The sequence below is a fragment of the Enterobacter sp. RIT418 genome (assembly GCF_003057745.1).
Lineage (GTDB): Bacteria > Pseudomonadota > Gammaproteobacteria > Enterobacterales > Enterobacteriaceae > Enterobacter.
Genome location: NZ_QBJD02000013.1, coordinates 1 through 57,121, shown reverse-complemented (window position 1 = coordinate 57,121; position 57,121 = coordinate 1). Strand labels below are relative to the sequence as shown.

Here is a 57,121-nt window from a genome sequence, read left to right as displayed (position 1 = left end):
ATCAAACAGATTCACGATCTGCATAATGCCGACTTCCTGATGGGTATTGGCATCAACGGCCGCCATGGTGATAAGAATATCGACCGGGTCGTTATCCTCATGGTTAAACACCAGAGGCGTTTTCAGCGTCACCAGCGCAAAGCCGGTTTTTTTGACGCCCTCTTCCGGGCGGCCATGCGGCATCGCCAGGCCTGGCGCAATCACAAAATAGGGACCGTGCTGCGCAACGCCATCAAGAATGGCCTGGTAATAGCGCGGCTCAACAACGTCGGCCTTGACCAGCAGATCGACGCTCAGCTTGACCGCTTCCTGCCAGGTGCTGGCCTCGGCCTGCAAAAGGATTGAGTTATTTTGTGCCAGCGAATCACGTAGCTTCATGTGGCGTCCTTACTTCACGTCCTGCGGGAAATGTTCTTTGATCACTTCCAGCAGTTTTGGGCCGAAATCCGCAGGCGACAGCATGTTGCGCACGCCCACCACGTATTTGTTGCCTGTTACGGTAATCTCACCGGCGATGTGGGTTGAGGCGATGATGATATCCGCGCCGCCCAGCTCACTTTTGTATTCACCCACCGCGCAGCTGTTTACCGTGTGGTCGATGTTTGACTGCGTTAAAAACTGGTCCACTTTCATCTTCATGATCATGGAGCTGCCTTGTCCATTGCCACACACGGCCAGGATACGTACGGTCATAGTCAAAACTCCTTAGTTAGCAGAAACTTCTGCTGTTTGTTTTTCAGCATCTTCTTCAGCGCGCAGCGAACGGCCCGCGAAGAACATATAAATCAGTGCAATCAGAATGATGACGGCCATAAAGACCAGCCCTACAGAGGCGAAGCCCTGCATCATCGGCGGTGCCAGAATCGACCAGTCCGCCATCCCCATCCAGGCGCTCATACCGGTGAGCTTGACGGCCCACACGCAGCCGAAGATTTCCACCATGCCCATCACCAGGCAGATCTTCAGCGCCGCGCGCCAGCCGCCGAAGTGGTTAGCAAAGACGCCGATGGTGGCGTTAGAGAAGAACATTGGGATAAAGCCAGGAATGATCAGGATGGAGGAACCGCAGCCCACCAGAATGCCCACCGCAATCAGCTGGCCGATGGTGCCCCACATAAAGCCCCAGACCACGGCGTTTGGCGCAAAGCTATAGATTGCCGCACAGTCAATCGCCAGCACGGCACCAGGGATCAGACGCTGGGAGATACCGTTAAAGGCTTCAGACAGTTCCGCCACGAACATGCGCACGCCCTGGGTGATGATGAAGATCGCCACCGCGAAGGAGAAACCGGTCTGCAGGATGTAGATCGTCCAGTGCGTTTTACCCGCCATCGCCTGCACAACGTCAATGCCGAAGGAGAGGAGGATGGCGCCAAAGAAGATGGTCATCACAATCGCCGTGGAGACGATGTTGTCGTGGAAGATATTCAGCCACCCCGGCATCTTAAGATCTTCTACGCTCTCCTCTTTTTTCCCCAGATAGGGCGCGACCTTATAGGCAATCCAGGAGGCAAATTGCTGCTGGTGGCCGATGGAGAAGCCGCAGCCGTCGGTCACTTCCTGGGTCGGCTTGTACATCATGTTGGAGGTGATGCCCCAGTAGAGCGACACCATCACCGCCGTGAAGATGATTGTCGTCCACATTGAGTAGCCGAAGATATAAAGGGAAACCGCGATTAACCCGGCCTGCTGGAACATAATATGGCCGGTTAGCATGATGGTGCGAATGCCGGTAATGCGGCGCAGGAACACATAAATGATGTTCAGCGCCAGCGCGAGCAGAACCGCATAGCCCACCCAGCTGTAGGCGTCGCCCATGCGATCGATGGTCGCCATCATGGAGGCGTAAGTGTCAGAGATCGCGCCGTTGATGCCATACACTTCGGACATTTTGGCGACGACCGGCTTAAAGGTGCCGGTCAGAATGCCCGACCCCGCCTGCAGCAGCATAAAGCCAATGATGGTTTTGATGGTGCCCTTGATAATGACGCTGACGCTTTTACGCAAAAGGATGTAGCCCAGACACGTCACGATACCCAGTAACAGCGGGGCATTGGTCATTACCTGATTAAAGAAAACGGTAAAGACGTTGTAGAGGATCTCCATAACTCTCTCCAGAAAATGATGACACGAGGCGCAGTCCCCGCGTGGTTGGTGCCATCACTCTATTAATCACAAATAATCACCACAAGATTGAACGTGATTATTTGTGACGCATCACGCAATTTATTTCCATTCAGAAAGTAATGATTTTCACTCCCAACTTACATTGCCGAATTATCTATTTATATTCATAAACTTAAACATACATGCATGAATAAACAACAGCTTCAACCTCATCTTGCCGTGATGCATGACAGGCAAAATTGCGTGATTTTCCCGTTGCAAAGCGTTTAAAAGAGTGCCAGCATTAATCACAACAAATCACCAAATGATTACTTTTGATTAATACCAGGAGTCAAAACGATGAGTAAAGTGAACACCATCACCCGTGAATCATGGATTCTGAGCACTTTCCCGGAATGGGGCAGCTGGCTGAACGAGGAAATTGAGCAGGAAAACGTCGCGCCAGGCACTTTCGCCATGTGGTGGCTGGGCTGCACGGGCATCTGGTTAAAATCAGAAGGCGGAGCCAATATCTGCGTCGACTTCTGGTGCGGCACCGGTAAACAGAGCCACGGCAATCCGCTGATGAAAAAAGGACATCAGATGCAGCGCATGGCGGGCGTGGAAAAACTGCAGCCAAACCTGCGCACCACGCCGTTTGTGCTCGATCCGTTTGCCATTCGTCAGATCGATGCCGTGCTGTCGACGCACGATCACAACGATCATATCGACGTCAACGTCGCGGCTGCGGTTATGCAAAACTGCCCTGACACGGTGCCGTTCATCGGGCCACAAACCTGCGTCGATCTGTGGATCGGCTGGGGCGTGCCGAAAGAGCGCTGCATCGTGATGAAGCCGGGCGACGTGGTGAAAATCAAAGACATTGAGATCCACGCGCTGGATGCGTTTGACCGTACCGCGCTGATTACCCTGCCGGCCGATCAAAAAGCCGCGGGCGTGCTGCCGGACGGTATGGACGAGCGCGCGGTGAACTATCTGTTCAAAACGCCGGGCGGTTCCCTGTACCACAGCGGTGATTCTCACTACTCGAACTACTATGCGAAGCACGGTAACGAACATCAGATCGACGTGGCGCTGGGCTCGTACGGCGAGAATCCGCGCGGTATTACGGACAAAATGACCAGCGCCGATATGCTGCGCATGGCTGAAGCGCTGAACACCAAAGTGGTGATCCCGTTCCACCATGACATCTGGTCAAACTTCCAGGCCGATCCGCAGGAGATTCGCGTGCTGTGGGAAATGAAGAAAGACCGCCTGAAGTATGGCTTCAAGCCGTTTATCTGGCAGGTTGGCGGTAAGTTCACCTGGCCACTGGATAAAGATAATTTCGAATATCACTATCCGCGCGGCTTCGATGATTGCTTCACCATTGAGCCCGATCTGCCGTTCAAGTCATTCCTCTAATCGTCATGCTCAATCGCCAGGCACCCCGCCTGGCGATGACATATTTATCTTAGTAATTTCATGCTATTTCAAATATTATCTTTTCAAATCAATTCTTATCGGAATAGCTCATGACGGAAGCGCAGCGGCATCAAATTTTACTGGAACTCCTGGCGCAGACAGGATTTGTCACCGTTGAGAAAGTAATAGAACGCTTAGGAATTTCCCCAGCGACGGCGCGCCGGGATATCAACAAGCTGGACGAAAGCGGCAAGCTGAAAAAAGTGCGCAACGGCGCGGAAGCGATTAGCCAGCAGCGCCCGCGCTGGACGCCGATGAACATTCATCAGGCGCAGAACCACGATGAAAAAGTCCGCATTGCCCGCGCGGCATCGCAGCTGGTGAACCCCGGGGAAAGCGTGGTAATCAACTGCGGCTCGACGGCTTTTCTGCTGGGGCGGGAAATGTGCGGCAAACCGGTGCAAATCATTACCAACTACCTGCCGCTGGCAAACTACCTTATCGATCAGGAACACGAGAGCGTGGTGATCATGGGCGGCCAGTACAACAAGAGCCACTCGATCACCCTTAGCCCCCAGGACAGCGAAAATACGCTCTATGCCGGGCACTGGATGTTTACCAGCGGCAAGGGGCTGACCACGGATGGACTGTACAAGACCGATATGCTCACCGCGATGGCAGAACAGAACATGCTGAACGTTGTGGGCAAGCTCGTGGTGCTGGTCGACAGCAGCAAGGTGGGCGAGCGCGCCGGCATGCTGTTCAGCCGGGCAGAGCAGATCAACATGGTGATCACCGGTAAAAAAGCGAACCCGGAGATCCTCCAGAAGCTTGAAGGCCAGGGCGTCACGGTACTGCGCGTTTAGAGGTGCTGGCGGAAAAACGCCACCGTAGCATCCAGCGCCGTGGGCGTAATGCGGTGGCGAACACCCGCTTCCCATAAACAGGTGAGATTGCCATCCAGGCTGTCGCGCCGCAGCGCCTGCTGCAGGCGGAACGTTTCCCCCGCCGGAACGACGTCATCCTCATTTCCGTGCCACAGCAGCAGCGGGCGGTCGGCCAGCGCTGGCAACGCGTTCTCCACGTCCCATTCCGCGAGTTTCGCGTCAATGCCTTCAGGTTCCTGGGGCGGAAAAAGCGTCTTTGAAAGAGAGGAAAAATAGCCCGATCCCATCAGGCAGGCCACGGATTTCACCTCAGGATGACGCGCCATAATCCCTAATGCCGTCATGCCGCCCATTGACGCGCCCGCCACGGCCAGGCGGTTATCCGCCACCAGGCCAGCCTCATAAAGCGCGTCGCGCAGCCCGGTAAACTCGCTCAGGCTGCCGCAAAGAATTTGCCAGAACTGTCCCAGCCGGGCCTGTTCGTTACCCGTAAACCGGGCACCATGATCGGGCGCATCAGGCATCACCACGCGAAAACCCGCCTGCGCCAGCGCAACGGCAAAATAGCTGTAGACCAGCTTTGAAGAGGTAAACCCATGATAGAACAGCACCACGGGCAGCGGCCTCTCGCGCTTTCCCGCCGGGAATGCATGCAAAATTTCATGGTTGCCGAGGCGTCGCGTTTCAAGTTCAATCATTGTCTATCCTGTATTAATGAGTGATTCATAATGTTGAGAACTGGGTTACGGTTTCACGCTATTTTCATTCGAAATACACGCCCCAGATAACATTTCGGGAACATTCCCCCAAAACTAAATTCACAGACAACTACACTATGGCTATCAGGAAACGAGATATGGTTATGCGCAGGTTTGCTGCTTTGTTACTTGTCTCCGTGCTCAGCGGCTGTCAGGCTCTTCAGGGAACGCCGCAGCCTGCTCCGCCGGCCACCGATCGTCCGCAGGAAATCCGTCGTAATCAGACGGAAGGACTACAGCGGATCGGATCTGTCTCCGCAATGGTTCGGGGTTCCCCGGACGACGCGGAAGAGGCAATTAAAGCACAGGCCATCGCAGCAAAAGCAGATTATTACGTCATAGTCATGGTCGATGAAACCATCATTACGGGACAGTGGTATTCACAAGCCATTTTGTACCGCAAATAACGGTCATGATTTGAACGACATTTACACTGCTTTGCGTCCATAGACATTTTCCTGTCCACAATAAACTCCATGCCCGCGCTAATGGAAGTGAGTTTATTTGCGAAGGATTGCCCGGCGGATACCGGAGAAATGTGAAATGGAGCTGACGATGAAACGAACTCTTGCTTTGACTACCCTGTTGCTCTCCGCTGGCCTGGTGAGCACAACCGCGCAGTCGGCCGAATTTGCCAGCGCTGACTGCGTGACTGGCCTTAACGAAATCGGCCAGATCTCCGTGAACAACATTTCGGGGAGCCCGCAGGACGTTGAACGCGTAGTGGCATTAAAAGCGGATGAGCAGGGTGCATCCTGGTATCGCATCATACAGATGCAGGAGGACAACCATGACGATCGCTGGCGGGTACAGGCCATTCTTTATGCATAAGGCATCACGATAAAAGCCACTGATTTATAGTGGCTTTTTTGTTCACGTAACTTTCCTCCCAGTCTATAAATCTTTCCAAAACAGACACGTAACATTTAGTTACATTAAGCTGATAAATGTTATCCCCGGTCTGCCATTGAAGAGCCATCCCTTTTCAATAATGAGCAATTTATGATCGCCTTTTTTCGTCGCGCGAACATGGAGCAAACCCAGATGCTGGTCGGCGAAACCTCGCGCGCTGTACACCTGGGCGGCAAGACGGTTACGCACGCCGTCGCCACGATGGATGACATTCGCGATGCCTCAAAACGCATCGGAGACATCACCCGCGTGATTGAGTCTATCGCCTTCCAGACCAACATTCTGGCGCTCAACGCCGCGGTAGAAGCGGCGCGGGCGGGCGGGCACGGCAAGGGCTTCGCCGTCGTAGCGCAGGAGGTTCGCGCCCTGGCGGCACGCAGCGCCGATGCGGTCAAAGAGATTGAACAGCTGATTGGCGACACGCTCAATAAGGTCAGCGAGGGCCACGCCCTTTCCGAGCAAACGCGCCTGGCGATGGACGATATCATCGTTCACATCGACAACATCAGCCAGCTGGTGAGCCTTTTCCAGCTGAAGGGCTAACCGACGCCGCCCGTAGCGCGCAGCAGCAGATCGTTTTGCACCTGCGCGCTCAGCAAGGAGCCACCGCGGGTATCGAGCATCATGCGGCACCACGCCTGCGCCACCGGCGGCGATGCGTGCCGCAGCATCTGGCTCCCCGCACCGAGTAAAAACAGCTGCTGCGCGATCTCCCTGCCCTGCGCCTCCTGCGGCTTGCGCAGCTTTTGCTGCAGCTGACGCCAGCCGCGGTCGAAGTGCCGATCCTGCCCTTTCACCTGTGCAAAATCCTCGGCAAGCAGCTCGAGAATGCCCGGCTGCTTCGCCAGCACGCGCAGCACGTCCAGGCACATGATGTTTCCCGACCCTTCCCAGATGCTGTTGACCGGCATTTCGCGGTACAGGCGCGGAAGCTCGCTCTCCTCGCAGTAGCCGATCCCCCCCAGCACCTCCATCGCCTCGGCGACGAAGGGGATGCCCGCTTTGCACACGCCGTATTTCGCCACCGGTGTGAACAGGCGGGCCCACGCGGCCTCCCGGGCGTCGTCCCGCCTGTCCCACGCCCGGGCAAGACGGAACAGCAGCGCGGTTTGCCCCTCCATCATTAGCGCCATCCGGCCTAGCACCTCGCGCATCAGCGGCTGATCGATCAGGTTCTTGCCGAACGTTTGCCGCTGGTGGGCGTGATACAGCGCCACGGAGAGCGCCCGGCGCATTAGCCCGTGGCTGCCGAGCGCGCAGTCAAAGCGCGTCAGCCCGCCCATTTTGAGGATTTGCCGCACGCCTTCGCCCTCCTCCCCCACCAGCCAGCCGGAGGCGTCAAGAAACTCGGCTTCGCTGCTGGCGTTTGAGCGGTTGCCGAGCTTGTCCTTCAGCCGCTCCAGGCGCACCGCATTGCGTTTTCCGTCAGGCAAAAAGCGCGGAACGAAAAAGCAGGAAAGGCCGCCTTTCGCCTGCGCCAGGACGAGATGCGCATCGCTTTGCGGTACGGAGAAAAACCATTTATGCCCCACCAGCCGATAGCTGCCGTCAGCCGTTTTTTCCGCTTTGGTGGTATTGCTCAGCACGTCGGAGCCGCCCTGCTTTTCCGTCATCCCCATGCCGATAAGCAGGCCGCGCTTCTGCCCGCCGGGGGCAAAGTGCGGATCGTAGCGGTCGCTAAGAAGCGGCGTCAGCCAGCCGTGGAACAGTGTAGGCAGCGACTGTAAAAGCAGCGGCGTAGCGGCGAAGGTCATGGTAATGGGGCAAAGCGTGCCCGCCTCAACCTGGGCATGCAGCACGAAGCGCGCGGCTCTGGCAACAAACGAGCCTTTGCGTGCCTCCTCCTCCCACGGCAGGTTGTGCACCCGGTTTGCACAGAGCCCCTGCATCAGCAGGTGCCACGCCGGATGAAAACGCACGTCGTCAAGCCGTTCACCCGTCGCGTCATAGCGCAGCAGCTCCGGCGGGTTGACGTTCGCCAGCCTGCCAAGCTCCAGCGACTCCGCGGTGCCCAGCTGCTGCCCGATGCTGGCCAGCAGCTCCCTGTCCCATTCGGCCCCTTCCCGGGCAATCGCGTCGCGCAGGGCGCAGTCGGAGAGGAAAAGATTGCTGTTAGAAAGCGGCGCGGGTTGATTGAAAACGGTGTGTGTCTGCCAGTGCATGCTGTCTCCCTCCTTCAGTGGCAATGAAGATAAGTATGGACAGGGTGGATCAACGCTGCATGGGAGTACGGTCACACCATGGCAATCGCACTGAAATCATTCGTGAAATAGCTCACATAACATAAGAATAAACTATTTCACGACGTCAATTATGTTGAATAATTTATTCTTACCCCCTTCAACGAGGCTCGCCATGCAACCTTCACACCGTGCGCCGGACGCGCACAAGCGCGCGTTAATTGCCGGCTCTATTGGTAACTTCATCGAGTGGTATGAGTTTGCGGTCTACGGTTTTCTGGCAACCGTGATTGCGAAAAATTTCTTCCAGCTTGAAGGGGAATCGGGCCTGACGAGCCTGATCCTCACCTACGCCTCGTTCGCGATTGCCTTCTTCTTCCGCCCGCTGGGCGCGGTGGTGTTTGGCCGCATCGGCGACAGGATTGGCCGCAAGCCAACGCTGATTATCGTGCTGGTGCTGATGACGCTGGCCACCGCGGCCATCGGAGTGGTGCCGGTTTACGCCAGCATCGGGATTGCCGCGCCGCTGATTATCACGCTGCTGCGCATCCTGCAGGGGCTTTTCGCCGGCGGTGAATACGGCGGCGCGGTTTCGCTGATGACGGAGTTCGCCCCGCGCGGCAGGCGCGGCCTGTACGGGGCGTGGCAGTCCTTTACCGTTGCGCTTGGATTACTGGCTGGTGCAGGCATTGTGGCGCTGCTCTCCGCCCTGCTCACGCCGGACGCGCTGCACGACTGGGGCTGGCGTATCCCGTTTTTCCTTGCGCTGCCGATGGGCGTGGTGGCGCTATGGCTGCGCGTCAGCATGGAGGAAACGCCAAGCTTTGTGCACCAGCAGGAAAAACCGGTCGCCGCTCAGGCCTCAACTGCGGCAACGCTCAGAGCGATCGTGATGGGAATTGGCCGCGTGATGGTGTGGTCTGCGGCGGGATATACCTATCTGGTGATCATGCCAACCTACCTGCAGTCGGCGCTGCATACCGGGTTTAACCAGGCGCTGCTGATTGCGGTGATTTCGAATATCGGTTTCGCACTCACCATAATTCCGTCGGGCATGCTCAGCGACAAAATAGGGCGCCGCACGGTGATGATCGTCGCTACCGTGCTGCTGCTGGTTCTCGCCCTGCCGCTGCTGAAAGTTTTGCAGGCGGAGTCCAGCACGCTGGCGGTGAAGGCACTCGTGGTGCTGATTGCGGGTGGCCTGGTGGGCATGCTTGCGGGGCCAGGGCCTGCCATGCTTTCAGAGATGTTCCCGACGCGGGTACGCTATACCGGGCTTGGCCTGGCTTATTCTCTGTCGAACGCTATTTTCTCTGGCTGCGCGGGGCTGATCATTACCGGGCTGATTAAAGAGACGGGGAATCTGGATATTCCGGCCTATTACGTGATGGTGACGGCGGTGGTGAGTATCGTAGCGCTGATGACGCTCAGGAAGGATGACCATTTGCGGTCGTTAGAGGAGTGAGGCGATCGCCGTCTGGTGCCCTCATCCCGGCCCTCTCCCGTAGGAGAGGGCGAAAACACGAAAGGCCGTCCTGTGGACGGCCTTCCTGTTTATTCTCCGCGCTGGCGCACCGCTTCAAACAGGCAAATGCCCGTCGCGACGGAGACGTTCAGGGACGACACGCTGCCCGCCATCGGGATGCTGATTAGCTCGTCACAGTGCTCGCGCGTCAGGCGGCGCATGCCTTCGCCTTCCGCCCCCATCACCAGCGCCAGACGGCCGGTCATTTTGCTCTGGTACAGCGTATGATCCGCTTCACCGGCAGTACCGACGATCCAGATGTTCTCTTCCTGCAGCAGGCGCATGGTGCGCGCCAGGTTAGTCACGCGGATCAGCGGGACGTTTTCCGCCGCACCGCAGGCCACCTTCTTGGCCGTTGCGTTCAGCTGCGCGGAGCGATCTTTCGGCACGATCACCGCATGGACGCCCGCCGCATCGGCGCTGCGCAGGCACGCGCCGAGGTTGTGCGGATCGGTCACGCCGTCGAGGATCAGGAAGAACGGGTTATCCAGCCCGGCGATCAGATCCGGCAGATCGTTTTCCTGATACTGGCGGCCCGGCTTCACGCGGGCGATAACGCCCTGGTGCACCGCGCCTTCGCTTTTCTCATCCAGGAACTGGCGGTTCGCCAGCTGGATCACCACGCCCTGGGCTTCCAGCGCGTGGATCAGCGGCATCAGGCGCTTATCTTCGCGCCCTTTCAGAATAAACACTTCCTGAAAGCGCTCCGGTGCGCGCTCCAGCAGGGCCTGCACCGCGTGGATGCCGTAAATCATTTCACTCATTGATGGTTCTCATAATATGCATTTCCCCTCTCCCCGCGGGGAGAGGGTCAGGGTGAGGGGTATTTTACTCCGCCTGCTTTTTTTTCGCTGCGCGTTTCGCTTTGGTGGCAGCGGCTATTTTCTGCGTTTTGGCGGAAGGCTTTTTCGCCGAGCGGGCCTCTTTCTTCGCCGCTTTTGGCTTTTGCTTCTTCTCGCCGCGGAACGCGCTGTCCGGCTCGAAGTTCACCTTCTTACCCGCCTGACGGCGTTTTCCACCCGATTTACCGTTGCCGTTACCGCCTTTCTTCGCTCTCTCACGCTCGGTCTTGCCGACGTTACGCGGCGCGCGCTCGCTGGAGATCAGGCTAAAGTCTATCTTACGGTCGTCCATATTCACGGCCTCAACCTTCACTTCCACGCGGTCGCCCAGGCGGTAGGTCTGGCCGCCGGATTCGCCAATCAGACGCTGGCCCACCTGGTCAAAGCGGTAGTAGTCGTTATCAAGGCTGGAAACGTGCACCAGACCGTCGATGAACAGCTCGTCCAGACGCACGAAGAAGCCAAAGCCGGTCACGCTGGCAATGACGCCTTTAAAGACGTTGCCGACCTGGTCCAGCATAAAGTCGCACTTCAGCCAGTCCGCCACGTCGCGCGTCGCCTCATCGGCACGGCGTTCGGCCATGGAACAGTGCTGGCCGAGCTGCAGCATCTCTTCCATCGAATAGTGATAGCCGCCGGTTTCGGTGGTGTTCCCCTTGTGGCCCTGCTCCTGCGCCAGCAAATATTTAATCGCGCGGTGCAGAGAGAGATCCGGGTAACGACGGATCGGCGAGGTAAAGTGGGCGTAGGACTGAAGCGCCAGGCCAAAGTGGCCGCGGTTTTCCGGATCGTAAATCGCCTGCTTCATGGAGCGCAGGAGCATGGTTTGCAGCATTTCCGCGTCAGGACGATCGCTGATGGATTCCAGCAGCTCGGCGTAGTCGCGCGGCTCCGGCTTGCTGCCGCCAGGCAGTTCCAGGCCGAGCTCGGCGAGCACGGAGCGGAACGACGTAATGGCTTCCGTTGTTGGCTTATCGTGAATACGGAACAGCGCAGGCTCTTTGGCTTTCTCAACGAAGCGCGCCGCCGAGATGTTAGCCAGGATCATGCACTCTTCGATCAGCTTGTGCGCGTCGTTACGCTGGGTCTGCTCGATACGCTCAATGCGGCGCTCGGCGTTGAAGATGAATTTCGCCTCTTCGCTCTCGAACGAGATCCCGCCGCGCTCTTCGCGCGCCTGATCCAGGGTTTTATAGAGGTTATGCAGCTCTTCGATGTGCTTAACCAGCGGCGCGTACTGCTCGCGCAGCTCCTGGTCGCCCTGCAGCATGTGCCAGACCTTGGTGTAGGTCAGGCGCGCGTGCGAGCTCATCACCGCTTCGTAGAATTTGTAGCCGGTTAAGCGGCCCTTGGTCGAGATGGTCATTTCACAGACCATGCACAGGCGGTCAACCTGCGGGTTCAGGGAGCACAGGCCGTTGGAAAGCACTTCCGGCAGCATCGGCACAACCTGAGACGGGAAGTAGACCGACGTGCCGCGGCTGCGCGCTTCGTTATCCAGAGGCGTGTGCGGGCGAACGTAGTAGCTCACGTCCGCAATGGCAACCCACAGGCGCCAGCCGCCGCCGCGTTTTTTCTCGCAGTAAACGGCGTCATCAAAGTCGCGGGCGTCTTCGCCATCAATGGTAACCAGCGGCAGGGAGCGCAGGTCCACGCGGCCAACCTTGGACTCTTCCGGCACTTCTTCGCGCAGGCTTTCAATCTGCTCTTCAACCGCTTTCGGCCAGACGTACGGGATCTCATGGGTACGCAGCGCCATATCCACGGCCATTGTCGTGCCCATGTTGTCGCCGAGCACTTCGACAATTTTACCTACCGCTTTGGTGCGGCGGGTTGGACGCTGGGTAAGTTCCACCACCACCACAAAGCCCATGCGCGCGCCCATGACCTCTTCAGGCGGGATCAGGATATCGAAGCTCAGGCGGCTATCGTCCGGCACCACAAAGCCCACGCCGGCATCGGTAAAGTAGCGGCCAACGATCTGGCTGGTTTTTGGCACCAGCACGCGCACAACGCGCGCTTCGCGGCGGCCTTTGCGGTCAGCGCCCAGCGGCTGCGCCAGGATCTGATCGCCATGAATGCACATCTTCATCTGTTCGGATGAGAGGTACAGGTCATCTTTGCGGCCCTCGACGCGCAGGAAGCCAAAGCCATCGCGGTGGCCAATGACGATACCTTTCACCAGGTCGAGGCGTTCAGGCAGCGCATAGCACTGGCGGCGGGTAAAGACCAGCTGCCCGTCGCGCTCCATCGCGCGCAGGCGGCGGCGAAGGGCTTCAGTTTGCTCTTCACCTTCAATGTGTAATTCAGCGGCAAGTTCTTCACGGTTGGCGGGTTTTTCGCGTTTAGTTAAGTGTTCAATGATGAACTCGCGGCTGGGGATAGGATTCGCGTATTTTTCGGCTTCGCGTTCCTGGAAAGGATCATGTGACATGTCGGTTCCTCCGTTGTCAGCTCCGGTGGAAATTTTCTTCATTCCACCAGCAATAATTTATAAAGCGGTTGATTCTCTTCAACCAAATCGGCCAGCGTGTAGTTATCCAGTTCCTTGAGAAAACTTTGCACGGCCTGAGAAAGCGCCTGTTTCAGACGACAAGCGGGAGTAATGTGGCAGAACTCGCTGCTGCAATTCACCAGAGACAGCGGCTCCAGTTCACGCACCACATCCCCAACGCGAATACTCTGCGCCGGTTTACCCAGACGAATTCCCCCATTCTTCCCGCGGACGGCAGCAACGTATCCGGCACGACTAAGTTGATTGATTATTTTGACCATATGATTACGGGACACACCGTAGACCTCTGTCACCTCAGAGATACTGGTCATTTTCCCATCGGGTAACGACGCCATGTAAATTAAGGCGCGTAAGCCGTAATCGGTGAAACTTGTTAACTGCACATCAACCTCAGGAAAAAGGGAAAACGCGGTAAAACCGCACAGATATTCATTAATGATGATAAACCAGCCAGATAGATAGCAGCTAATTTATTTGAATGGAAAGGGGGAAAGAGGACGAAAAAGCCGGATGCGCATAGCTTTCCGGCCTGTGATGGATTTTGTAGGCCCGGCAAGCGCAGTGCCGCCGGGCAAAACCCTCATTAAGCGTCGAACGGATCGCGCAGAATCATGGTTTCAGAACGATCTGGGCCGGTAGAGATAATATCGATCGGCACTTCGGTCAGTTCTTCAATACGCTTGATGTAGTCCAGGGCCGCCTGCGGCAGGCCGCTACGCTCTTTCACGCCGAAGGTGGTCTCAGACCAGCCAGGCATGGTTTCGTAGATTGGCTCGATGCCTTCCCAGTCGTCAGCAGCCAGCGGAGTGGTCGTCACTTCGCGGCCATCTGGCATACGGTAGCCTACGCAGATTTTCACTTCTTTCAGGCCGTCCAGCACGTCCAGCTTGGTCAGGCAGAAGCCAGACAGGGAGTTGATCTGCACCGCGCGACGTACGGCAACCGCGTCCAGCCAGCCGGTACGACGACGACGACCGGTGGTCGCGCCAAACTCGTTACCCTGCTTGCAGAGGAACTCGCCGGTTTCATCAAACAGCTCGGTCGGGAATGGACCTGCACCCACGCGCGTGGAGTAAGCTTTGATGATGCCCAGAACGTAATCTACATAGCGCGGCCCCAGGCCAGAACCGGTCGCTACGCCACCCGCGGTGGTGTTAGAAGAGGTTACGTACGGATAGGTACCGTGGTCGATGTCCAGCAGCGTACCCTGCGCGCCTTCGAACATGACGAAATCGCCACGCTTGCGCGCCTGGTCCAGCAGATCGGAAACATCAACAACCATACCGGTCAGAATATCGGCAATCGCCATGACGTCATCCAGCACTTTCTGGTAGTCAACGGCGTCAGCTTTGTAGAAATTCACCAGCTGGAAGTTGTGATATTCCATCACTTCTTTCAGTTTTTCAGCGAAGGTGGCTTTGTCGAAGAGATCGCCTACGCGCAGGCCGCGACGAGCAACTTTGTCTTCGTAAGCAGGGCCGATGCCGCGGCCGGTTGTGCCGATCGCTTTCGCACCGCGAGCTTTTTCACGCGCAACGTCCAGCGCCACGTGATAGTCGAGGATCAGCGGGCAGGCTTCGGAGAGCAGCAGACGCTCGCGAACCGGGATACCACGGTCTTCCAGGCCTTTCATCTCTTTCATCAGCGCCGCTGGAGACAGCACAACGCCGTTACCGATGATGCTGGTCACGTTATCACGAAGAATGCCTGATGGAATAAGATGGAGGACGGTTTTTTCACCGTTGATTACGAGAGTATGGCCTGCGTTGTGACCGCCCTGGTAGCGTACAACATATTTAGCCCGTTCAGTCAGAAGATCGACAATCTTCCCTTTACCTTCGTCACCCCATTGGGTGCCCAGTACGACGACGTTGTTACCCATTTTTTCAAAATCACCGATTGCTTAAAAATGGATTCTACCACCGCTTTTTCAGATATACAGCACTTTTTGACCCCAAAATATGCCAAATCCGACCACTTTTTGATCAGCCAATCGTTTTCCTCAACATGTAGTAGATCACGATACCGGCAACCACAAGTCCGCCCCCAAATCGGCGCAAAATATTATCCGGTAGTGCGCTCATGGTCGCGATCATTCGACGCCAGGCGCGCGGATAAAGCATCGGCCCAAGGCCTTCCAGCACCAAAACCAGAGCCAGCGCGAGCCAAATCGTTGAATTCATTTTCATTCCTCATAAAAGAAAACCACCGCTCCGGTGAGAGCGGTGGTTTGAATACTCAAACGCGCCTGAGTTTATCGCGTTGCGTTAGCCGGCGTCTTCATATAACGGAAGAAATCGCTGTCCGGGCTGAGCACCATCACATCCTGGTTGCTCTGGAAGCTATTCTCGTAGGCACGCAGGCTGCGGATAAAGGCGTAGAAGTCTGGGTCCTGGCTGAATGCATCGGCAAACAGTTTCGCCGCTTCGGCATCACCTTCACCGCGCAGGATACGGCCCTGACGCTCTGATTCCGCCAGCGTCTTGGTGACTTCATAGTCCGCTGCCGCGCGCAGCTTCTCAGCCTCTTCCTGGCCCTGTGAACGGTGACGACGGGCTACCGCTTCACGCTCGGCGCGCATACGGTTGTAGATCGCCTCGGACACTTCGGCAGGCAGGTTGATCTGCTTGATACGCACGTCGACCACTTCGATACCCAGCGCAGCCATACTGTTCGGGTTGATCACCGGTACGTTACCGTTGGTTTCAGCCTGAACGCGCTCGGCGGCCTTGGCGATCGCATCGTCCGCCGCTGGCGTTTCCACTTCGTCCTCGGTGCCCGCAGAACCGGAGTTCAGCGCATCACGCACTTCCAGAGTCAGACGGCCGCGGGAGTCGGTGACGATGTCTTTCACGTCCAGACGACCAATTTCAGAACGCAGACGGTCAGAGAACTTACGTTTCAACAGAACTTCGGCCTGGGAAACGTCGCCGCCGCCCGTTGCCAGGAAGTAACGGCTGAAGTCACTGATGCGCCATTTGATATAAGAATCAACGATCAGGTCTTTTTTCTCTTTGGTAACAAAACGGTCGGCCTGGTTATCCATGGTCTGGATACGGGCGTCGAGCGTTTTAACAGACTGAATGAACGGCACCTTGAAGTGCAGACCTGGCTCATAGATCAGCGGCTTTTTGTCGCCATCACGCACGACGCTGCTGAACTGGAACTTGATCCCGCGCTCACCCTCTTTCACCACAAAAATAGAGGTATAAAGTACGACCAGTACGATGATGATGATCGCAATAACTGACTTACGCATCCTTATTCCCCCTGACGCTGGTAGTCGTTACGCTGCGCGTTAGCACGGCGTTGGTCCATAATGTCACCATCGTTCGTAGAAGGCGTTGAGTTCGCGCTGGAGCTGCCCTTTGAGGCAGGCGGCAGGCGCAGCAGGTTGTTTGCGCCGCTGGTGTCTTTCGCAGCCGGTGCAGAACCGCCTTTCAGCATCTGATCCAGCGGCAGGACCATCAGGTTTCCGCCTTTGCTGTCGTTAACCAGCACCTTACGCGTGTGGCTCAGCACTTTTTCCATGGTCTCAATGTAGAGACGCTCGCGGGTAATTTCCGGCGCGGCTTTATACTCCGGCAGGATTTTCGCAAAGCGAGCCACTTCACCCTGTGCTTCCAGGATAGTCTGGGTCTTATACGCGCGCGCTTCTTCAAGGATACGCTGCGCCTGACCGTTCGCACGCGGCTGGACTTCGTTGGTGTACGCTTCTGCTTCACGGATGTACTGCTGCTCGTTTTCACGCGCGGCAATGGCATCATCAAACGCGGCTTTCACCTCTTCCGGCGGACGCGCGGCCTGGAAGTTGACGTCAAGCAGGGTGATACCCATGTTGTAAGGACGAATGGTCTCTTCCAGCTCGCGCTGGGTATCGCTACGAATAACGGTACGACCTTCGGTCAGGATACGGTCCATGGTGTATTTGCCGATCACGCCGCGCAGGGCGCTGTCGGTTGCCTGACGCAGGCTGTCGTCCGCGCTGGTCACGCTAAACAGGTAGCGCTCAGGATCGGTCACGCGGTACTGCACGTTCATCTCTACGCGCACGACGTTTTCGTCCGAGGTCAGCATCACGCCGGACGCCGCCAGTTCACGAACGGACTCCACGTTCACTGCGGTGACGTCGTCAATAAACGTCGGTTTCCAGTTCAGGCCCGGCTCAACCAGATGGCTGAACTTACCGAAACGAGTCACCACGCCGCGTTCTGCTTCTTTAATGGTGTAGAACCCGCTGGCTGCCCAGATGATAACGACAGCCGCGGCGACAATGCCCACCACGCGGCCACCCATTGGCGGGCGAGGACTCTGAGTGGAATTACCACCCGAGCCGGACCCGTTTCCTCCGCCAAGGCCCCCCAGCTTTTTGCTGAGCTTGCGGAAGATATCATCCAGATCCGGTGGCCCCTTCTCGCGACCACCTTTGTTGCCATTTCCCCCAGAGTTGCCGCCTTGATTATTGCTGCTTCCCCACGGGTCGCGGTCTTGTCCGTTATTACCGGGCTGATTCCACGCCATGTATATGCTCCATATTTGTTATGCAAGGGCGAATTTTCAGGCTTACCCTTTCTGATCAGACGATATAGTCCGCCAGCGCAGGTTCTTGTTTACAGAGGCGACGCCAGTCAACGATCGGCATACGCACCTGCATCCCCACGCTGCCGTCATCCTCCATCCACTCTTTTTCTATCGCCTGAAGCTGATAAAACCGGCTGCGCAGCCTGCCTTCCTGTGGCGGCAGGCGCAGCGTGTGCTGAGCTACCTCACCGGAAAGACGTTCTGTCAAAGCCTGGAAAAGCAGTGGCACACCAACACCGGTCTGGGCGGAAAGCCAGACCCGAATCGGTTTGTTCTCTTCATCCCGGTCGATACGCGGTTCAAAATCATCCATCATATCGATTTTATTCATCACCAACAGCGTTGGGATTTCGTGGGCCTCGATCTCTTCGAGCACCACGTTTACCGCGTCGATGTTCTCCTGCACGCGGACGTCCGCTGCATCTATCACGTGCAGCAGCAGGGTCGCCTGACGCGTCTCCTGCAGGGTGGCTTTAAACGCCGCCACCAGATCGTGCGGCAGATGGCGAATAAACCCTACGGTATCCGCCAGCACCGTTTCCCCCACGTCAGCAACGTCAATGCGACGCAGCGTAGGGTCCAGGGTCGCAAAAAGCTGGTCTGCGGCATACACCTGGGCTTCGGTAATCTGGTTAAACAGGGTGGATTTACCGGCGTTGGTATACCCCACCAGCGACACCGTTGGGATGTCGGCTTTCGTTCGCGAACGACGTCCCTGCTCACGCTGTTTCTCAACTCTTTCCAGACGTGAGAGGATCTGGGTAATACGGCCACGTAATAAACGACGGTCGGTTTCGAGCTGGGTTTCACCCGGACCGCGCAAACCGATCCCGCCCTTTTGTCTTTCAAGGTGGGTCCAGCCGCGCACAAGGCGCGTCGCCAGATGGCGCAGCTGCGCCAGCTCAACCTGCAGCTTCCCTTCGTGTGTGCGCGCACGCTGAGCAAAAATATCTAAAATTAAGCCTGTGCGATCGATAACACGGCATTCGCAAAGGGCTTCCAGGTTACGTTCCTGAGCCGGAGACAGCGCATGGTCAAACAACACGACGGAGGCGCCGGTTGCTTTTACGGCATCCGCAATTTCAACTGCTTTACCTTCACCAACAAAATACTTTGGGTGCGGCGCTTTACGGCTACCGGTAATCACCTGCATTGCTTCGACACCGGCGGAAGAGACCAGAGTTTCAAACTCCTGGAGGTCTTCCATATCTTTGTCTTGCGAAAAATAGATGTGTACCAGCACCGCCTGCTCACCGGCATCATAACGGTCAAACAAGCGTATAACCCTCTAAAAAGATCAGCGGGGAACGCAGGATCCCTGGCTCCCCGTGTGGATAACAGCTCAAGACCTTATTCGGTCTCTTCGCTGTCCTGCGCTGGCGTTGAAGAACCCTGCGCGTTGCTGCCATGATGGTAGTTACTGCCAGTGCCGCCGCCAGCGTTATTGCTGTGATGAGATACCGGACGAGACGGAACAACAGTAGAGATCGCGTGCTTATAGACCATCTGACTGACCGTGTTTTTCAACAGGATCACGAACTGATCGAAAGACTCAATTTGACCTTGCAGCTTAATACCATTCACCAAATAAATAGAAACTGGAACACGTTCCCGACGCAATGCGTTCAGGAACGGATCTTGTAAAGATTGCCCCTTAGCCATTCTATCTTTTCCTTATATGATTGTTTTCTACTTAGAACCTTGCGATTCTGAAAATTGCGCACGATACGGTTCAATTGTACACATTCAGTGAGCGATATCACCAACAACCTGAATGACTTCGTTAAGCGCCTGTTGTGGTTTCTCACTGTCTAACCAGTGAACTCCCTCCCAACCGCGTAACCAGGTTATCTGGCGCTTCGCTAACTGCCTCGTGGCGCAAACACCTCGATAAACCATTTCATCGTATGAAATTTCACCTTCAAGATACGACCACATCTGGCGATATCCCACACAACGAATGGAAGGCATGTCCGTATGCAAATCTCCACGGGCAAAAAGCGCCCGCACTTCTGCTTCAAAATCTGAAGCCAACATCTGATGAAAACGCTGCTCAATTCGCTGATGCAGCAGTTCACGGCTCGCCGGGGCGATAGCGAACTGATGCACCTGATACGGCAGAGCGTCTCCTGACGTTTGCGTCAGTTCCGTTAAAGTTTTACCCGAAATGAAAAAAACTTCCAGTGCCCGGGAAAGCCTTTGCGGATCATTTGGATGAATCCGTGCTGCGGCAACCGGGTCAATCTCCGCCAGCTGCTTGTGCAATACGTCCCAACCCTGCTCTGCCGCCTGCTGTTCAATTTTAGCCCTCACTTCAGGGTCCGCTGAGGGTAAAGGTGATAACCCTTCCAACAGCGCCTTAAAGTAGAGCATGGTTCCTCCCACCAGCAGCGGAATACGTCCCGCCGCGGTGATCTCGGCCATTTCGGCTAACGCGTCGCGGCGAAAATCCGCTGCGGAGTAAGCCTGGGCCGGATCGAGAATGTTCAGCAAACGGTGCGGTGCCGCGCGCAGTTCCTCTGCGTCTGGCTTCGCCGTACCGATATCCATCCCCTTGTAAATGAGGGCAGAATCAACGCTAATCAACTCTACTGGCAAAACTTTACGTAGCTCAATGGCTAACGCCGTTTTGCCGGAGGCCGTTGGGCCCATTAAAAAAATCGCCTTAGGCAGGCTCGCCTTGCTTACGTCACTCATCTTTCAGGGCGGTCATCGCCATTTTCAAATCAACAGGTTGCAATAATCCACCCGGCGGCGTTTTCACCAGGTGCGGGCAAAGGCGTTCAACCTCAGCCAGCACGGTAATCGCCTGCGCCATACTCCACGAACTGTGTTCGCTTGCCAGATGGCGGGCGATCCACTGCGCGGTGTTGGCAGCATCAAACGACGTTTGCTGCGCCAGGTAGCCTATCAGTTCAGGAATCAAGTTTTGTAAATTTTGTTGGCGTAAGGGTAAAGGCACTGCGCGAATTGTCACATGCTGCGCTTCCAGAACGATTTCAATGCCCATTTCGGCCAGTTTGCCCTGCGAACGCTGCAAAAACCCTGTTTCTTCAGGGGATATTTTCAAGCGTACGGGGATCAGCAGCGGCTGCGCGCAGGCCACATTTTGGCCAGGCGTCAGCTGTACCTGCTTGAGCCAGCGCTCCGCGACGGGCAGCGCCAGCAGGAAAATTTTGCCTTCACGCTCCAGCAGCGCCATGTCGGGGGCGACAATCGTCAACACGCGCCCAAAGCTCTGGCTGTGCCCTTCAAGCGTGGGTGCGGGCACCTCTACGTGCTCTTTTCGCTCGACGGCCGGCGTATCCAGCAGCTTACGGTATAACTCGCCCTGCTGCTTTTGGTACCCCGCCTGCGCGTTGGGATAATTCGCGCCGGTTGGGCGCGGTGCGCTGCCCGCGGATGCCAAACGCGGCGCCGCCGGTTCGCGCGCCGCCGCGGGCTCGGCGAAATGGTTGCGTCCTGCCGCTACGCGGTTCTCCGGCAGCGAACGAGGTGCGGGTTCATCACGCGCCAGCGGCAGCGCGGGCTCCACCTGCTGCTGTAACACGCTCAATACGCCCTGATAAATAAAATCATGTACCAGCCGGGACTGATGAAAACGAACCTCATGCTTGGCAGGATGCACGTTGACGTCCACCTGATGCGGGTCAATTTCCAGATAAAGCACAAACGCGGGCTGTCGATCGGCACCAAGCTTGTCTTCACAGGCCTGGCGAATGGCGTGGTTGATCAGGCGATCGCGCATCATGCGGCCGTTGACGTAGCAGTACTGGATCTCAGCATAGGCGGCGCTGTTAGCCTGAGGGTCGGCTACCCAGCCGCGCATGGCCAGGTCGCCGTGCTGCCACTCAATCGCCAGCGCCTGCTCGAGGAACGGCGTCCCGCAGATTGCGCCCAGACGGCGTTCCTTCTGTCCGCCTTGCGCTACCGCGCGGTACTGACGCATCACCTTGCCGTTATGGCTGAGGTTAATGGTGACGTCAAAACGCGCCAGCGCGATGCGGCGAATGATCTCGTCGATATGTCCGAATTCGGTCTTTTCGGTGCGCATAAATTTGCGCCGGGCGGGGGTGTTGTAAAACAGATCCAGCACTTCCAGCGTCGTCCCTACCGGGTGCGCCGCTGGCTTGACCGTCACGTCCATCTCGCGCCCTTCGGCGTAAGCCTGCCAGGCTTCCTGCTGATCTGCGGTCCGTGACGTGAGGGTTAAACGGGAAACGGAGCTGATGCTGGCGAGCGCCTCGCCGCGAAAACCGAGGCTGATAATCGCCTCCAGATCGTCAAGCGAGGTAATTTTACTGGTGGCGTGACGCGCCAGCGCAAGCGCCAGCTCGTCTTTCTTGATGCCACAGCCGTTGTCGCGAATGCGGATAAGCTTCGCCCCGCCGCGTTCAATATCAATGTCGATACGGGTTGCGCCCGCGTCGAGGCTGTTTTCCACCAGCTCCTTCACCACCGATGCAGGGCGTTCCACCACTTCACCGGCGGCGATCTGGTTCGCGAGCTGCGGCGGCAGAACCTGAATCGGCATGACGTCTCCTTAGTTGGTCGCGGTCATCTCACCCGGCAGTGAAGCATTGGCCACCTGGCCTGCTCCGCCCGGCGGCGCGGACTGCAGCGGGTGCGCGTCAAAGTATTTGCGCAGACCGTTATAAATCGCTTCGGCAATTTGCTGCTGGTAGCTGTCGCTGCCCAGCAGACGCTCTTCGCCGTTGTTGCTGATAAAGCCCGTCTCGACCAGAATCGACGGAATATCCGGAGAGCGCAGCACGCCAAGGCTGGCATGCTCCGGGCGGCGCTTATGCAGCGACCCGATGCTCTGTAACTGGTTGAGTACGTTAGTGGCCACATCATACCCGACGCGCTGGGAATGACCGAACTGTAAATCAAGCACCGCCTGGCTAAGGTATGGATCGGCCTGGCTGTTAGCCAACACGTCGCCCGCCCCGCCTAACAGTTCAGACTGCTTCTCGTGCTCTTCCAGCCAGTTTGCCATTTCGCTGTTTGCACGACGGTTTGAGAGCACCCAGACGGAGGCGCCGGTGGCGCTGCGGTTTGGCGCAGCATCCGCGTGAATGGACACGAGGAAGTTAGCATTCTGCTTACGCGCTACGTCTGAACGCCCCATCACCGAGATAAAATAGTCGCCGTCGCGGGTCATCACGCCTTTAAACATCGGATCGTCATTCAGCAGCGCGCGCAGCTTGCGGGCAATGGCAATGGTGACGTTTTTCTCTCGCGTGCCGCCCGGTCCGATAGCCCCCGGATCTTGCCCACCGTGACCGGCATCAATAGCGATGATGACTTTCTCGCTGCCGCTCACCGCTCGCCGTGCGCTGACCGCAGGGCGCGTCACCGTATTGCTGCTGGTTGCAACGGTCAGGCGATCGTTTTGCGCTTTAAACGGGTTACGCGCGGGTTCCGTAGGGCGCGGTGTATAAACGGGCTGTTCGACACGCTTTGCGATAACCGGCGCGGGCGGCGGTGGAGGCGGCGGCGGTACATCAGCGTTAATCGTAAAGACGACCGTATAGTTCGCGCCGTTCTTCTGCTTAACCGCCTTCGTTTTCCCCTTTTCGGTCAGATCGACCACTAGCCTTAACGACTGGCTGTCCTGTGGCGTCCCTGAACGAATGCTTTTCACCAGGTTGTTTCCGCTGAACTGCAGCGGCAATCCCTGGATTACGCCGGTCTGTTTAATATCGAGCGCCACGCTGCGGCCGTCGATTTGTGAGAACGCATATTCAGGGTCGCCCATAAAGCTGAAGGTGATCCGGGCCTGGCTATCGCCGTTTGATACCTGAATATCGGAAAGATTTGCCGCCCCGGCGTGCGCGCACAGCAGCACCGTTGCAGCTAACAACCAACCTTTAACGCGACTAATCATTCCGTTATCCCTACGATCAACCGGCTAAACGCGCCAGTAAGGAATTGCCTGATGAGGAAACAGCACTGATGCGCGCCTCACGCCCTTGCGCCTGGTAATCTAAGTGAATTTCGACATCCGGGTCAGGCAACACGCCCGCCCCCTGCTGCGGCCACTCCACCAGGCAGATGGCGTTATTGGCGAAATAATCGCGGATCCCCATAAACTCCAGCTCCTCCGGGTCCGCAAGACGGTACAAGTCGAAGTGATACACCGTTAAGTTTTCCAGCGTGTAGGGTTCTACCAGCGTATAGGTCGGGCTTTTCACGTTGCCGCTATGGCCTAACGCCTGCAAAAAGCCGCGGCTGAAGGTTGTTTTACCCGCGCCTAAATCGCCATACAGATAAATGACGGTTGCCCCCAGACAGGCCTGCGCCACGCGCTTGCCGAGATCTAAAGTGGCTTGTTCATCGGGTAAAGGAATCGCTCGGTTAGTCATTTTCTACGTCAATCACATCCGGGTTAACAACGCGCCTCAGCGCGTCAAAAAGATCGGTCGCCAGCATGCCGCGCGTACCGTAACGTGCAGCAAGCCTGTCGGCCGCCGCCCCGTGGGCCACGCAGCCCGCACAGGCTGCATCATAAAGGGGAAGTTTCTGCCCAAGCAACGCGCCGATAATGCCGGACAGCACGTCGCCCATCCCACCGCTCGCCATGCCCGCATTGCCGGCACTAACAATGCCCTGCTCGCTTTCGCTGGCCACGACGGTTCCCGCCCCTTTCAAAACGGCAACACCTCCGTAACGTTTTACCAGACGTTGGGCAGAAAGTAAGCGATCGCTTTCAATTTCTGCCACGCTGCAGTTGAGCAGGCGCGCGGCTTCACCGGGGTGTGGCGTCAGGATGCGATTGTGACGCTTATCCGGGTTGATTGCCAGAAGGTTCAGCGCGTCGGCGTCCCAGAGCATCGGTTTGCGAAAATTCTCGACCTTTTGCAGGGCCTGCTTGCCCCAGCTTTGCTGTCCAAGTCCCGGGCCAATTACCACCACGTCGGCCCATTCGAGGCTTTCCTCAAGGGACTGCGGCGTCAGCTCGTGAACCATCAGCTCTGGCCGCGCGGTAATTATCGGCACAATATTCTCAACGCGAGTAAGTACTCGCACTAAACCAGCACCGCTGCGTAATGCCGCTTCGCCGGTCATACGAATCGCCCCTGCCGTACCGCGATCGCCACCAATAATCACCAGCCTGCCGTGGTCGCCTTTGTGGGACGTTGGTCGGCGCGGTGGGAGCCATTCTGCAAGCTGCGACGCATCAAAACGCGCGAGGTGTGTTTCCTGCCCCACAAGCCAGCTCTCCAGTCCCAGCGCACTGTGGTGCAAGGTGCCTACGACGTCCCGCGCTTTGCCCGTCAGCAGCCCCGGCTTGAGGCCAATAAAGGTCACGGTATGTGCCGCACTTATCACCGCGCCGGGCGTTGCGCCGGTTTCGGCAAGCAGCCCGGAGGGAATATCCAGGGCGATAACCGGTGCGGCATGCCCGTTGGCGCGCGCGATGAGCGCCGCCGCGCCTTCGCGGGGCGCTTGCTTCAACCCCGTGCCAAGCAGGCCATCAACGATCAGATCAACGTCATCAGGCCACGAAGCATCGGAGGCATGTATCAGGCCCCCTGCGTTCAGCCACGCTTCGCGCGCCAGGGTGGCTTCCTCCGGCAGAGGTTTTTCACTTTCCACCGCCAGCAGCGTGACGCGAAGCCCCGCCCCCACGGCCAGGCGCGCCACCACGTAGCCATCGCCGCCGTTGTTGCCATGTCCGCACAAGATTAACCAGTGTGGCGCATCTGGATAGGCCTCGCGGGCTACGGTAAACGCCGCTTCGCCCGCGCGCTGCATCAGTTCATAGAGCGTGATCCCCAGGCTGTCTGCCGCCTCTTTTTCGGCGCGTCGGAGGTCGTCCGCATGCCAGATGGAATGTGGTATACTTTCGGGGTTTTTCTTCACAGTATGGTCCGTCATGTCACAGCCCCTCGATCTCAATGAATTAGCGCAAAAAATTAAACAGTGGGGTGCTGAGCTTGGCTTCCAGAAGGTGGGTATCACCGATACCGACCTCTCCGCCAGCGAGCCAAAACTTCAGGCATGGCTGGACAAACAATACCACGGCGAAATGGAATGGATGGCGCGTCACGGCATGATGCGCGCGCGTCCGCACGAGCTTTTGCCGGGCACGCTGCGCGTTATTAGCGTGCGCATGAACTATCTGCCTGCCAATGCGGCATTTGCCCGCACGCTTAAAAATCCCTCTCTGGGCTACGTTAGCCGATATGCCCTTGGGCGGGACTATCATAAGCTTCTGCGTAACCGCTTAAAAAAACTCGGGGAAACCATTCAGCAGCACTGTGCTTCGCTGAATTTTAGACCGTTTGTCGACTCTGCGCCTATTCTTGAGCGCCCCATCGCCGAAAAAGCGGGGCTTGGCTGGACAGGTAAGCACTCACTTATTCTCAGCCGCGATGCCGGATCGTTCTTCTTTCTGGGAGAACTGCTCATTGATTTACCGCTGCCGATAGATGGCCCCGTGGAGGAAGGCTGCGGGCGCTGCGTGGCCTGCATGACCATCTGCCCCACGGGCGCGATCGTCGAGCCTTACGTCGTTGACGCACGCCGCTGTATCTCTTATCTCACCATCGAGCTGGAAGGTGCCATTCCAGAGGAATTTCGCCCGCTTATCGGCAACCGCATCTACGGCTGCGACGACTGCCAGCTGATCTGCCCGTGGAATCGCTATTCACAGCTGACGGAAGAAGAGGACTTTAGTCCGCGTAAGGCGCTGCACGCGCCGCAGCTTATCGAGCTGTTTGCCTGGACTGAAGCCTGGTTCCTGAAAGTGACCGAAGGATCGGCCATTCGCCGCATTGGTCATCTGCGCTGGCTGCGCAATGTCGCCGTGGCGTTGGGGAATGCGCCGTGGGATGAAGCCAATATTCAGGCGCTTGAAAGCCGTAAAGGTGAGCACCCACTTCTTGATGAACACATAGAATGGGCGATTGCGCAGCAAATCGATAAGCGAAATGCCGGCGTGGTCGAGGTGCAGCTTCCGAAGAAACAGCGCCTGGTCAGAGTCGTTGAGAAAGGGCTGATACGGGATGCGTGATATATTCACAGCCTGTGAATAAAAATAAGAAGTGAGGCGCCACCAGCTCTGACAAACAGGTCAAGTGATCTCAATAACATTTTGAAATCAAAATTTCTTCATTAATTACAGTCAATTATGAAGATATTATTCACCCTGCTAACATTTCGCTCAAACTGCTTTACGTTGGGTTTCTGTGGATAACTCTGTTTACAAGAGTATTTCAGATAAAATAGAAAGCGTCCCCAGCAAAGCAATTTACTGTGGATAATATAGATATGGAGAAGAATTTGGAGCGGGAAACGAGACTCGAACTCGCGACCCCGACCTTGGCAAGGTCGTGCTCTACCAACTGAGCTATTCCCGCTTGGGTGTTCTGGTGCTATGCGTATCTTACGATACTTTCAAATTTTGGAGCGGGAAACGAGACTCGAACTCGCGACCCCGACCTTGGCAAGGTCGTGCTCTACCAACTGAGCTATTCCCGCTTGGGTGTTTTGGTGCTGGCGTATCTTGCGATACTTATCAAATTTTGGAGCGGGAAACGAGACTCGAACTCGCGACCCCGACCTTGGCAAGGTCGTGCTCTACCAACTGAGCTATTCCCGCAAATCTGTACTGCTTTTGTTGCTGTCGTAACGTGTAATTCTCTGTCGTTACGGGAGGCGCATTATACGAGAAATCCGTTTAGCTGCAACCCCCCTAAAAGCGTTTTTTTCGAAATTCAGTTCAAGTGCTTATTTAATCGGCAAGCTGAACAATTTAGCGGCAAAAACCCGGCTGCGCAAGGCGCCGGGTCTCAAAATCACAGCTTAATGAAGTTCTCGCGATAATACGCCAGCTCCGCCACGGACTCGCGGATGTCATCCATCGCCTGGTGCGTTCCCTGCTTTTTGAACCCGTCGAGAATTTCCGGCTTCCAGCGGCGCGCCAGCTCTTTTAGGGTGCTCACATCGAGATAACGATAGTGGAAGTATGACTCCAGCTCAGGCATGTACTTAAACAGGAAACGGCGATCCTGACCAATGCTGTTGCCGCAGATCGGCGATTTACCCGCCGGAACCCACTGCTTCAGAAACTCGAGCGTCGCCAGCTCCGCATCGCGGTCGCCCTGGGTGCTGGCCTTAACGCGCTCCACCAGCCCGCTGCCGGTATGCGTGCGCACGTTCCACTCGTCCATCAGCGCAAGCTGTTCATCAGACTGATGCACCGCAATGGTGGGGCCTTCCGCCAGGATATTCAGGTTGGCATCGGTGACCAGCGTAGCAATTTCAATAATGCGATCGCGCTCGGGATCGAGTCCGGTCATTTCAAGATCGATCCAAATCAGGTTGTTTTCATCCGCGCTCATGTTATTTTCCACCCTTCTCGCATAACCGGCAGTAGCAGGTTAACTAGTATTAATTAGAGTGTATCATAGAGGTTTTGCCCACAACGGGCGACCAGGAGCCAGCGCGATTGAGTAAAAATAAACTCTCCAAAGGGCAGCAGCGCCGCGTAAACGCCAACCACCAGCGCCGTCTTAAAACCACTTCGGAGAAGCCGGACTACGACGACAATCTGTTTGGCGAAGCGACGGAAGGCGTGGTGATTAGCCGGTTTGGCATGCATGCCGACGTTGAATCCGCCGACGGGGAAATCCACCGTTGCAATATCCGTCGCACTATTCGTTCGCTGGTAACCGGCGACCGCGTCGTTTGGCGCCCCGGAAAAGAAGCCGCCGAAGGGGTCACGGTAAAAGGCATCGTTGAAGCCGTACATGAACGCACCTCGGTGCTGACCCGTCCCGATTTCTATGACGGCATTAAGCCAATTGCTGCCAACATCAATCAGATCGTCATCGTTTCGGCGATCTTACCCGAGCTTTCGCTCAATATTATCGACCGATACCTCGTCGCCTGTGAAACGCTACAGGTTGAGCCGATTATCGTATTGAACAAAATCGATCTGCTGGATGAGGAAGGCATGGCCTTCGTCAACGAGCAGATGGATATCTATCGCAACATCGGCTACCGCGTATTGATGGTATCCAGCCACACCAAAGACGGCCTGAAGCCGCTCGAAGAGGCGTTGACCGATCGCATCAGCATCTTTGCCGGCCAGTCCGGCGTGGGTAAATCCAGCCTGCTGAATAACCTGCTTGGCCTGCAGAAAGAGATTTTGACCAACGATGTCTCCGACGTCTCGGGTCTGGGCCAGCACACGACGACCGCCTCTCGCCTGTACCACTTCCCGCACGGCGGAGACGTGATCGATTCCCCGGGGGTACGCGAATTTGGCTTGTGGCACCTCGAGCCGGAACAAATCTTCAACGGCTTTGTCGAATTCCATGACTATTTAGGCGCTTGCAAATACCGGGACTGTAAACACGACAATGACCCAGGCTGCGCGATCCGCGAAGCGGTAGAAAACGGTGAAATTGCGGAAACCCGCTTTGAAAATTACCACCGCATCCTTGAGAGCATGGACCAGGTAAAAACGCGTAAAAACTTTTCTGATTCTGATAACTGACAACTAAGCTAAGCATCGCTAAAATCGTCCCCTTTTTTCAGGTTCCGGCTGCCTGCAGCCGGATCAGGAACGACAAAACAATGGCCTGGAGGCTACCTTGTTAAACTCATTTAAACTTTCGCTTCAATACATTCTGCCGAAACTGTGGCTCACTCGCCTGGCGGGCTGGGGCGCGAGCAAACGAGCGGGCTGGTTGACCAAACTGGTCATCGACCTTTTCGTGAAATACTACAAGGTCGACATGAAAGAGGCGCAAAAGCCTGACACCGCCAGCTACCGTACGTTTAACGAATTTTTCGTGCGCCCGCTGCGCGATGAAGTGCGTCCGCTGAATACCGATCCTAACGTGCTGGTTATGCCTGCAGACGGCGTGATTAGCCAGCTTGGCAACATTGAAGACGATAAAATCCTGCAGGCGAAAGGCCATAACTACAGCCTCGACGCGCTGCTGGCCGGTAACTACCTGATGGCCGACCTGTTCCGCAACGGGACGTTTGCCACAACCTATCTCTCCCCGCGCGACTACCACCGCGTTCATATGCCCTGCAACGGCATCCTGCGCGAGATGATCTACGTGCCGGGCGAACTGTTCTCCGTAAACCACCTGACCGCGCAAAACGTGCCAAATCTCTTCGCCCGCAACGAGCGCGTCATCTGCCTGTTTGACACTGAATTTGGTCCAATGGCCCAGATTCTGGTGGGTGCCACCATTGTCGGCAGCATCGAAACCGTCTGGGCTGGCACCATTACCCCGCCGCGCGAAGGCATCATCAAGCGCTGGACGTGGCCTGCCGGCGAAGCGGAAGGCTCCATTGCGCTGCTGAAAGGCCAGGAAATGGGCCGCTTCAAGCTGGGCTCAACGGTGATCAACCTGTTCGCGCCGGGTAAAGTGACTCTCGCTGAAGGGCTGGAAAGCCTGTCCGTGACCAAACTCGGCCAGCCGCTGGCGGTCTCAACCGAAACCTTCGTGACGCCGGACGCAGAGCCTGCCCCGCTGCCTGAAGAAGAGATCAAAGCGGAACACGACGCCAGCCCGCTGGTTGACGACAAGAAAGACGAAGGCTAACTCAAGAAGGATCGCTGACGTGCGCCCGATTATCGTATTACTGATGGCCTGGTGCCTCAGCATGGGGGCGTACGCAGCGACGGCCCCCGAGGCCAAACAGATAGCTCAGGAGCTGGAGCAGGCCAAAGCGGCCAAGCCCGCTCAGCCGGAGACCGTTGAGTCGCTCCAGGCCGCGCTGAACGCGCTTGAGGAACGTAAAGGTTCCCTTGAGCGCGCCCAGCAGTATCAGCAGGTTATCGATAACTTCCCGAAACTTTCCCAGACGTTACGTTCGCAGCTGAACAATCTGCGCGACGAGCCGCGCGACGTGCCGGTTGGCCTGACGTCCGACGCGCTGAATCAGGAAATTTTGCAGGTCAGCAGCCAGCTGCTGGAGAAGAGCCGGCTGGCGCAGCAGGAGCAGGAGCGCGCCCGCGAAATTGCCGACTCGCTCAGCCAGCTTCCGCAGCAGCAAACCGATGCGCGCCGCCAGCTAAATGACGTTGAGCGCCGCATAGGGACGTCCACCGGCAATACGCCGCAAAGTCAGGCGCAAAACCTTGGGCTGCAGGCCGAATCCGCGCGGCTAAAAGCGCTGGTCGACGAGCTGGAGCTGGCGCAGCTATCCGCCAACAACCGCCAGGAACTGTCGCGCATGCGCTCAGAGCTGGCGCAAAAGCAGAGCGAACAGCTTGACGCCTACCTGCAGGCGCTGCGCAACCAGCTGAACAGCCAGCGCCAGCGCGAAGCCGAACGCGCGCTGGAAAGCACCGAGCTGCTGGCCGAAAACAGCGCGAACCTGCCCGCCGGGATCGTCGATCAGTTCAAGGTCAACCGCGAGCTTTCTGCCGCGTTAAACCAGCAGGCGCAGCGCATGGATTTGGTCGCGTCACAGCAGCGCCAGGCCACTAATCAAACGCTTCAGGTTCGCCAGGCGCTGAATACCCTGCGCGAGCAGTCCCAGTGGCTCGGCTCGTCAAACCTGCTGGGCGAAGCGCTCCGCGCCCAGGTTGCCCGTCTGCCGGAGATGCCAAAACCGCAGCAGCTGGACACCGAGATGGCGCAGCTCCGCGTCCAGCGTCTGCATTTTGAAGACCTGCTCAACAAGCAGCCGCAAATCCGCCAGATTCGCCAGGCGGACGGCCAGCCGCTCACCGCGGAACAAAGCCGCATTCTGGAAGCCCAGCTGCGCACGCAGCGTCAGCTTCTGAACTCCCTGCTTCAGGGCGGCGACACCCTGATCCTTGAGCTGACCAAGCTGAAGGTCTCCAACAGCCAGCTGGAGGATGCGCTGAAAGAGGTAAACGAAGCCACGCACCGTTACCTCTTCTGGACGTCCGACGTCCGCCCTATGACCTTCTCCTGGCCGATCGACATCGTGCAGGATCTACGCCGCCTGATCTCGCTGGATACGTTCAGCCAGCTGGGCCAGGCCAGTGTGATGATGATCACCAGCAAGGAGACGATCTTCCCGCTGCTGGGGGCGCTGATTCTGGTCGGCTTTAGCATTTATTCGCGCAGGCACTTCACCCGCTTTTTAGAACGTTCAAGCGCCCGGGTAGGCAAGGTCACACAGGATCACTTCTGGCTGACGCTGCGCACCGTGTTCTGGTCGATTCTTGTCGCCTCTCCGCTGCCGGTGCTGTGGATGACGTTGGGATACGGCCTGCGGGAGGCCTGGCCCTACCCGCTTGCGGTCGCCATTGGCGATGGCGTAACGGCAACCGTCCCGCTGCTGTGGGTGGTGATGATTTGCGCCACCTTCGCGCGCCCGAATGGCCTGTTCATCGCCCACTTCGGCTGGCCGCGCAACCGCGTTGCGCGCGCCATGCGCTACTACCTGATGAGCATCGGGCTTATCGTGCCGCTGATTATGGCGCTGATCATGTTCGATAATCTCAACGATCGGGAATTCTCAGGCTCGCTGGGCAGGCTGTGCTTCATGCTGATTTGCGGCGCGCTGGCCGTGGTTACGCTTAGCCTGAAGCGCGCCGGCATTCCGCTTTACCTCGATAAAACCGGCAGCGGCGAGAACATGTTTAACCGCCTGCTGTGGAACCTGCTGCTGAGCGCGCCGCTGATCGCAATGCTGGCTGCGGCGGTGGGCTATCTTGCTACCGCCCAGGCGCTGCTGGCGCGTCTGGAAACATCCGTCGCGATCTGGTTCCTGCTGCTGGTGGTGTACCACGTCATTCGCCGCGGGATGCTGATCCAGCGTCGCCGCCTGGCGTTCGATCGCGCCAAGCACCGCCGCGCCGAAATTCTCGCCCAGCGCGCCCGGGGTGAAGAAGAGCCTAACCACGTTAACAGCACTGAAGGGGCGGTGGATGCCGACGATGTCGAAATCGATCTGGATGCCATCAGCACCCAGTCATTGCGGCTGGTGCGCTCCCTCCTGATGCTGGTGGCGCTGCTGTCGGTGATCTTCCTGTGGTCGGAAATTCACTCCGCGTTTGGCTTCCTGGAGAACATTTCGCTTTGGGACGTGACGTCCACGGTGCAGGGCGTTGAGAGTCTGGAACCCATAACGCTGGGCGCGGTGCTGATTGCGATTCTGGTGCTGATCATTACCACCCAGCTGGTGCGTAATTTCCCTGCGCTGCTGGAGCTGGCGCTGTTGCAGCACCTGGATTTAACCCCCGGCACGGGATACGCCATCACCACCATCACCAAATACCTGATCTTGCTCTTTGGCGGGATGGTCGGTTTCTCCATGATCGGCATTGAGTGGTCTAAATTGCAGTGGCTGGTCGCCGCGCTGACGTTTGGCCTTGGTTTCGGCATGCAGGAGATATTCGCGAACTTCGTCTCCGGCCTGATCATCCTGTTCGAGAAACCGATTCGTATCGGCGATACGGTGACCATTCGCGATTTGACCGGCAGCATTACCAAGATCAACACCCGTGCGACCACCATCAGCGACTGGGATCGTAAAGAGATCATCGTTCCGAACAAGGCGTTTATCACCGAACAGTTTATCAACTGGTCGCTGTCTGACTCCGTCACCCGCGTGGTGCTGACCGTGCCGGCTCCGTCGGATGCCAACAGCGAGGAGGTGACGCAGATCCTTTACGCCGCGGCAGAGCGCTGCACTCTGGTGCTCGACACCCCGGCCCCGGAAGTGTTCCTGGTCGATTTACAGCAGGGCATTCAGATTTTCGAGCTACGAATCTATGCCGCCGAAATGGGGCACCGCATGCCGCTGCGCCATGAGATCCATCAGCTGATTCTGGCGGGCTTCCGCGAACACGGTATCGAAATGCCGTTCCCACCGTTCCAGATGCGTCTGGAAAGCATGGACGGGCGTAAGATGGGAAGAACGCTGACCTCTGCGGCGCGTACGCGCCCGGCGGGCAGTTTGTGATCCTTTCCCCCCTCCTTCTCGGGAGGGGGACATTTCTACTAGACTACTTCTGTGACATACGCCGTCGAGCGTCGACGGTAATTCTCATAAATCCCCATCGCCATCAGCGAGAAGAAGATCGGGCCGCCGACCATCCACAGTGCGCTGTTCCAGTCATTGGCCTCAATCACCGGCTGGATCACGGTAAAGATGTTGGCAAACGCTACCACCAGCACCACCACCGTGGTTGCCAGAAGCGTTGCCGCGCGGGTTTTGAAAATCACGAACGGACGTTCCAGATCCTGCTTCGCCTTGAAGAACGGGAAGGCAATGGTCAGGAAAAGATAGGGCAGCGTCATCGAGACGTTCGCCATCAGCGTTAGCTTGTTATAGAACGCCGACGCGGTGTCACCGCCGAAGGACACCAGCAGAATAAATACGCAGACCAGCATGCACTGCATCCACATGGCGTTGGCGGGCATTCCCGTCGCGTTGAGCTGCGTCATGCGCGCGGGCCACAGGGCTTTTGGCGTTCCCTGGATAATCGCCTTCAGCGGCGAGTAGATCAGCGTGAAAAACGCGCCCGTGTAGGCGAGGAACATCGACAGGCCGGTAATGCGCGCAAACCAGATCCCCAGCGCGGCGGCCGCGTCAGGCGTCAGGTGCATGGCCTGGCCCAGCGTTTCCCCTAAGCTTTTCATCAGCACATAGGTGATGTTCCCAAGGTTGGTTGTATTGTTGCCAAGCACCTGCTGCCAGTTAGTGCTGACGCCCCACAGGAAAATCGCCAGCGAATAACCAATGGAAATAACCATCGCCGCGAAGATAATGCCTTTCGCAAAGTTCTTCTCTGGGTTGTCGGTTTTGTCCACGAGGCCGCCCACCGCCTCAATGCCGCCATAGGCAAAAATGGCAAATACCACGAACGACAGCATGGCAAGGCCGGACTGATAGCTTGGGTTTGGCGACGAGACGAAGTTCACCTCCTGGGCAAAATGTCCGCCGTTCAGGTACAGAATGGCGATGCTCACCAGCAGCAGCACCAGGTTCAGGCACATGACCGAAATGCCACCGACAGCCGTAATGCGCGCAATTTTATTGATGCCTTTCGACGCCACCAGCGTCACAACGATCATCCAGCACACCGCAAGGATCCCGACGACCTGCGTAGAGCTCAGGCCAGCCAGCGACCACACCTGCGTTTTGTCAGACCCGAAGAGAAACGTCGACAGCGGCACCCACACTTTGGCCGCCGTGCTCACCATCCAGACCACGTACGAGGAGAACCACATAAAGGTGCCGATAAAGGCGTAGCGCGGGCCGATACTGTTGTTCATCCAGGAATAGATGCCGCCCTCTTCTTTCCGGTAGGCCGAGCCCATTTCCGCCATCATCAGCGCAAAAGGAATAAAGAAGAACAGAGCGGATACGATGTAAAACGGCGTTGCGCTGTAGCCCATCAGGTAGAACGCAGACGGGCTGTTGGCAAAGCCGAAGACTGACGTGAAAATCATCAGAATGAGCCCGGTGAGGGTCATCTTTTTTAGCGAGTGGGACATAGGACCATCCGAAGAGAAATAAACTGCGCGGATGTTAGCAGATGACCAGACGGATATTGTGGCTATACGGGGCAAATTAAGAAAAAGACCCGTGTATAAAGAATGTGGCAGTTTTTAATGTTGTCGTGCGGAAATGGAAAGCTAAATTGACAGGAATGGCACGCCGGGCAAGCTGAGCGCTACCCGGCCTTTTTTCAGGCGCGATCGACCGTAAACGCAATCACATCGCCGAGATGTTCCGCGCCAAGCGCCAGCATGACCAGGCGATCCACGCCCAGCGCCACGCCGGAACAATCCGGCAGGCCAGCCTGTAAGGCCGCAAGCAGATTATTATCAATCGGCTGCTGCGGCAGGCCGCGCGCGGTGCGCTTGCGGTTGTCCTGCTCGAAGCGCTGCTGCTGCTCGCGCGCATCGGTCAGCTCGTGGAAACCGTTCGCCAGCTCAATCCCCTTGTAATAGACCTCAAAGCGTTCAGCCACGCGGTGATCTTCGGTGCTGATTTGCGCCAGCGACGCCTGGCTTGCCGGGAAATGATACACAAAGGTCGGCTTGTCTTTGCCAATCTGCGGCTCAACGCCGAAGGTGAACAGCAGCTGAAGCAGCGCGTCGCGATCGTCTTCAGTATCCGCCACGTTGCTCAGATCCAGTTTTGCCGCCACCTCGCGCAGCTGGGCTTTGTCCGCCGAGAGCGGATCGATCTCCAGATGACGCTGGAACGCCTGCTGATAGGAGAGGGTTTCGGCTTCCGCACAATCCAGCACCTGCTGCAGCAGGTCGTCCACCTCGTTCATCAGGCGGTACATGTCGTAATGCGGACGATACCACTCGAGCATGGTGAACTCAGGATTGTGGTGACGGCCCATCTCTTCATTGCGGAAGCTGCGGCACAGCTGATATACCGGGCCACATCCCGCCGCCAGCAGGCGCTTCATGTGGTATTCGGGGCTAGTCATCAGATACAGGTTCATCCCCTGTGAGTGGCCAGGGCCAACAAAACGGGTTTCAAACGGGACCAGATGAATATCCGTTACCGTCGCCTGACTCATGCACGGCGTTTCCACCTCCAGGACACCGCGATCGCTAAAAAAGCGGCGGATCTCCGCCATAATCGCTGCGCGTTTTAACAGATTTGGGATGGACGCGCTCGGCTGCCAGGTGGCCGTTTCGCTCATGAGTTTTTCTCCGATGTCAGACAAGGGCACGCAGTCTACTCGTAAGCGTGGGCAGAGACAAATTTTGCGCAGTAAAAGCGACTATTTCATATATCCCGAAAATTATGTGACGTAATCCATCAATCATGATGATAAATCACCGCACAGAACCGCAAAAAAATCGAACACGTCAAATTTCCCTCACATCCGCGCGGTTATACTCCTTTACCCATAAAGGAGCAGTGGAAACGCTTTCGCAATCGTCCCTTTGGGCGGATGAACTACCTTTAGGTCATCGGGTTGCGAAATAACAACAATCTGGAGGAATGTCGTGCAAACTTTTCAAGCCGATCTTGCCGTTATAGGCGCTGGCGGTGCGGGATTACGTGCTGCGATCGCCGCAGCGCAAGCTAATCCCAACGCTAAAATCGCATTGATTTCTAAAGTCTATCCTATGCGCAGCCACACCGTTGCGGCAGAAGGAGGATCCGCCGCCGTTGCGCAGGATCATGACAGCTTCGAATACCATTTCCACGACACGGTTGCCGGAGGCGACTGGCTTTGCGAACAGGATGTCGTTGATTATTTCGTGCATCATTGCCCAACGGAAATGACCCAGCTCGAGCAGTGGGGATGCCCGTGGAGCCGCCGTCCGGACGGCAGCGTCAACGTTCGCCGCTTCGGCGGGATGAAGATTGAACGCACCTGGTTCGCCGCCGATAAAACCGGCTTCCACATGCTGCATACCCTGTTCCAAACCTCCCTTCAGTTCCCGCAAATTCAGCGCTTCGACGAACACTTTGTCCTCGATATTCTGGAGGATGAGGGCCATGCGCGCGGCCTGGTGGCGATGAACATGATGGAAGGCACGTTAGTCCAGATCCGCGCAAACGCGGTGGTGATGGCGACGGGCGGCGCGGGACGCGTGTATCGCTACAACACCAACGGCGGCATCGTGACCGGTGACGGCATGGGGATGGCGCTGAGCCACGGCGTACCGCTGCGCGACATGGAATTTGTTCAGTATCACCCGACCGGCCTGCCGGGTTCGGGCATTCTGATGACGGAAGGCTGCCGCGGCGAAGGCGGTATTCTGGTCAACAAAGACGGCTATCGCTATCTGCAGGATTACGGCATGGGGCCGGAAACGCCGCTCGGCGAGCCGAAGAACAAGTACATGGAGCTTGGCCCGCGCGACAAAGTGTCTCAGGCCTTCTGGCACGAATGGCGTAAGGGCAACACCATTTCCACCCCGCGCGGCGACGTGGTTTACCTCGATCTGCGCCATCTGGGCGAGAAAAAACTGCTGGAGCGCCTGCCGTTCATCTGCGAGCTGGCGAAAGCCTACGTGGGCGTCGATCCGGTCAAAGAGCCGATTCCAGTGCGCCCAACCGCACACTACACCATGGGCGGTATCGAAACCGACCAGCAGTGCGAAACCCGCATTAAAGGGCTGTTCGCCGTGGGCGAGTGTTCTTCTGTTGGCCTGCACGGTGCCAACCGCCTGGGTTCCAATTCGCTGGCAGAACTGGTGGTCTTTGGCCGCATGGCGGGCGAGCGCGCGATGGAGCGTGCTGCAACCGCGGGTGAAGCCAACGGCGCCGCGCTGGACGCTCAGGTCGCCGACGTTGAAAAACGCCTGAAAGACCTGGTGAACCAGGAAGGCAACGAAAACTGGTCGAAGATCCGCGACGAGATGGGCATGTCGATGGAAGAGGGCTGCGGCATCTACCGTACGCCAGAGCTGATGCAGAAAACCGTCGACAAGCTGGCAGAGCTGCAGGAGCGCTTCAAGCGCGTGCGTATTACCGATACGTCAAGCGTGTTCAACACCGACCTGCTGTACACCATCGAGCTGGGCCACGGCCTGAACGTCGCCGAATGTATGGCGCACTCGGCGCTGGCGCGTAAAGAGTCTCGCGGGGCGCACCAGCGTCTGGACGAAGGCTGTACCGAGCGTGACGACGTCAATTTCCTCAAGCACACCCTCGCTTACCGCGATGCGGACGGCACTACGCGCCTGGACTATAGCGATGTGAAAATCACGACGCTGCCGCCGGCGAAGCGCGTGTACGGGGCAGAAGCGGAAGCAGCCGAGAAGAAGGAGACGGCGAATGGCTGAGATGCAAAAAATGAAAGTGGAAGTGGTGCGCTACAACCCGGAAGTGGATACGGCACCGCACAGCGCTTTCTATGAAGTGCCTTATGACGAGCAAACCTCCCTGCTGGACGCGCTCGGCTACATTAAAGATAACCTGGCGCCGGACCTGAGCTACCGCTGGTCCTGCCGCATGGCGATCTGCGGCTCCTGCGGCATGATGGTCAATAAAGTACCGAAGCTGGCGTGTAAAACCTTCCTGCGCGAATACACCAAGGGCATCAAGGTTGAAGCGCTGGGCAACTTCCCGATTGAGCGCGATCTGGTGGTCGATATGACCCACTTTATTGAGAGCCTGGAGGCGATTAAGCCGTACATCATTGGCAACCCGCGAACCCCGGATCAGGGCCCAAACACCCAAACGCCTGCGCAGATGGCGAAATACCATCAGTTCTCCGGCTGCATCAACTGCGGCCTGTGCTACGCCGCATGTCCGCAGTTCGGCCTGAACAAAGAGTTCATCGGCCCGGCGGCGATCACCCTGGCGCACCGCTATAACGAAGACAGCCGCGACCACGGCAAAAAAGAACGTATGGCGCAGCTTAACAGCCAGAACGGCGTCTGGAGCTGCACTTTTGTGGGCTATTGCTCCGAAGTGTGTCCAAAGCATGTCGATCCGGCCGCCGCTATTCAGCAGGGAAAAGTAGAAAGCTCGAAAGACTTTCTTATCGCTACCCTGAAACCACGCTAAGGAGTGCATGATGACGACTAAACGCAAAGCCTACGTGCGGCCGATGCCGTCCACCTGGTGGAAAAAACTGCCGTTTTATCGCTTCTATATGCTGCGTGAAGGCACGGCGGTACCGGCGGTCTGGTTCAGTCTTGAGCTGATGTACGGCGTTTTCGCCCTCAAGCACGGTCCGGAAACCTGGGCGAACTTTGTCGGTTTCCTGCAAAACCCCATCATCGTAATTCTGAACCTGATCGTGCTCGCGGCAGCGCTGCTTCATACCAAAACCTGGTTTGAACTGGCGCCAAAAGCGGCAAACATCATCGTAAAAGGCGAGAAAATGGGGCCAGAGCCGGTGATTAAAGGGTTATGGGGAGTGACGATTCTGGTCACTGTGGTCATTCTGTTTGTCGCACTGTTCTGGTAAGGAGACGACTGTGATTAATCCAAATCCAAAACGTTCAGACGAGCCGGTCTTCTGGGGCCTGTTTGGCGCAGGCGGCATGTGGAGCGCCATCGTTGCGCCGGTCATTATTCTGCTGGTCGGTATTATGCTGCCGCTGGGGCTGTTCCCGGGCGATGCGCTGAGCTATGAGCGCGTGCTGGCGTTTGCGAGCAGCTTTATTGGCCGCGTGTTCATCTTCCTGATGATCGTCCTGCCGCTGTGGTTAGGCCTGCACCGCATTCACCATGCGATGCACGATCTGAAAATCCACGTGCCGAACGGCAAGTGGGTCTTCTACGGTCTGGCAACGATCCTGACCGTCGTGACGCTGATTGCCGTCGTAACGATCTGACCGATCGGGCCCGCCGTCCGGCGGGCCTTTTATTTCTGCATCGTCCCCACCAGCCATTGCGCAAAATCCCGCATAGCAGGCGTTTCGGCACGCGACTGCAGGCGCGTGAGCCAGTAGCTGCCGAGGTCTATCTGCGTCGCAAACGGCTGTACGATACGCTCGCTGTTCAGCAAATGGGTGAACATATCGACGGGCGCCATCGCGATCCCTGCCCCGGCCTGCGCGGCCTCCAGCATCGTCACTGACGAATCAAACACCATAACCCGGTGCGTGGGTGACGGGGGATGCTCGCCTGCCGCCTGCATCCACGCGGCCCACTCGTCGCGGCGGTAGGAGCGCAGCAGGGTAAACTTCAGCATATCAGCGGGAGAGTGCAGCCCGGCAGCGATTGTCGGCGTACACAGCGCAGACAGCGGTGCGGGACAAAGATAGATGGCTTCGGTGCCGTGCCACGCGCCGCCGCCGTAGCGGATCGTATAATCCAGCCCTTCCGCCGCCGGATCGACGCGGTTGTTGTGGGTGGAAAGCTGAAGATCGACGTGCGGGTAGCGGCGGCGAAACGCCTCCAGCCGCGAAAATAAATACCCGGTCGCAAAGGTGCCCACCACGCCGATTTTTAGCTTCTCCTGTGCCTGGTGATTAGCAAAACGATCCAACATCCCGGCAATGCGATCGAACGAGTCGTTCAGCACCGGCAGTAAATTTTCTCCTTCGGTAGTGAGCATCAGGCCGCGCGACACGCGCACGAACAGCTGGCAGTTAAGATGCTGTTCCAGCGCCTTTACGTGCTGGCTGATGGCCGAATGCGTCACATTAAGCTCAATGGCCGCATGCGTGAAGCTCAGGTGTCGCGCCGCCGCTTCAAAGGCGCGCAGCGAATTAAGGGGGATATAGCTGCGGGTCATGGGTTTATCCGTTAGAAAAATTAACAGCTACTGCTAAATTTAACCGTTTGTCAGGCGCAGTCAAATCCCACAGACTACGCTCGTCTTATGGGCCCGGACATACTCCAGACATACCCTTACGGAAGATAACTGATGGTCAAAAAATCCCTATGCTGCGCCCTGCTGCTCAGCGCCTCCTGCTCCGCCTTTGCCGCGCCGGTGTCCGATAGCGCGCTGGCTGACGTTGTCGAACAAACGATTACCCCGTTGATGAAAAGCCAGGCCATTCCGGGCATGGCGGTGGCAGTCATTTATCAGGGCAAACCGTACTACTTTACCTTCGGTAAAGCCGACGTTGCCGCAGGGCGTGCGGTTACAAATCAAACGCTGTTTGAGGTCGGGTCTATTAGTAAAACCTTCACCGGCGTGCTGGGCGGCGATGCTATTGCCCGCCACGAGATTTCCCTCAGCGATCCGGCAAGCAAATATTGGCCAGCGCTGACCGGCAAGCAGTGGCAGGACATACGCCTGCTTGATTTGGCAACCTACACCGCCGGCGGGCTGCCGCTTCAGCTTCCCGACGAGGTGACGGATAGCGCCTCGCTGCTGCGCTTCTATCAAACCTGGCAGCCAAAATGGAAGCCAGGGACGACGCGCCTTTATGCAAATTCCAGCATTGGGCTGTTTGGTGCTTTGGCGGTTAAACCTTCGGGCATGCGCTATGAGCAGGCCATGACGACGCGCGTCTTCAAGCCGCTGAAGCTAAACCATACCTGGATTACCGTACCGAAGTCCGAAGAGGCTAACTACGCCTGGGGCTATCGTGACGGCAAAGCGGTGCATGTCTCTCCGGGAATGCTGGACGGTGAAGCGTACGGCGTTAAAACCAGCGTGGAGGATATGGCGCGATGGGTCATCGCCAACATGTCACCCGATACCGTGCAGGATGCCTCTCTGAAGCAGGGGATCGCTTTTGCTCAGTCGCGCTACTGGCGCGTGGGCTCAATGTATCAGGGGCTAGGCTGGGAGATGCTGAACTGGCCGGTCGAGGCCAAAGCGGTGGTCGGCGGCAGCGACAACAGCGTCGCGCTTGCGCCGCTGACGGCCACTGAAGTGAACCCTCCGGCACCGCCGGTAAAGGCGTCGTGGGTACATAAGACGGGCTCTACGGGCGGGTTTGGCGGCTATGTCGCCTTTATCCCAGAAAAGAATCTCGGCATCGTGATGCTGGCTAATAAGAGCTACCCTAACCCGGCGCGGGTTGACGCGGCGTACCGTATTCTAAACGCGCTGCAGTAAAACATTGCCGGGTGGCGCTACGCCACCCGGCGAAACTCACCGCACTACATCCCCGTTTTCCTTGCCGTCATCTACACTTAACAAAAAAAACAGTAAGGAAACGCTATGCGCATTTTGCCTGTTATCGCTGCGGTGACGGCCGCGTTTTTAGTGGTTGCCTGCAGTTCACCTACCCCACCTCCCGGCGTGACCGTCGTAAGCAATTTCGACGCACAGCGCTTCCTCGGTACCTGGTATGAGATCGCCCGCTTCGATCACCGCTTCGAGCGCGGCCTGGAGAAAGTCACGGCAAATTACAGCTCAATGGATGACGGGGGTATTCAGGTGGTAAACCGGGGATATAACCCCGATCGCGCGATGTGGCAGCAGTCGGTGGGCCAGGCGTATTTTACCGGCGATCCTCACCGCGCGGCGTTGAAAGTGTCATTCTTTGGTCCGTTCTATGGGGGCTATAACGTCATCGCGCTGGACAGGGAGTATCGCCACGCGCTGGTTTGCGGGCCGGATCGCAACTATCTGTGGGTCCTCTCACGCACGCCAACCATTTCAGCGGAAATGAAGCAGCAAATGCTCGACGTCGCGACCCGGCAAGGGTTTGATGTATCAAAACTTATCTGGGTGAAACAGCCACATTAATGCGTGCTGAGCTTCAGCCCAATAATTCCCGCGACAATCAGCGCGAGGCTGGCAATACGCGCCAGGCTCGCGGATTCACCTAGCAGGAGAATCCCCGTTATCGCTGCCCCTACCGCACCGATTCCCGTCCAGACGGCGTAGGCCGTTCCCACAGGCAGGGTTCGCATTGCCCATGAGAGCATCACGATGCTGACGATCATCGCGGTAACGGTGATGACGCTTGGCGTCAGGCGGGTAAAGCCGTGCGTGTATTTCAGGCCAATTGCCCATACCACTTCGAGCAAACCGGCGATGAAAAGAACAATCCAGGACATATCAGGCTCCTTAACGTTTACGTTAGCTGGGGCCGTCCCCGATGAATGAAGCACTTACGGGTCGTCCCGTAAGGCTGAGATGCAGAGGCTTATTTTGGTCAGTGCACAATTTTTTTTCAACGCTTTTGTATTTTGTGCGTTAAGGCAAGAAATAGCCGCAGTATGCCGCGGAGTTCAGCCTTTTATCACTCATCGGACTTCCCTATGATGGTGTGCTTTCTGATGGCAGGAAGCCAAACCATTAGCCGACTGCGAATACGATATGTTCAAAATTCTTTTGATTGACCGTTGTCACTTCACCCGGACGGGTTTTGAAGCATGGCTCAATCATTCTGGTTTGTTTCCTGACGACTTTGTCGTGACCGGACTGAATAACCTCATCCTTGCCAGAGAGCATCTTCTGCAATGGAAACCCACGCTGGTCATTGCTGACCTATACGGTTTCAGACACGATATTCATCATCTCCATCAGCTCTCATCTTTGCTCATCGCCAGTGAAACCGTGCCGTTTATTTTACTGCAGTCGGGCGAAGAGCAGGGTATGACGGAGTATTTAAAGCAATATCCGATCTGGTCTTCTCTAATGAAGCGCGTTGACCTTGAGGGGCTGGCCACGGCGATAAGCGATGCGTTAACCGCCTACGCAAGCGTGGAAATCCCGAAAATCGCCGCACCGCTGCTTACGCGTCAGGAAGAGAAAGTGCTTACGCTGTGGATGGAAGGGGCAAGCAATCAGAAAATCGCTAGCCATTTGAGTATCAATGGAAAAACGGTTTATACCTATAAGCGTAATATCCGCATGAAGCTGCATATGGACACGCGCTTTTCGCCATTTTTATCTCTGCAAGAGGTGTGAATTGACGGTACGGTGAAAGTAATACGCCGTACCGCCTCTGCTTCATTAGTTCTGAGCTTTGGTCGCTGCACCAGAAATAGCATTACCACCGTCGGAGATATCTTCGCCCACGCCGCGCGTGGTATTACATGCAGTCAGCACTGAAGAGAGCACCAGAACAGAAAAGATCGCCGCAATTGTTTTCTTAACCATAATATCTTCCTTTTATAGCCAGAGTTGTTTTGTGTATAGCAATATAAGAATAGACAAGATCGCGCCGTTTGACGGAAAAGGAAGAGTTTTTAGGATAAATAGAAGAAACTAACTGGCTGCATGCGAAATGATATGGCCCAGATCCTGGATATCTTCACCCACGCCGCGCGCGGTGTTGCACCCGGAAAGGAGCGCGCCAGAGAGCGCCAACAGAAGCAGAATTTTAACGGTACGTGTCATCTTCCCTGCCTGCATAAATCAGGCGCAGCGGGCGCTGCGCCTTAAATCATTGCGTAAATTACTTCACGCGGGATACGTATTCGCCGGAGCGGGTATCCACTTTGATCACTTCGCCAATCTGAACGAACAGTGGAACTTTAACCACTGCGCCAGTGGAGAGGGTCGCTGGCTTGCCGCCAGTACCTGCGGTATCACCCTTCAGGCCTGGATCGGTTTCAACGATTTCCAGCTCAACGAAGTTAGGTGGAGTCACCGCGATTGGCTGGCCGTTCCACAGGGTCACGATGCACTCGGCCTGGTCCAGCAGCCACTTGGCGTTATCGCCGATGGCTTTCGCGTCAGCGGACAGCTGTTCGAAGGTTTCGTTGTTCATGAAGTGCCAGAACTCACCGTCGTTGTACAGGTAAGTCAGGTTCATATCGACAACATCAGCGCCTTCAGCGGAATCAGTAGATTTGAAGGTTTTTTCTACACGGGTGCCGGTCAGCAGGCGGCGCAGCTTAACGCGCGCAAATGCCTGGCCTTTACCGGGTTTCACGAATTCACTGGCTTCAACCGCGTACGGTTCGCCGTCCATCATGATTTTAAGACCAGCACGAAAATCGTTGCTATAGTACGTTGCCATAAGGCCCTCTAAATTTGTTAACTGGTAGCTTAGCCACAAAATGGCGCATATTGTAACCCTAAACACCCCGTCCAGAGAAGATTGGTTATCGCAACTTGCCGATGTAATCACCAGTCCTGATGAATTATTGCATCTTTTAGACCTGGATGAGCATCAAGAATGGCTCGCAGGCCGTGAGGCAAAGCGCCTCTTCCCCCTGCGCGTGCCCCGCGCGTTTGTTGCCCGCATGGAAAAGGGCAACCCAAACGACCCGCTATTAAAACAGACGCTGACCTCGCAGGATGAGTTTGTGACTGCGCCGGGTTACAGCACCGATCCGCTGGAAGAGCAAAACAGCGTGGTGCCGGGTTTGCTGCACAAATACCTCAACCGTGCCCTGCTGCTGGTAAAGGGCGGCTGCGCGGTAAATTGTCGTTATTGCTTCCGCCGACACTTCCCGTATGCGGATAACCAGGGCAATAAGCGCAACTGGCAGGTCGCGCTGGACTATATCGCCGCCCATCCCGAGCTGGATGAGATTATTTTCTCCGGCGGCGACCCGCTGATGGCAAAAGATCGTGAGCTTGACTGGCTACTGACCCAGCTTGAGGCCATCCCGCACATCAAGCGTCTGCGCATTCATAGCCGTCTGCCGATTGTCATTCCGGCGCGTATCACTGACGGGCTGGTTTCACGCCTGGAGCAGTCGCGCCTGCAGGTGCTGTTGGTCAACCACATTAACCACGCGAACGAAATTGACGATGATTTTCGCGCGGCGATGGCGCGCCTGCGCAAAGCGGGCGTGACGCTGCTGAACCAGAGCGTTCTGCTTCGCGGAGTGAATGATAGCGCCCGCGTGCTGGCAGACCTGAGTAATGCCCTGTTTGATGCGGGCGTGATGCCCTATTACCTGCACGTGCTGGATCGCGTACAGGGCGCGGCGCATTTCATGGTCACGGATGAAGAAGCCCGGCAGATTATGCGCGAACTGCTCACGCTGGTGTCGGGCTATATGGTGCCGAAGCTGGCACGCGAGATCGGCGGCGAGCCGAGTAAAACGCCGTTGGATTTACAGCTGCGGCAGAGCTAGTTTCCCCTAACCCTCTCCCACAGGGAGAGGGAAAAGGCAATCAGTTCGGGCACTTATAAACCTGGCCATTCATCTGGCTGGCGGTTGGCACGAAGCTGGACAGCATACCCTGCGTTGGGCTGCTCACGCCGTAAATCACGTTACCGCCCATCGCTGCCGCCTGGTTACGCAGGGCATTCGCCGCGCCGCGCATAGAGCCGCCCTCTTCACCATGTTGACCCGACAGCCAGTTGCTTTGCTCACCGGTTGCCGTGCCCAGCAGCTGACATTCGCTGCCCGGCTTATCTTCCACAAAGCGAACGCCCTGGCCCGCTGCCGAAAGCTCATTGCTGGAGCTACAACCCGCGAGCAGCAGCGCTGCCCCTACGATCCCTGCACAGACTTTTACGCGCATGTTATTCCTCGATTTCAATAAGCTGGACAGTAGTTGTCCGTGTGTGAATCTTATACCTAAAAGATGACCAAAAGAAAAACCCCCAGACATTTCTGCCCAGGGGTTTCTCATTTTTTGCGAGATATTTATTTAATCGAATAATTCAAGTTGCAGGAAGGCGACAAGTTCGTGAATCCCCAGGAGCTTACATAAGTAAGTGACTGGGGTGAGCGAACGCCGTCAACGCGCCTGCGGCTTGAAGTATGAAGATTAAATTACATCATGCCGCCCATACCACCCATGCCGCCCATACCAGCAGCACCTAAGTCTGGCGCATCGCCTTTAGGCAGGTCGGTCACCATGCACTCGGTGGTGATCATCAGGCCAGCAACAGATGCCGCGTACTGCAGAGCAGAACGGGTTACTTTGGTTGGGTCCAGGATACCGAAGTCGATCATGTTGCCGTATTCTTCAGTTGCCGCGTTATAACCGTAGTTACCTTCACCCGCTTTCACGCTGTTGGTTACAACGGATGGCTCTTCACCGGCGTTGGATACGATCTGACGCAGCGGAGCTTCCATCGCGCGCAGCGCAACTTTGATACCCACGTTCTGATCTTCGTTCTGCGCGGTCAGGCCAGCCAGCTTAGCGGCAACGCGTACCAGCGCAACGCCACCACCCGCTACTACGCCTTCTTCTACCGCAGCACGGGTCGCGTGCAGGGCATCGTCAACGCGCGCTTTTTTCTCTTTCATTTCAACTTCGGTCGCTGCGCCCACTTTGATTACCGCAACGCCGCCTGCCAGTTTCGCTACGCGCTCCTGCAGTTTTTCACGGTCGTAATCAGAGGTTGCTTCTTCGATCTGCTTACGGATCTGAGCTACGCGGCCCTGAATAGCGGATTCTTCACCCACGCCATCGATGATGGTGGTGGTGTCTTTGTTGATCACAACGCGTTTCGCCTGGCCCAGGTCTTCCAGGGTCGCTTTTTCCAGCTCCATACCGATCTCTTCAGAGATCACGGTACCGCCGGTCAGGGTAGCGATGTCCTGCAGCATGGCTTTACGACGGTCGCCGAAGCCTGGTGCTTTAACCGCAGCAACTTTCACGATGCCGCGCATGGTGTTAACCACCAGGGTCGCCAGCGCTTCGCCTTCAACGTCTTCCGCGATGATAACCAGCGGCTTGCCTGCTTTCGCAACGGCTTCGAGCACTGGCAGCATTTCACGGATGTTGGAGATTTTCTTGTCAGCCAGCAGGATGAACGGGCTTTCCAGCTCAACAGCACCAGTTTCTGGCTTGTTAATGAAGTATGGGGACAGGTAACCGCGGTCGAACTGCATACCTTCAACCACGTCCAGTTCGTCTTCCAGGCCAGTACCGTCTTCAACGGTAATCACGCCTTCTTTACCCACTTTGTCCATCGCTTCCGCGATCAGCTTACCTACGGTTTCGTCGGAGTTAGCGGAGATAGTACCTACCTGAGCAATGGCTTTGGAGTCAGAGCACGGTACGGACAGCGCTTTCAGCTCTTCAACAGCGGCAGAAACAGCTTTGTCGATACCACGTTTCAGGTCCATCGGGTTCATGCCCGCAGCAACAGCTTTCAGACCTTCAGTGATGATAGCCTGCGCCAGTACGGTCGCGGTGGTGGTACCGTCGCCTGCTGCGTCGTTCGCTTTAGAGGCAACTTCTTTCACCATCTGCGCGCCCATGTTTTCAAACTTGTCTTCCAGCTCGATTTCACGTGCTACAGAAACACCATCTTTGGTGATGGTTGGCGCGCCGAAGGATTTATCCAGCACTACGTTGCGGCCTTTCGGGCCCAGGGTGACTTTAACTGCATCTGCCAGTACGTTTACGCCGCGGAGCATTTTTACACGAGCGTCGTTACCGAATTTTACGTCTTTAGCTGCCATGTTCTTAGTTCCTCAAATTCGTACAGTTTCGTGCGTAATTACGCTTCAACAATTGCCAGAATGTCGCTTTCGGACATGATCAACACTTCTTCATTGTCGATCTTCTCGGATTTCACGCCGTAGCCATCGTTGAAAATGACGATGTCACCAACTTTAACGTCCAGTGGCTGCACAGTTCCGTTTTCCAGAATGCGGCCCTTACCGACAGCGATGATTTCGCCACGCGTTGATTTTGCTGCTGCAGAACCGGTCAGCACGATGCCGCCTGCAGACTTGGTTTCAACTTCTTTACGTTTGACGATCACACGATCATGTAACGGACGAATACTCATTGATAGCTCTCCTTTGAGAAAGTCTTTATCAGTTATGGATGACGCCGGGCCGCACGCGGTTTTCCGGCTAGTGCCCTGAGAGATGGGGCCAGATTTTTTCCCCTTCAAGGGGGAAGACGAAAAAAATTTGCGAAAGTTTTCCCTTGATTCAACAGCCAATCAACGATCGTCTTTATGGTCCAGGCGATCGTGCTGCTCGTCCTTGCGCTGATATTCCCCGTCGAAGGTTTCACCCGGCCCCGTGCTGAAACCACCGCCCGGCATCCGGCTGAAGCGGAGATGCGGCAGCAGCTTCAGGGTCAGATGCTTTTGCACCGGCGGGAGCAGAAGCAACAGGCCAAGGAAATCGGTGAAGAAACCCGGCAGAATCAGCAGCAGGCCCGCAATAATGAGCGACACGCTTTTGATCATCTCGGCGGCCGGGCTTTCTCCTGCGGCCATCTTCTGCTGCATTAACAGGAAGTTTTTGAAACCCTGGTTGCGCACCAGCGACATGCCGATAACCGAGGTGAAAATGACCAGGATTAAGGTCAGCAGGACGCCCAGCACGTGGGCGACCTGAATAAAAATGGAAATCTCGACGTAAACGTAGAGGAAGAAAGCAATAAACGGTATCCAGCGCACCGGTATCTCCTGTAGGGCAAGCGCCGCCTGGCGCCTGACTGAATGTGTTCGCAACGTGCGTCAGCTAGAGGTGGAGGCGGTTAGCCAAATTTCAATCGGTTTGCACGGATATTTTTTCTGGAAATATTAAAGCGGTGACTTATTTCACAGATTAATAATTATCATCGAATCGGGGCGATAATAAGTGATCCAGATTACGGCAATTCGCTATCATCAGCATATGATCTCGAACATCGGGCTGATTGAGGGAATAATCGTCGGCCAGAAAATATTCAAAACCACATATATACTGTGTGTTTAGTACAATCCATCGGCAGCTTTAAAAGAAGGTTCACATGTTAAACAACATTCGTATCGAAGAAGATTTGTTGGGTACCAGGGAAGTTCCAGCGGATGCCTACTATGGTGTTCACACTCTGAGAGCGATTGAAAACTTCTACATCAGCAACAGCAAAATCAGCGACATCCCTGAATTTGTGCGTGGCATGGTGATGGTGAAAAAGGCCGCAGCACTGGCGAACAAAGAGCTGCAAACCATTCCTAAAAGCGCCGCAAATGCGATTATCGCCGCCTGCGATGAAGTGCTGAACAACGGCAAATGCATGGACCAGTTCCCGGTTGACGTCTATCAGGGCGGTGCGGGGACTTCCGTCAACATGAATACCAACGAAGTGCTGGCAAACATCGGCCTTGAGCTGATGGGTCATCAGAAAGGTGAATATCAGTACCTGAACCCGAACGACCATGTGAATAAATGCCAGTCGACTAACGACGCTTACCCAACCGGCTTCCGCATCGCGGTGTATGCCTCCGTGGTGAAGCTGGTCGACGCGATTAACCAGCTGGGCGATGGCTTCCAGCGTAAAGCCGTTGAGTTCCAGGATATTCTGAAGATGGGCCGTACCCAGCTGCAGGATGCCGTTCCGATGACCCTCGGTCAGGAATTCCATGCGTTTAACGTCCTGTTGAATGAAGAGACCAAAAACCTGCTGCGCACCTCCGAGCTGCTGCTGGAAGTGAACCTCGGCGCTACCGCCATCGGTACACGTCTGAACACGCCGGATGGCTATCAGCAGCTGGCGGTACAGAAGCTGGCGGAAGTGTCTAACCTGCCAGTAGTTCCAGCAGAAGACCTGATTGAAGCAACGTCCGACTGCGGCGCATACGTGATGGTTCACAGTGCCCTGAAGCGTCTGGCCGTTAAGCTGTCCAAAATCTGTAATGACCTGCGCCTGCTCTCCTCCGGCCCGCGCGCTGGCCTTAATGAAATCAACCTGCCAGAGCTGCAGGCCGGTTCGTCCATCATGCCGGCAAAAGTAAACCCGGTTGTGCCGGAGGTGGTGAACCAGGTCTGCTTTAAGGTCATCGGCAACGATACGACCGTTACTATGGCGTCCGAAGCCGGTCAGCTGCAGCTGAACGTAATGGAGCCGGTCATTGGCCAGGCGATGTTTGAATCCATCCACATCCTGACCAACGCCTGCTATAACCTGCTGGAAAAATGCATCAACGGCATCACCGCGAATAAAGAAGTGTGTGAAGGCTATGTGTACAACTCCATCGGGATTGTGACTTACCTTAACCCGTTCATTGGCCACCACAACGGTGACATCGTTGGGAAGATTTGTGCCGAAACCGGTAAGAGCGTGCGTGAAGTGGTATTGGAGCGCGGCCTGTTGACCGAAGCCGAGCTGGACGATATCTTCTCTGCTCAGAACCTGATGCATCCGGCGTATAAAGCGAAGCGTTATACCGATGAAAGCGAACAGTAACCGTTCCGGGTAGGAATCCGAAAGGCACGTCACTGAGTGACGTGCCTTTTTTCTTTTCAGGCTTTACCAATTACACAACAATTTAATATCAACTTGTTAATAAGCAAGGAAGGTCGTTATGTTTGGAGCAGAACTCGCCGTCGTGCTGTTGGCGATTTACTTAGGCGCACGGCTTGGGGGGATCGGCATTGGTTTTGCCGGGGGCCTCGGCGTGCTTGTACTCACCCTACTCTTTCAAATTAAACCTGGCGCCATCCCGTTTGACGTCATCGAAATCATCATGGCGGTTATCGCCGCTATCGCAGCCATGCAGGTCGCGGGCGGGATGGACTATCTGGTGAGTCTGGCAGAACGTATGCTGCGCCGCCACCCTAAATACATCACCTTCCTTGCTCCTCTGGTAACCTGGTTTATGACCATTCTGGCGGGAACGGGCCACACGGCGTTCTCTACGCTGCCTGTCATTACCGAAGTGGCAAAAGAGCAGGGCATTCGCCCGTCTCGCCCGCTTTCGATTGCCGTTGTGGCGTCACAGATTGCCATCACCGCATCACCGATTTCTGCCGCCGTGGTTTTCTTCGCCGGCATTCTTGAGCCATTGGGCGTGAGCTACCTGACGCTGCTGGCGATTTGTATTCCGGTGACGCTGATCGCCGTGATGATCACCGCCGTACTGTGCAACTTCCTCGGCGCCGAACTGAAGGACGATCCGGTATATCAGGAGCGTTTGGCTAAAGGCGAAGTCAGCCTGCGCGGTAGCCAGGTCTTTGAGCTGAAGCCGCACGCGAAACGTGCCGTGCTGCTGTTCCTGATCGGGATTATCGCGGTAATGTTCTACGCCACCGCCATCAGCGATACCGTGGGGCTGATTCAGAACCCGGTACTGCCGCGTAACGAAGCCATCGTGGTCTTTATGCTGACCATCGCCACGCTGATTAGCATCACCTGTAAGATCGATACCAGCGAAGTGCTGAATGCCAGCACCTTCAAATCCGGCATGAGCGCCTGCGTCTGCGTGCTTGGCGTGGCATGGCTTGGCGATACCTTCGTGAAAGCCCACATCAGCGATATCCAGACCGTCGCGGGTGACCTGCTGCACAACTACCCGTGGCTGCTGGCCGTGGTGCTGTTCTTTGCCGCGACTCTGCTCTACTCTCAGGCGGCCACCACGAAAGCGTTGATGCCAGCGGCCCTGATGCTTGGGGTCACGCCGTTAACGGCAATCGCTTCCTTTGCCGCGGTCTCCGCGCTGTTTGTCCTGCCAACCTATCCAACCCTGCTGGCGGCGGTTGAAATGGATGACACGGGCTCTACCCGTATCGGTAAATATGTGTTTAACCATGCCTTCCTGATCCCAGGCGTCGTTGCCATCAGCCTGTGCGTCATCCTCGGATTTATCATCGGCGGCCTCGTGCTGTAAAGGTTTTGCCGCTGTAAAAATAGTTAAAAACGGGTCGCTCTGCGGCCCGTTTCTTTAATGACCAATCCGCTTGCGTGATATAGTGAAGACTTTCGTGATGAGGAGGTCGACTTGTGAACACGCCTGACGCTGTTGTTGTGCTTTGTACCGCTCCTGATGAAGCTTCCGCCCAGGATCTCGCCGCCAAAGTGCTGGCCGAAAAACTGGCGGCCTGCGTAACGATTCTGCCCGGCGCGACTTCCCTCTACTATTGGGAAGGCAAGCTGGAGCAGGAGTACGAAGTCCAGATGTTGCTTAAAACCAACCTGGGGAACCAGCAGGCGCTCCTTGACTGCCTCAAATCTCATCATCCTTACCAAACCCCGGAGCTGCTGGTTTTGCCAGTGGTCCACGGCGATAACGATTATCTCTCATGGCTCAACGTTTCCTTGCGCTGATCCTGCTGCTGTGCAGCACGTCAGCTTTTGCCGGGCTGTTTGATGCACCCGACCGTTCAAATTTTATTCCTGCCGACCAGGCGTTTGTTTTCGACTTTCAGCAAAATCAGCACGATCTTAATCTCACCTGGCAGGTGAAAGAGGGTTATTACCTTTACCGTAAGCAGGTAAGCATTACGCCTTCCGGTGCAAGCGTGGGCGCACTGCAGATGCCATCAGGCGAATGGCACGAGGACGAATTCTACGGCAAAAGCGAGATCTATCGTCAGCGCTTAAGCGTGCCCGTGACGGTCAACCAGGCGGATAAAGGCGCAACCCTGACCGTCACCTACCAGGGCTGTGCTGACGCAGGCTTTTGTTATCCTCCTGAAACAAAGGTCGTTCCGCTTACCGCAGTCAAAGCGTCTGCCGCTGTTTCTCCCCTCACCTCAGGGGAGAAGGCCAATGCGAAAAATGAAGATGAAGCGGCTTCAGGCATGCCCTTCTCCGCGCTATGGGCTTTACTGATTGGCATTGGAATCGCGTTTACCCCCTGCGTACTGCCCATGTATCCGTTGATTTCCGGGATTGTGCTGGGCGGTAAGCGGCGTCTTTCGACCGCCCGAGCGCTTCTGCTGGCGTTTATTTACGTGCAGGGCATGGCGCTGACCTATACCGCGCTGGGTCTGGTGGTCGCGGCAGCCGGGCTACAGTTTCAGGCAGCGCTCCAGCATCCTTATGTGCTCATCGGCCTTTCAGCAGTATTTATCCTGCTGGCGCTGTCGATGTTTGGCCTGTTCACCCTGCAGCTGCCCTCTTCTCTGCAAACTCGCCTAACGCTGATGAGCAACCGTCAGCAGGGCGGTTCCGCTGGCGGGGTATTTGCAATGGGCGCTATTGCCGGGCTGATCTGCTCGCCCTGCACCACTGCGCCGCTAAGCGCCATCCTGCTGTACATCGCCCAAAGCGGCAATATGTGGCTCGGCGGCGGGACGCTGTATCTTTACGCGCTGGGGATGGGGCTTCCGCTTATCCTCGTGACGGTATTTGGCAATCGCCTGCTGCCGAAAAGCGGCCCGTGGATGGAGGCGGTGAAAACCGCGTTTGGCTTTGTCATTCTGGCATTACCGGTGTTCCTGCTGGAGCGTATCATCGGCGATGTCTGGGGCATTCGCCTGTGGGCGATGCTCGGCGTGGCCTTCTTCTCATGGGCATTCATCGTGAGCCTTGGGGCGAAAAAACCGTGGATGCGCCTGGTGCAAATCATGCTTCTTGCCGCCGCGCTGGTAAGCGTACGCCCGCTGCAGGACTGGGCGTTTGGCGCATCGGTCCAGCAGACGCAGGCGCATCTTAATTTTACGCAGATTAGGAACGTAGACGATCTCAACGCCGCGCTCGCGCAGGCAAAAGGCAAGCCTGTTATGCTCGATCTGTACGCCGACTGGTGCGTCGCCTGCAAAGAGTTTGAAAAGTACACCTTTAGCGCGCCGCAGGTGCAAAGCGAGCTGAAAGATACGGTTCTGCTTCAGGCGAACGTAACGGCGAATAACGCGCAGGATAAGGCCCTGCTAAAGCAGCTCAGCGTCCTCGGCCTGCCGACAATTCTGTTTTTCGACGAGCAGGGCATTGAGCTGCCGGCGCAGCGCGTAACCGGTTTTATGGATGCATCGGCCTTCAGCGCACATTTGCGCAATCGCCAACCGTAAACAACACTTTAAACGGGATAACCGTTGGGAATAGCGGAGGAGAACACCGTGCAACGCGAAGACGTACTGGGACAAGCCCTGCAGTTACTTGAGATTCAAGGGATCGCCAGCACCACGCTTGAGATGGTCGCCGACCGTATCGATTACCCTCTGAATGAATTAACACGCTTCTGGCCTGATAAAGAAGCGCTGCTTTACGATGCGCTGCGCTACCTTAGCCAGCAGGTTGATGTCTGGCGCAGGCAGCTAATGCTGAATGAAGAATTAACTGCCGAGCAAAAGCTTCTGGCGCGGTACACCGCGCTAAGCGAATGCGTAAGCAATAACCGCTATCCCGGCTGCCTGTTTATCGCGGCCTGCACGTTCTATCCGGACCCTGGCCATCCGATTCACCAGTTGGCGGATCAGCAAAAGCGTGCGGCGCATGACTTTACCCATGAACTGCTGACCACGCTTGAAGTGGACGATCCTGCAATGGTGGCGAAACAGATGGAGTTGGTTCTGGAAGGCTGCCTGAGCCGCATGCTGGTCAACCGTAGTCAGGCCGACGTGGAAACAGCACATCGTCTGGCAGAGGATATTCTGCGCTTTGCGCAGTGTCGTATGGGTGGGGCATTGACCTAAGCTGCAGAGATAAATTTACCCTTTTCGCTTCGTAAACCGTCAGATTGTCGCAAAGTTAAGCAGTTGAACGACTTTTCCCGAAATAATGTTGACGGTCAGGCGTGATTGCGGTTTAATGCGCTCCGTTGCCCGGATAGCTCAGTCGGTAGAGCAGGGGATTGAAAATCCCCGTGTCCTTGGTTCGATTCCGAGTCCGGGCACCACTATTTAAAGAACCCAGCCTATGGCTGGGTTTTTGCTTTCTTGAAATACAGTTCCTTCCCCTGACGCTCAATCTACCCGCACTGTCTGCTTTGTCTCCCTGGCTTTGCTAACACTTCATTAAATACGAAACATATCTTCCTTTTATGGAAGAAAGACTTCCTTTTGTTTGCTCCCCCCCCAAAAAAAACTGACCAAATAGCGCAAAAAATCACTGGCACAAAAATTGCATTAAATATTTTATTATCGCTTTCGAAAACGAAGACTTAACAAAATATGAGCATGAAAACCCTTAAAATCTTTATTGAGCCAGCATCCCTTCCTTTGACGCAGCAATTGAAAAATTATGTTCAGTCCATTGATGACGAAAACGTCTTCAGTGTGCTTATTCTTGAGAGATTAAAGTTAAATAACGCTAATCAAGTCAATGGCAGAACTGTATTTGCTTATAAAGTTAATGACCATTTATCACAAAAGCTCGATAGCGTTGCTAAATTCATCGCGAATAAAAAGGATTTTAAAATTGAGATTCATACAAATATTATTCGTGAAACAGATATATTAGTGCCATTATTACAAAGAGTGCTGCCAAAGATATCATTAAAGCAACTACAACTTCATCTGTATGATGATGGCACCGGCACCATTATCCAACGCGTTATGATGGGTCGATTCGATGGTAAACTATTGAGTACAATGATGCGTGAAAGGTCGGAAGTGTTCCAGCACGTTTTAATGATGGATAAACCTCTTGGCTCATGGGAATGGAATATTGCTGATAATTATATTTGGCATTATTTTATCGATACAAAGTACTATTTACTCGAGCCTTTTTATAACAAAACGATAAAAAACCACTTTTTTGATGAACTACTTCCTTTCATAATTCCTTTATCCTATAGAGAGGGTGATATCTCGCTGCTATCAAATAATGGAATATGGGACCGCTTGTTAAATATTCCTGAAGACCTTCGCATACGATTATCAGCGATAGCAAAAAATAGAGATGCCACGCTCTTTCTAACAACTTACTGTCCCGATATTCAAAAGAGAGCAGTACATCATCAAGCAATGTTAAGAAAAATCACTGAGCTTAAATCTTCAGGGATGCTGCCTAATGATACTTCCATAATTTACAAAGGCCACCCAGTCAATCATGAATTAAATCATGAACTATGCACAGCCTTGGGTGATAACATCACAGTGCTTCCGGACAATATTCCGTTAGAGTATCTTCATACCCAGAACTTATTACCTAAAAATATTGCGGGATGTTTTGGAACCTCTTTTTTCAGCATGAAGGATAAAAACGTTAAGTTCGTTATCATGAATGGCGATAAGTATTGTGATGAAAACATCATGAACATTGAGATTATTCAAATGCATAGATGCTTTGACACAGACAAAATCATCTATCTTGAGGAAACTTCCTGAAGCCTTGTTAGCTGCAGGAAAAGCTCTAAATATTTTTGCTTTTCCGTCTTTAAAGCGTTGAACACTAATACTTTCAGTCGGTAGTTTTTCCTCTCTAATAAACTACCGGACTGATCCTGGAATGTTCTCAGACTGTTATAGCTTCGCCTCAGCCAAACTAAAAGCAAAAAACCCCGCACCTTTCGGTACGGGGTTCTTCTTAATTGATGCCTGGCAGTT

Annotated in this window: 54 protein-coding genes, 4 tRNA genes and 1 pseudogene (1 of these 59 cut by a window edge); 25 read left to right on the top strand and 34 right to left on the bottom strand. The window is 55.9% G+C overall.

Going from position 1 to position 57,121, the window contains the following annotated elements; all coding sequences use genetic code 11:
• The 3 genes in view from ulaC to ulaA are tightly spaced (at most 12 nt apart) and all read right to left on the bottom strand, a layout consistent with a single transcriptional unit that may run on beyond the window.
• Nucleotides 1-378 carry the 5' portion of a PTS ascorbate transporter subunit IIA gene (ulaC, locus tag DBY73_RS15760; RefSeq protein ID WP_112012015.1) on the bottom strand. Its footprint begins 90 nt before the window's first position, so only the first 378 of its 468 coding nucleotides appear in the window; the start codon lies at nt 376-378; its stop codon lies beyond the left edge, outside the window.
• A gap of 9 nt (nt 379-387) precedes the next feature.
• Nucleotides 388-693: a PTS ascorbate transporter subunit IIB gene (gene ulaB, locus DBY73_RS15755; protein ID WP_112012014.1), complete on the bottom strand. Its 306-nt coding sequence runs from the start codon at nt 691-693 to the stop codon at nt 388-390.
• 12 nt (nt 694-705) lie between these two features.
• On the bottom strand, nt 706-2,106 hold the full coding sequence (ulaA, locus tag DBY73_RS15750) for a PTS ascorbate transporter subunit IIC (RefSeq protein WP_112012013.1): 1,401 nt from the start codon (nt 2,104-2,106) through the stop codon (nt 706-708).
• A 360-nt stretch (nt 2,107-2,466) separates the two neighbouring features.
• On the opposite strand from ulaA, the gene ulaG reads away from it, so the two are divergent.
• Entirely contained in the window at nt 2,467-3,531 is a 1,065-nt protein-coding gene (gene ulaG / locus DBY73_RS15745; protein WP_112012012.1) for an L-ascorbate 6-phosphate lactonase, read from the top strand.
• Nucleotides 3,532-3,641: 110 nt separating this feature from the next.
• A complete protein-coding gene (gene ulaR / locus DBY73_RS15740) occupies nt 3,642-4,397 on the top strand; it encodes an HTH-type transcriptional regulator UlaR (RefSeq protein ID WP_112012011.1) in 756 nt (251 codons plus the stop codon).
• Here the strand turns inward: ulaR and yjfP are convergent.
• Entirely contained in the window at nt 4,394-5,116 is a 723-nt protein-coding gene (gene yjfP / locus DBY73_RS15735; RefSeq protein WP_112012010.1) for an esterase, read from the bottom strand. The two genes, ulaR and yjfP, sit on opposite strands and share 4 nt — an antisense overlap.
• A gap of 137 nt (nt 5,117-5,253) precedes the next feature.
• Here yjfP and bsmA point away from each other — a divergent pair, with 137 nt between their 5' ends.
• The 3 genes and pseudogenes from bsmA to DBY73_RS15720 form a co-directional block, all read left to right on the top strand.
• Nucleotides 5,254-5,583, top strand: coding sequence for a biofilm peroxide resistance protein BsmA (bsmA, locus tag DBY73_RS15730; protein ID WP_112012009.1), 330 nt, complete (start codon nt 5,254-5,256; stop codon nt 5,581-5,583).
• 148 nt (nt 5,584-5,731) lie between these two features.
• Nucleotides 5,732-6,007, top strand: coding sequence for a DUF1471 family protease activator YjfN (yjfN, locus tag DBY73_RS15725; protein WP_146745780.1), 276 nt, complete (start codon nt 5,732-5,734; stop codon nt 6,005-6,007).
• 192 nt (nt 6,008-6,199) lie between these two features.
• Nucleotides 6,200-6,610: pseudogene (locus tag DBY73_RS15720) on the top strand (methyl-accepting chemotaxis protein); the annotation flags it as partial.
• A 17-nt stretch (nt 6,611-6,627) separates the two neighbouring features.
• Here the strand turns inward: DBY73_RS15720 and DBY73_RS15715 are convergent.
• Nucleotides 6,628-8,250 carry an isovaleryl-CoA dehydrogenase gene (locus tag DBY73_RS15715; protein ID WP_112012007.1) on the bottom strand — a complete coding sequence of 541 codons (1,623 nt, stop codon included), beginning with the start codon at nt 8,248-8,250 and terminating at the stop codon, nt 6,628-6,630.
• Nucleotides 8,251-8,443: 193 nt separating this feature from the next.
• On the opposite strand from DBY73_RS15715, the gene DBY73_RS15710 reads away from it, so the two are divergent.
• Nucleotides 8,444-9,733 (top strand): MFS transporter, encoded by a 1,290-nt coding sequence (locus DBY73_RS15710; protein ID WP_112012006.1) that lies wholly within the window; start codon nt 8,444-8,446, stop codon nt 9,731-9,733.
• Between the two features lie 89 nt (nt 9,734-9,822).
• Here the strand turns inward: DBY73_RS15710 and rlmB are convergent, their stop codons facing one another.
• The 14 genes from rlmB to nnr all read right to left on the bottom strand — a co-directional run bounded on the left by rlmB (nt 9,823) and on the right by nnr (nt 25,615).
• Entirely contained in the window at nt 9,823-10,557 is a 735-nt protein-coding gene (gene rlmB, locus DBY73_RS15705) for a 23S rRNA (guanosine(2251)-2'-O)-methyltransferase RlmB (RefSeq protein ID WP_112012005.1), read from the bottom strand.
• 64 nt (nt 10,558-10,621) lie between these two features.
• The gene (rnr, locus tag DBY73_RS15700) at nt 10,622-13,069 is read right to left on the bottom strand and encodes a ribonuclease R (protein WP_112012004.1); all 2,448 of its coding nucleotides are present in this window, start codon (nt 13,067-13,069) and stop codon (nt 10,622-10,624) included.
• A 38-nt stretch (nt 13,070-13,107) separates the two neighbouring features.
• Complete coding sequence (gene nsrR, locus DBY73_RS15695; RefSeq protein WP_112012003.1) at nt 13,108-13,533, bottom strand: nitric oxide-sensing transcriptional repressor NsrR; 426 nt, start codon at nt 13,531-13,533, stop codon at nt 13,108-13,110.
• 200 nt (nt 13,534-13,733) lie between these two features.
• A complete protein-coding gene (locus tag DBY73_RS15690; protein ID WP_040077496.1) occupies nt 13,734-15,032 on the bottom strand; it encodes an adenylosuccinate synthase in 1,299 nt (432 codons plus the stop codon).
• Between the two features lie 103 nt (nt 15,033-15,135).
• Complete coding sequence (locus tag DBY73_RS15685; protein ID WP_112012002.1) at nt 15,136-15,333, bottom strand: DUF2065 domain-containing protein; 198 nt, start codon at nt 15,331-15,333, stop codon at nt 15,136-15,138.
• A 71-nt stretch (nt 15,334-15,404) separates the two neighbouring features.
• Entirely contained in the window at nt 15,405-16,409 is a 1,005-nt protein-coding gene (gene hflC, locus DBY73_RS15680) for a protease modulator HflC (RefSeq protein ID WP_112012001.1), read from the bottom strand.
• Between the two features lie 2 nt (nt 16,410-16,411).
• Nucleotides 16,412-17,671, bottom strand: coding sequence for an FtsH protease activity modulator HflK (gene hflK, locus DBY73_RS15675; RefSeq protein ID WP_112012000.1), 1,260 nt, complete (start codon nt 17,669-17,671; stop codon nt 16,412-16,414).
• Between the two features lie 55 nt (nt 17,672-17,726).
• On the bottom strand, nt 17,727-19,007 hold the full coding sequence (gene hflX / locus DBY73_RS15670) for a ribosome rescue GTPase HflX (protein ID WP_112011999.1): 1,281 nt from the start codon (nt 19,005-19,007) through the stop codon (nt 17,727-17,729).
• 74 nt (nt 19,008-19,081) lie between these two features.
• Complete coding sequence (hfq, locus tag DBY73_RS15665; protein WP_003855990.1) at nt 19,082-19,393, bottom strand: RNA chaperone Hfq; 312 nt, start codon at nt 19,391-19,393, stop codon at nt 19,082-19,084.
• Between the two features lie 84 nt (nt 19,394-19,477).
• Nucleotides 19,478-20,428: a tRNA (adenosine(37)-N6)-dimethylallyltransferase MiaA gene (miaA, locus tag DBY73_RS15660; protein WP_112011998.1), complete on the bottom strand. Its 951-nt coding sequence runs from the start codon at nt 20,426-20,428 to the stop codon at nt 19,478-19,480.
• Entirely contained in the window at nt 20,421-22,265 is a 1,845-nt protein-coding gene (mutL, locus tag DBY73_RS15655) for a DNA mismatch repair endonuclease MutL (protein ID WP_112011997.1), read from the bottom strand. Before mutL ends, miaA begins: the two co-directional genes overlap by 8 nt.
• Nucleotides 22,266-22,274: 9 nt before the next feature.
• Nucleotides 22,275-23,621, bottom strand: a complete 1,347-nt coding sequence (amiB, locus tag DBY73_RS15650) for an N-acetylmuramoyl-L-alanine amidase AmiB (protein ID WP_112011996.1) — start codon at nt 23,619-23,621, stop codon at nt 22,275-22,277.
• Nucleotides 23,622-23,637: 16 nt separating this feature from the next.
• Nucleotides 23,638-24,099, bottom strand: coding sequence for a tRNA (adenosine(37)-N6)-threonylcarbamoyltransferase complex ATPase subunit type 1 TsaE (tsaE, locus tag DBY73_RS15645; RefSeq protein WP_112011995.1), 462 nt, complete (start codon nt 24,097-24,099; stop codon nt 23,638-23,640).
• Nucleotides 24,092-25,615, bottom strand: coding sequence for a bifunctional ADP-dependent NAD(P)H-hydrate dehydratase/NAD(P)H-hydrate epimerase (nnr, locus tag DBY73_RS15640; RefSeq protein WP_112011994.1), 1,524 nt, complete (start codon nt 25,613-25,615; stop codon nt 24,092-24,094). Before nnr ends, tsaE begins: the two co-directional genes overlap by 8 nt.
• On the opposite strand from nnr, the gene queG reads away from it, so the two are divergent.
• Nucleotides 25,614-26,753, top strand: a complete 1,140-nt coding sequence (queG, locus tag DBY73_RS15635; RefSeq protein ID WP_112011993.1) for a tRNA epoxyqueuosine(34) reductase QueG — start codon at nt 25,614-25,616, stop codon at nt 26,751-26,753. The genes nnr and queG overlap by 2 nt on opposite strands.
• Before the next feature lie 270 nt (nt 26,754-27,023).
• Here queG and DBY73_RS15630 read toward each other — a convergent pair.
• The 4 genes from DBY73_RS15630 to orn all read right to left on the bottom strand — a co-directional run bounded on the left by DBY73_RS15630 (nt 27,024) and on the right by orn (nt 28,083).
• Nucleotides 27,024-27,099, bottom strand: a tRNA-Gly gene (locus tag DBY73_RS15630).
• A gap of 45 nt (nt 27,100-27,144) precedes the next feature.
• Nucleotides 27,145-27,220, bottom strand: a tRNA-Gly gene (locus tag DBY73_RS15625).
• Between the two features lie 45 nt (nt 27,221-27,265).
• A tRNA-Gly gene (locus DBY73_RS15620) sits at nt 27,266-27,341 on the bottom strand.
• A gap of 196 nt (nt 27,342-27,537) precedes the next feature.
• Nucleotides 27,538-28,083, bottom strand: a complete 546-nt coding sequence (gene orn, locus DBY73_RS15615; RefSeq protein ID WP_112011992.1) for an oligoribonuclease — start codon at nt 28,081-28,083, stop codon at nt 27,538-27,540.
• Nucleotides 28,084-28,190: 107 nt separating this feature from the next.
• Between orn and rsgA the strand changes: the two genes are divergently transcribed.
• The 3 genes from rsgA (at nt 28,191) to mscM (ending at nt 33,652) form a co-directional block, all read left to right on the top strand.
• Nucleotides 28,191-29,243 carry a small ribosomal subunit biogenesis GTPase RsgA gene (gene rsgA, locus DBY73_RS15610; protein WP_181573246.1) on the top strand — a complete coding sequence of 351 codons (1,053 nt, stop codon included), beginning with the start codon at nt 28,191-28,193 and terminating at the stop codon, nt 29,241-29,243.
• A gap of 97 nt (nt 29,244-29,340) precedes the next feature.
• A complete protein-coding gene (gene asd, locus DBY73_RS15605) occupies nt 29,341-30,309 on the top strand; it encodes an archaetidylserine decarboxylase (protein ID WP_112011990.1) in 969 nt (322 codons plus the stop codon).
• 19 nt (nt 30,310-30,328) lie between these two features.
• Nucleotides 30,329-33,652: a miniconductance mechanosensitive channel MscM gene (mscM, locus tag DBY73_RS15600; RefSeq protein ID WP_112011989.1), complete on the top strand. Its 3,324-nt coding sequence runs from the start codon at nt 30,329-30,331 to the stop codon at nt 33,650-33,652.
• Nucleotides 33,653-33,690: 38 nt separating this feature from the next.
• Here the strand turns inward: mscM and yjeM are convergent, their stop codons facing one another.
• Together yjeM and epmA are read right to left on the bottom strand one after the other, a co-directional pair.
• Nucleotides 33,691-35,190: a glutamate/gamma-aminobutyrate family transporter YjeM gene (gene yjeM / locus DBY73_RS15595; RefSeq protein WP_112011988.1), complete on the bottom strand. Its 1,500-nt coding sequence runs from the start codon at nt 35,188-35,190 to the stop codon at nt 33,691-33,693.
• 194 nt (nt 35,191-35,384) lie between these two features.
• Nucleotides 35,385-36,362, bottom strand: a complete 978-nt coding sequence (gene epmA, locus DBY73_RS15590; RefSeq protein ID WP_112011987.1) for an elongation factor P--(R)-beta-lysine ligase — start codon at nt 36,360-36,362, stop codon at nt 35,385-35,387.
• A 310-nt stretch (nt 36,363-36,672) separates the two neighbouring features.
• Here epmA and frdA point away from each other — a divergent pair, with 310 nt between their 5' ends.
• The 4 genes from frdA to frdD are packed head-to-tail and all read left to right on the top strand — an operon-like array spanning nt 36,673 to nt 39,966.
• Nucleotides 36,673-38,463 (top strand): fumarate reductase (quinol) flavoprotein subunit, encoded by a 1,791-nt coding sequence (gene frdA / locus DBY73_RS15585; RefSeq protein ID WP_112011986.1) that lies wholly within the window; start codon nt 36,673-36,675, stop codon nt 38,461-38,463.
• On the top strand, nt 38,456-39,190 hold the full coding sequence (locus DBY73_RS15580; RefSeq protein ID WP_112011985.1) for a succinate dehydrogenase/fumarate reductase iron-sulfur subunit: 735 nt from the start codon (nt 38,456-38,458) through the stop codon (nt 39,188-39,190). The genes frdA and DBY73_RS15580 overlap by 8 nt, the downstream gene beginning before the upstream one ends.
• Before the next feature lie 10 nt (nt 39,191-39,200).
• Nucleotides 39,201-39,596: a fumarate reductase subunit FrdC gene (frdC, locus tag DBY73_RS15575; protein WP_112011984.1), complete on the top strand. Its 396-nt coding sequence runs from the start codon at nt 39,201-39,203 to the stop codon at nt 39,594-39,596.
• A 10-nt stretch (nt 39,597-39,606) separates the two neighbouring features.
• The gene (frdD, locus tag DBY73_RS15570; RefSeq protein WP_112011983.1) at nt 39,607-39,966 is read left to right on the top strand and encodes a fumarate reductase subunit FrdD; all 360 of its coding nucleotides are present in this window, start codon (nt 39,607-39,609) and stop codon (nt 39,964-39,966) included.
• A gap of 29 nt (nt 39,967-39,995) precedes the next feature.
• Here frdD and ampR read toward each other — a convergent pair whose 3' ends face one another.
• Nucleotides 39,996-40,871, bottom strand: a complete 876-nt coding sequence (ampR, locus tag DBY73_RS15565) for a LysR family transcriptional regulator AmpR (protein ID WP_112011982.1) — start codon at nt 40,869-40,871, stop codon at nt 39,996-39,998.
• Nucleotides 40,872-41,003: 132 nt separating this feature from the next.
• On the opposite strand from ampR, the gene ampC reads away from it, so the two are divergent.
• Together ampC and DBY73_RS15555 are read left to right on the top strand one after the other, a co-directional pair.
• The gene (ampC, locus tag DBY73_RS15560; protein ID WP_112011981.1) at nt 41,004-42,149 is read left to right on the top strand and encodes a CMY2/MIR/ACT/EC family class C beta-lactamase; all 1,146 of its coding nucleotides are present in this window, start codon (nt 41,004-41,006) and stop codon (nt 42,147-42,149) included.
• A gap of 105 nt (nt 42,150-42,254) precedes the next feature.
• Nucleotides 42,255-42,785 (top strand): lipocalin family protein, encoded by a 531-nt coding sequence (locus DBY73_RS15555; RefSeq protein ID WP_112011980.1) that lies wholly within the window; start codon nt 42,255-42,257, stop codon nt 42,783-42,785.
• Here DBY73_RS15555 and sugE read toward each other — a convergent pair.
• Nucleotides 42,782-43,099 (bottom strand): quaternary ammonium compound efflux SMR transporter SugE, encoded by a 318-nt coding sequence (gene sugE, locus DBY73_RS15550; protein WP_112011979.1) that lies wholly within the window; start codon nt 43,097-43,099, stop codon nt 42,782-42,784. The two genes, DBY73_RS15555 and sugE, sit on opposite strands and share 4 nt — an antisense overlap.
• A gap of 262 nt (nt 43,100-43,361) precedes the next feature.
• Between sugE and DBY73_RS15545 the strand changes: the two genes are divergently transcribed.
• Nucleotides 43,362-43,955 (top strand): LuxR C-terminal-related transcriptional regulator, encoded by a 594-nt coding sequence (locus DBY73_RS15545; protein ID WP_112011978.1) that lies wholly within the window; start codon nt 43,362-43,364, stop codon nt 43,953-43,955.
• 45 nt (nt 43,956-44,000) lie between these two features.
• On the opposite strand, the gene ecnB is transcribed toward DBY73_RS15545, so the two are convergent.
• The 3 genes from ecnB to efp all read right to left on the bottom strand — a co-directional run bounded on the left by ecnB (nt 44,001) and on the right by efp (nt 45,012).
• A complete protein-coding gene (ecnB, locus tag DBY73_RS15540; RefSeq protein ID WP_003855942.1) occupies nt 44,001-44,147 on the bottom strand; it encodes a lipoprotein toxin entericidin B in 147 nt (48 codons plus the stop codon).
• Between the two features lie 108 nt (nt 44,148-44,255).
• Nucleotides 44,256-44,387: an entericidin A/B family lipoprotein gene (locus DBY73_RS15535; protein WP_112011977.1), complete on the bottom strand. Its 132-nt coding sequence runs from the start codon at nt 44,385-44,387 to the stop codon at nt 44,256-44,258.
• A gap of 58 nt (nt 44,388-44,445) precedes the next feature.
• A complete protein-coding gene (efp, locus tag DBY73_RS15530; protein WP_003855940.1) occupies nt 44,446-45,012 on the bottom strand; it encodes an elongation factor P in 567 nt (188 codons plus the stop codon).
• Nucleotides 45,013-45,052: 40 nt separating this feature from the next.
• On the opposite strand from efp, the gene epmB reads away from it, so the two are divergent.
• Nucleotides 45,053-46,081: an EF-P beta-lysylation protein EpmB gene (epmB, locus tag DBY73_RS15525; protein ID WP_112011976.1), complete on the top strand. Its 1,029-nt coding sequence runs from the start codon at nt 45,053-45,055 to the stop codon at nt 46,079-46,081.
• A gap of 40 nt (nt 46,082-46,121) precedes the next feature.
• Here epmB and DBY73_RS15520 read toward each other — a convergent pair whose 3' ends face one another.
• The 4 genes from DBY73_RS15520 to DBY73_RS15500 form a co-directional block, all read right to left on the bottom strand.
• Complete coding sequence (locus DBY73_RS15520) at nt 46,122-46,475, bottom strand: DUF4156 domain-containing protein (RefSeq protein ID WP_112011975.1); 354 nt, start codon at nt 46,473-46,475, stop codon at nt 46,122-46,124.
• A gap of 254 nt (nt 46,476-46,729) precedes the next feature.
• On the bottom strand, nt 46,730-48,373 hold the full coding sequence (groL, locus tag DBY73_RS15510) for a chaperonin GroEL (protein WP_112011974.1): 1,644 nt from the start codon (nt 48,371-48,373) through the stop codon (nt 46,730-46,732).
• Between the two features lie 38 nt (nt 48,374-48,411).
• Nucleotides 48,412-48,705 carry a co-chaperone GroES gene (locus tag DBY73_RS15505; RefSeq protein WP_003855929.1) on the bottom strand — a complete coding sequence of 98 codons (294 nt, stop codon included), beginning with the start codon at nt 48,703-48,705 and terminating at the stop codon, nt 48,412-48,414.
• 159 nt (nt 48,706-48,864) lie between these two features.
• Nucleotides 48,865-49,329: an FxsA family protein gene (locus tag DBY73_RS15500; protein ID WP_181573245.1), complete on the bottom strand. Its 465-nt coding sequence runs from the start codon at nt 49,327-49,329 to the stop codon at nt 48,865-48,867.
• A gap of 335 nt (nt 49,330-49,664) precedes the next feature.
• On the opposite strand from DBY73_RS15500, the gene aspA reads away from it, so the two are divergent.
• The 7 genes from aspA to DBY73_RS15460 all read left to right on the top strand — a co-directional run bounded on the left by aspA (nt 49,665) and on the right by DBY73_RS15460 (nt 56,902).
• A complete protein-coding gene (gene aspA, locus DBY73_RS15490) occupies nt 49,665-51,101 on the top strand; it encodes an aspartate ammonia-lyase (RefSeq protein ID WP_003855923.1) in 1,437 nt (478 codons plus the stop codon).
• 118 nt (nt 51,102-51,219) lie between these two features.
• Complete coding sequence (locus tag DBY73_RS15485) at nt 51,220-52,521, top strand: anaerobic C4-dicarboxylate transporter (protein WP_112011972.1); 1,302 nt, start codon at nt 51,220-51,222, stop codon at nt 52,519-52,521.
• Nucleotides 52,522-52,634: 113 nt separating this feature from the next.
• Entirely contained in the window at nt 52,635-52,958 is a 324-nt protein-coding gene (gene cutA / locus DBY73_RS15480) for a divalent cation tolerance protein CutA (RefSeq protein WP_112011971.1), read from the top strand.
• Entirely contained in the window at nt 52,934-54,643 is a 1,710-nt protein-coding gene (locus DBY73_RS15475; protein ID WP_112011970.1) for a protein-disulfide reductase DsbD, read from the top strand. The genes cutA and DBY73_RS15475 overlap by 25 nt, the downstream gene beginning before the upstream one ends.
• 48 nt (nt 54,644-54,691) lie before the next feature.
• Complete coding sequence (locus DBY73_RS15470; protein WP_112011969.1) at nt 54,692-55,267, top strand: transcriptional regulator; 576 nt, start codon at nt 54,692-54,694, stop codon at nt 55,265-55,267.
• Nucleotides 55,268-55,394: 127 nt separating this feature from the next.
• Nucleotides 55,395-55,470: transfer RNA gene (locus DBY73_RS15465), tRNA-Phe, on the top strand.
• A 280-nt stretch (nt 55,471-55,750) separates the two neighbouring features.
• Complete coding sequence (locus DBY73_RS15460) at nt 55,751-56,902, top strand: hypothetical protein (protein WP_181573244.1); 1,152 nt, start codon at nt 55,751-55,753, stop codon at nt 56,900-56,902.
• Nucleotides 56,903-57,121 lie beyond the last annotated feature (219 nt).

Coding starts and splice junctions, on each gene's coding strand:
- ulaB (WP_112012014.1), bottom strand. CDS start 693: ATGACCGTACGTATCCTGGCCGTGTGTGGCAATGGACAAGGCAGCTCC.
- ulaA (WP_112012013.1), bottom strand. CDS start 2,106: ATGGAGATCCTCTACAACGTCTTTACCGTTTTCTTTAATCAGGTAATG.
- ulaG (WP_112012012.1), top strand. CDS start 2,467: ATGAGTAAAGTGAACACCATCACCCGTGAATCATGGATTCTGAGCACT.
- ulaR (WP_112012011.1), top strand. CDS start 3,642: ATGACGGAAGCGCAGCGGCATCAAATTTTACTGGAACTCCTGGCGCAG.
- yjfP (WP_112012010.1), bottom strand. CDS start 5,116: ATGATTGAACTTGAAACGCGACGCCTCGGCAACCATGAAATTTTGCAT.
- bsmA (WP_112012009.1), top strand. CDS start 5,254: ATGGCTATCAGGAAACGAGATATGGTTATGCGCAGGTTTGCTGCTTTG.
- yjfN (WP_146745780.1), top strand. CDS start 5,732: ATGAAACGAACTCTTGCTTTGACTACCCTGTTGCTCTCCGCTGGCCTG.
- DBY73_RS15715 (WP_112012007.1), bottom strand. CDS start 8,250: ATGCACTGGCAGACACACACCGTTTTCAATCAACCCGCGCCGCTTTCT.
- DBY73_RS15710 (WP_112012006.1), top strand. CDS start 8,444: ATGCAACCTTCACACCGTGCGCCGGACGCGCACAAGCGCGCGTTAATT.
- rlmB (WP_112012005.1), bottom strand. CDS start 10,557: ATGAGTGAAATGATTTACGGCATCCACGCGGTGCAGGCCCTGCTGGAG.
- rnr (WP_112012004.1), bottom strand. CDS start 13,069: ATGTCACATGATCCTTTCCAGGAACGCGAAGCCGAAAAATACGCGAAT.
- DBY73_RS15690 (WP_040077496.1), bottom strand. CDS start 15,032: ATGGGTAACAACGTCGTCGTACTGGGCACCCAATGGGGTGACGAAGGT.
- DBY73_RS15685 (WP_112012002.1), bottom strand. CDS start 15,333: ATGAATTCAACGATTTGGCTCGCGCTGGCTCTGGTTTTGGTGCTGGAA.
- hflC (WP_112012001.1), bottom strand. CDS start 16,409: ATGCGTAAGTCAGTTATTGCGATCATCATCATCGTACTGGTCGTACTT.
- hflK (WP_112012000.1), bottom strand. CDS start 17,671: ATGGCGTGGAATCAGCCCGGTAATAACGGACAAGACCGCGACCCGTGG.
- hfq (WP_003855990.1), bottom strand. CDS start 19,393: ATGGCTAAGGGGCAATCTTTACAAGATCCGTTCCTGAACGCATTGCGT.
- miaA (WP_112011998.1), bottom strand. CDS start 20,428: ATGAGTGACGTAAGCAAGGCGAGCCTGCCTAAGGCGATTTTTTTAATG.
- mutL (WP_112011997.1), bottom strand. CDS start 22,265: ATGCCGATTCAGGTTCTGCCGCCGCAGCTCGCGAACCAGATCGCCGCC.
- amiB (WP_112011996.1), bottom strand. CDS start 23,621: ATGATTAGTCGCGTTAAAGGTTGGTTGTTAGCTGCAACGGTGCTGCTG.
- tsaE (WP_112011995.1), bottom strand. CDS start 24,099: ATGACTAACCGAGCGATTCCTTTACCCGATGAACAAGCCACTTTAGAT.
- queG (WP_112011993.1), top strand. CDS start 25,614: ATGTCACAGCCCCTCGATCTCAATGAATTAGCGCAAAAAATTAAACAG.
- nnr (WP_112011994.1), bottom strand. CDS start 25,615: ATGACGGACCATACTGTGAAGAAAAACCCCGAAAGTATACCACATTCC.
- orn (WP_112011992.1), bottom strand. CDS start 28,083: ATGAGCGCGGATGAAAACAACCTGATTTGGATCGATCTTGAAATGACC.
- yjeM (WP_112011988.1), bottom strand. CDS start 35,190: ATGTCCCACTCGCTAAAAAAGATGACCCTCACCGGGCTCATTCTGATG.
- epmA (WP_112011987.1), bottom strand. CDS start 36,362: ATGAGCGAAACGGCCACCTGGCAGCCGAGCGCGTCCATCCCAAATCTG.
- DBY73_RS15580 (WP_112011985.1), top strand. CDS start 38,456: ATGGCTGAGATGCAAAAAATGAAAGTGGAAGTGGTGCGCTACAACCCG.
- frdC (WP_112011984.1), top strand. CDS start 39,201: ATGACGACTAAACGCAAAGCCTACGTGCGGCCGATGCCGTCCACCTGG.
- ampR (WP_112011982.1), bottom strand. CDS start 40,871: ATGACCCGCAGCTATATCCCCCTTAATTCGCTGCGCGCCTTTGAAGCG.
- ampC (WP_112011981.1), top strand. CDS start 41,004: ATGGTCAAAAAATCCCTATGCTGCGCCCTGCTGCTCAGCGCCTCCTGC.
- DBY73_RS15555 (WP_112011980.1), top strand. CDS start 42,255: ATGCGCATTTTGCCTGTTATCGCTGCGGTGACGGCCGCGTTTTTAGTG.
- sugE (WP_112011979.1), bottom strand. CDS start 43,099: ATGTCCTGGATTGTTCTTTTCATCGCCGGTTTGCTCGAAGTGGTATGG.
- DBY73_RS15545 (WP_112011978.1), top strand. CDS start 43,362: ATGTTCAAAATTCTTTTGATTGACCGTTGTCACTTCACCCGGACGGGT.
- ecnB (WP_003855942.1), bottom strand. CDS start 44,147: ATGGTTAAGAAAACAATTGCGGCGATCTTTTCTGTTCTGGTGCTCTCT.
- DBY73_RS15535 (WP_112011977.1), bottom strand. CDS start 44,387: ATGACACGTACCGTTAAAATTCTGCTTCTGTTGGCGCTCTCTGGCGCG.
- efp (WP_003855940.1), bottom strand. CDS start 45,012: ATGGCAACGTACTATAGCAACGATTTTCGTGCTGGTCTTAAAATCATG.
- epmB (WP_112011976.1), top strand. CDS start 45,053: ATGGCGCATATTGTAACCCTAAACACCCCGTCCAGAGAAGATTGGTTA.
- DBY73_RS15520 (WP_112011975.1), bottom strand. CDS start 46,475: ATGCGCGTAAAAGTCTGTGCAGGGATCGTAGGGGCAGCGCTGCTGCTC.
- groL (WP_112011974.1), bottom strand. CDS start 48,373: ATGGCAGCTAAAGACGTAAAATTCGGTAACGACGCTCGTGTAAAAATG.
- DBY73_RS15505 (WP_003855929.1), bottom strand. CDS start 48,705: ATGAGTATTCGTCCGTTACATGATCGTGTGATCGTCAAACGTAAAGAA.
- aspA (WP_003855923.1), top strand. CDS start 49,665: ATGTTAAACAACATTCGTATCGAAGAAGATTTGTTGGGTACCAGGGAA.
- DBY73_RS15485 (WP_112011972.1), top strand. CDS start 51,220: ATGTTTGGAGCAGAACTCGCCGTCGTGCTGTTGGCGATTTACTTAGGC.
- DBY73_RS15475 (WP_112011970.1), top strand. CDS start 52,934: ATGGCTCAACGTTTCCTTGCGCTGATCCTGCTGCTGTGCAGCACGTCA.
- DBY73_RS15460 (WP_181573244.1), top strand. CDS start 55,751: ATGAAAACCCTTAAAATCTTTATTGAGCCAGCATCCCTTCCTTTGACG.